The sequence below is a fragment of the Bacillus sp. FSL M8-0063 genome (assembly GCF_038005545.1).
GTDB classification, from domain to species: domain Bacteria; phylum Bacillota; class Bacilli; order Bacillales; family Bacillaceae_G; genus Bacillus_A; species Bacillus_A wiedmannii.
Genome location: NZ_JBBOTJ010000001.1, coordinates 824,635 through 881,813 on the forward strand (window position 1 = coordinate 824,635; position 57,179 = coordinate 881,813).

Genomic DNA, 57,179 nt, shown 5'->3' on the forward strand with positions numbered 1-57,179 from the left:
TGGATACGTCCATTTGAATGAATATGTTTTATAAATACGTTCTTTCTTATCGACAGGTTCCTCTACTTCTTCAATTAAAGACTCAATTTTTTTGTTCGTACCAAATACTCTTTGGAAGGCGTAAATTGTTACGTTAAAAAATCCATTTTGAAATATGAATAAAAAACCGCCTATAAGAATAAAAAATAGTGCGACATAAAACGATATATTGACAAAATTCAACAAAAATTGCGATGAAACGAGGAATGCGCCAATACTAGAAGCAATTATCGCTATGAAAATTAGTATACAAGTATGAAAAAAAACTTTATTCAAAATGTTCCCCTCCGTCAAAATATTACTAGAATTATTATACTATAAAAGCTATAATATGTACTAGAATTAATTTTTTGAAAATTATACGCAATTAAAGGTCTGATTTCAAGATGATGGTAGCAATGTTAACGTATCCCTTTACAAAAAAATAAAAAAATAAACATTTTATTAAAAATTTTAACAAAAAAACAAAAAACTATATTCACAATTGTTATATTATATGTATAATGAAAATTGTAGAAACTTGGAGATTATTCTTTCAATTCTACATTTTTACAAGTGAGGGTACAGGAAGTGCAATTAGGGGAGGCAACACAACATGAAGAAAAAGATACCGTTATTACTTGCATCGACGTTGACTGTCAGTATGTTAGGAGCTTGTAGTTACCAAAAAGAGGATAATAAAGCAGGCGCAAAAGAAAAATCCTCAAACAAGCAAGTTTTAAATCTAACCGAGACAGCTGAAATCCCAACTATGGATACGACGTTATCAACAGATGCAACATCTTCTAACATCATGAATAATACAATGGAAGGATTATATCGTCTGGGTAAAGACGATAAGCTTGTTCCAGGTGTCGCTAAATCTTATGAGAAATCAGAGGATGGCAAAAAGTATGTATTTAAGTTACGTGAAGATGCGAAATGGTCTAATGGTGAACCTGTAACAGCAAAAGACTTCGTTTATTCTTGGCGAAGAGCTGTAGATTCAAACACGGGTGCCAAGTTTGCTTACATACTATTTGATGTTAAAAATGCGGAGAAAGTTAACAAAAAAGAATTACCAGTTGAAGAACTTGGTGTAAAGGCAATTGATGATCATACACTTGAAGTGGAATTAGATAACCCTGTTCCTTATTTTGTAAGTTTAACAGTCTATCCAACATTGTATCCTTTGAATGAGAAGTTTGTAACAGAACAAGGAGCAAAATTTGGATTAGAATCCAATACGACACTTTATAATGGTCCATTCGTATTAAATGAATGGAAGCATGAACAAAGTTTCCAACTTAAGAAAAATCCAACGTATTGGGAAAATAAAGAAGTAAAACTTGAGGAAATAAACTTCAATATTGTTAAGGATCGTTCAACTGCTATAAATTTATATGAAACGAAAGCGATTGATCGTGTCGTGTTAACATCAGAGTTTGTAGATAAATACAAATCAGATGCTGACTTTAAAACGATTAAGAGACCATCTACACAATTTATTCGCTTAAATGAAAAGAATAAATTTTTAGCAAATAAAAATATCCGAAAAGCAATTGCAATGTCCTTTGAACGTGAAAATATCGGAAAAGTGATCTTAAACGATGGTTCAGAGGGGATATATGGTTTTGTTCCGAAAGGCTTAGCAAAAGGTCCGAATGGAAAAGACTTCCGTGAAGAGAACGGAAAGCTTATAAAAGAGGATACTAAAGAAGCTCAAAAATACTGGGAAACTGGTAAAAAAGAACTTGGTGTAGACAAAGTAGAGTTAGAGCTATTAAACTTTGATACTGATGATGCTAAAAAAATTGGAGAGTATTTAAAAGGCCAATTTGAAAAGAACTTACCAGGTTTAACAGTTTCAACAAAAATGCAGCCATTTGCACAAAAATTAAAACTTGAAGCAAGTGGAGATTACGCAATGTCATACGCGGGATGGAGTCCAGATTATATGGATCCAATGTCATTCCTTGAAATGTATACGACAGGTAATGCGCAAAACAAAGTAAATTACGCAAATGTAGCGTATGATGATTTAATTAAAAAAGCGAAAACAGAAGTTGATGTACAAGTTCGCTGGGATGCATTATTACAAGCAGAAAAACAACTGCTTGAAGATGCAGCGATTGCTCCAGTATATCAACCAGGAAAAGCTTATTTACAACGTGGCTCAATTACTGGCCTATTAGAACATAAATATGGCGGAGAATTTAGCTATAAGTGGGTTGAACTCAAAAACTAAAAATGGTTTCCATCATGAATAAGGGTATATGCCTATGATGGGCATATGCTCTTATTTTAAAAAAATAAAAGTAAGAATATTTTAAACTATCTTATTGCTTTTGAGAAAAACGGGGAGGTGCTTGACTATGGGACGTTATGTATTAAAACGTTTCGTGTACATGGCTTTGACATTATTTTTAATTACTACACTGACTTTCTTTTTGATGAAATTACTTCCGGGTTCTCCGCTTAAAAACCAGGAGAAACTATCACCGGCACAAAAAGAAATCATTCTTGAAAAATATGGTTTAAATGATCCAGTACCAGTTCAATATGCACGTTACTTAGGTAACTTAGCAAAAGGTGATTTAGGGGTATCATTCCAATATGATAACCGTCCAGTAACAGATATGATTGTGGATCGTATTGGACCATCAGCGCAACTTGGTTTACAAGCGATTATATTAGGAACATTTATCGGTTTAATTTTAGGAATCATTGCGGCACTTCGTAACAACACGTGGGTCGATTATGGGGCGACAATTATTTCCGTACTCGGGATGTCGGTACCATCGTTCGTATTTGCTGCATTACTACAATATTTCGTAGGGGTAAAACTCGGATGGTTCCCAGTAGCATTCTGGAAAGGACCAGAGTTTACAGTAATGCCTACAATCGCTTTATCGATGGCAGTTATCGCAACAATCGCACGTTTTGCTCGTGCAGAGTTAATTGAAGTTATGCAAGCTGACTACATTTTAACAGCGAAAGCGAAAGGGATTAGCCAAGGCGTTATCATTATTAAACACGCGCTTCGTAACGCATTAATTCCAGTTGTAACAATTCTAGGACCAATGGTTGCAGGATTAATTACAGGGACATTAGTTATTGAGCAAATATATGCTGTACCAGGACTGGGGGAACAGTTCGTTAAATCTATTACAGTGAATGACTATACAGTTATTATGGGAACTACAATTTTCTATAGTGCGATTTTCATCTTAGTTATTTTCATTGTTGATATTTTATACGGAATTATTGATCCTCGTATTCGTTTAGCGGGAGGGAAAAAATGATGAAAGATGTACAAAAATTATCTCCAGATTTATTTCAACAAGCCAATCAAAATAATGTTGATAATGAAGTCATTGCCCGTCCAAGCTTAACGTTTTGGCAAGATGTAAGAAGACGTTTGTTCCAACATAAAGGGGCAATGTTCGGTTTCATTTTATTAGCGTTTATTATATTACTAGCAGTTTTAGGACCGATGGTAAGTAAGCATTCTTATAAAGAACAAGACTTAGGTCGTGCGAAATTACCACCGAAAATTCCTGTTATTGAAAATGTTCATTGGCTACCATTTGACGGTACAGATCAATATGGTGTTGACCAATATGAAAAACGTGACATTAAAGAGTATTTCTGGTTTGGTACAGATGATCTTGGACGTGATTTATGGACAAGAACATGGGAAGGTACACGCGTATCGTTATATATCGCTCTTTTAGCAGCGGCGATTGACTTAGTAATTGGGGTTGCTTATGGAGGTATTTCAGCGTTCTATGGCGGTAGAGTAGATAATATTATGCAACGTATTATGGAGATTATTAACGGTATTCCATACTTAATCATCGTTATTTTAATGGTAATCATTATGGGATCTGGTATATGGTCAATTACACTAGCAATGGCGATTACAGGTTGGATAGGGATGTCGCGTATCGTTCGTGGACAAATCCTGAAATTAAAAAATCAAGAATATGTATTAGCATCTCGTACATTAGGTGCAACAAACACACAATTAATTGTAAAACACTTAATCCCGAACGTAATGGGACCAATTATCGTAATGACAATGTTTACAATTCCAACAGCAGTGTTTGGTGAGGCGTTCTTAAGCTTCATCGGTTTAGGTATTCAGCCACCATTCGCATCACTTGGTTCTCTTGTAAACGATGGCTATAAATCAATTCAAACGTATCCACATATGATGTTCATCCCAGCGGTTGTCATCAGTATGTTAATCTTAGCATTCAACTTAATGGCAGACGGATTACGCGACGCGTTAGATCCAAAAATGCGTAAGTAAAAGAGGGGAGAAGTAAAAATGAAAACATTGCTAGAGGTAAAAGATTTGCAAGTCTCCTTTGATACACATGCAGGTGAAGTACAAGCTGTACGCGGTGTTACTTTTGATTTGAAAAAAGGAGAAACATTAGCGATTGTAGGAGAATCTGGTTCTGGTAAATCAGTTACTTCTAAAGCGTTAATGGGATTAATTCCGAATCCTCCAGGACGTATTAAAAACGGTGAAATCGTATTTGAAGGTCGTGACTTAACGAAATTAACAGAAAAAGAAATGCAACAAGTGCGCGGGAAAGATATCGCGATGATTTTCCAAGATCCAATGACATCATTAAACCCAACGATGACAATTGGAAATCAAATTATGGAAGGCCTTATTAAACACCAAGGGATGAGTAAAGCAGATGCACGTAAAGTTGCGTTAGAATTAATCGACCTTGTAGGTATTCCAAATCCAGAAGCGCGCTTAAAACAATATCCTCACCAATTCTCAGGTGGTATGAGACAGCGTGTAGTTATTGCGATGGCGTTAGCTTGTAACCCAAAATTATTAATTGCCGATGAGCCGACAACAGCGCTAGACGTTACAATTCAGGCGCAAATTTTAGAGCTTATGAAAGACATTCAGCAAAAAACAGAAGCGGCAATCATTTTCATTACGCATGACTTAGGTGTAGTGGCAAACGTTGCGGACCGCGTAGCAGTTATGTACGCTGGTAAAGTTGTTGAAATTGGAACGGTTGATGAAATTTTCTACAATCCAAAACATCCGTACACTTGGGGCTTAATCGCATCTATGCCAAGTTTAGATGGTTCAGAAGAAGAGTTATATGCAATCCCTGGAACGCCTCCAGATTTATTAAAGCCGCCAAAGGGAGATGCTTTTGCACCACGTAACCCACAGGCACTGAAAATTGATTTTGAAATGGACCCACCTTTATTTAAAGTAAGTGATACACACTATGCGGCAACTTGGTTACTTCACGAGCAAGCTCCAGAAGTAAGACCGCCGGCAGTTGTTGAAAAACGCATTCTTCAAATGAAAGCAGGTGAACAACATGACTAAACAACGTGAGAAATTAATTGAAGTAAAAAATGTAAAGCAGCACTTCGACGTGAGTGGTGGTGTTGTCAAAGCGGTTAATGATATTTCATTTGATATTTATCGCGGAGAAACATTTGGTCTTGTAGGAGAATCAGGTTGTGGTAAATCAACAACTGGAAGAACGATTATTCGTTTATATGATGCAACTGCTGGTGAAGTGTTGTTCGATGGTGAAAATGTACATGGTAAAAAATCTCGCGCAGAGCTGAAGAAGTTCAACCGTAAAATGCAAATGATTTTCCAAGATCCATATGCATCATTAAACCCTCGTATGACAGTAGGGGATATTATTGCAGAAGGTATTGATATTCACGGACTAGCAAAAGGCAAAAAAGAGCGTATGGACCGTGTTCATGAATTATTAAACACAGTTGGTTTAAATAAAGAGCACGCAAACCGTTTCCCGCATGAATTCTCAGGTGGACAACGTCAACGTATCGGTATTGCTCGTGCACTTGCTGTAGAACCTGAATTTATCATTGCCGATGAGCCAATCTCAGCACTTGACGTATCAATCCAGGCGCAAGTTGTAAACTTACTGAAAAAGTTACAAAAGGAAAAAGGTTTAACATACTTATTCATTGCCCATGATTTATCAATGGTAAAATACATTAGTGATCGCATCGGCGTAATGTACCGTGGTCAAATCGTTGAGCTAACAACAAGTGAAGAGTTATATGCGAATCCAATTCATCCATATACGAAATCACTATTATCAGCAATTCCGCTTCCAGATCCAGATTATGAGCGCAATCGTAAACGTATCGTATACGATCCATCACAACATGATTATGGTAGTGAAGCACCAACAATGCGTGAAATTCGCCCAGGACATTTCGTATTATGTTCTGAAGCAGAGTATAAGAAATATAAAGAGATTTATCAATAATAAAAAAGCCAATCTTCCGTTACGGAAGATTGGCTTTTTTTCTACTATATAATAGATTTGTCAACATTTCTTGGTAAGTCGATATATTTAAAGAATCGCAGATATAAGTTTCCTTTACCAATGAATACACCTTAATTAAAGGAGTATTACTGTGCCTGAACAGAAACACTCTCCTCTTGTTCTGCAGGTTTAACGAGTGCATAACGTTCCCACGCTCTACTTTTCCAGCGGAAGAACATAATGATGGCACGTGTCCATTCATCGATAGCAATCGCTAGCCAAATACCAACGAGCCCCATATCTAAATGGAAGGCGAAAAAGTAACCGAGTGGCAAACTCATTAATACCATAGAGAATGCACCGATTAAAACAGGGTACTTTGCATCACCAGCTGCACGAAGTGAATTGATGATGACAATGTTCATTGTACGCCCTGTTTCTAGTAGGACACTTAGTAAAAGAACTGACGCACCTAATGTAATAATGTGCGGATTATCTGTAAATAGCCCCATTAATTGTGTGCGGAATGTAATAACGAGAGCGACCATACATAAAGTGACGCCAATAGCCCATTTCACACTTTTCCATACGCGTTCATACGCTTCATCTTTTTCGCCACCGCCAACGAGGCGTCCGATAATAATGGCTGTTCCCATACCGATCGCAATAGCAAATAAATAAGTGAACATAGAAATGTTCGTAGCGTATTGTCTAGCCGCTAATGATTCCGTTCCTAAGTATGTTGCATAGTATAAGAAGACAATTTGGCAAGCTTGATACATAACCTGCTCAAATGCAGATGGAATCCCGATCTTTAAAATTTTCCCGATGTATTCTTTAGATAAGGTGAAGTAATATTGTAATTTCACACGGTATTCCATAACGCGGTATAGTAACCAGAAGAAAACGATAAGTGCGATTAATCTGCTGACAGCAGAAGAAATGGCAGCCCCTTGTACACCGAGCTCTGGGAAACCAAATTTCCCAAAAATGAGTACGTAGTTTCCAGCGATATGAATAATATTCATTCCAAGTGAAATAAACATCGCTTGCTTTGTGAAGCCATGTACGCGGATAATTGCGGCTAATGAATTAATAATAGCTTGAAGGAAAATAGCGCCTCCGACGATGGATAAATAGCCTTGCGCATACATGAGTACATCGCCTTGTAAGTTCATTGCCATCATCATATGTTTTGAAAATAATAGAAAACCAGCGCTTATAATGAGTCCGACCACTAAATTTAATGTGACGGCTAAAGCTGATATTTTTGATGCTTCCATAAAACGTTTGGAACCGAGGTATTGAGATACGACGATAGCTGCGCCGTTCCCGATGACTTCAAGTACCAAAATAGCGATATGGAGGTATTGATTCGCTGCACCAACCCCGGATACAGCATCGTCTGATAATGCACTTAACATGAAAGTATCAGCGATCCCCATTAACATAAATAGAAAAACTTCTAGAAAAATAGGCCATGTTAATAAGAATAAACTTAATTTCTCTGTCGGCCCGTTTTTTGCTTGAATTGCTGTCATGTCCCGTCCCCTCTTTACCGATATCTATTTTTAGCAAAGTGTATCGTAACATACTTTCTTATCCTTTGCACTCATTTTAACCTACATATCTTTAATATGAAGGTAGCGCTATTTTATGATAAAAAGAGGGGGATAATTTAAAGTATTATAAGATATAAATTATATTTTTCTCTGATAATTTAGAAAAATATAAAAATAGTTATTTTTAACACTTAAGTAAGGAAAAACGGCAATATGAAACGTTTACAAAGGTTTATTTTTTAACAGAAAATTTTAATGAAATAGAAATATAAATATACAAAAAATATATTTGTGTGTATAATATGAATTATTAGAACATATATATATTTCTTTTTGTTTGAAAATGAAAGGGCTAACATTTTTTGTGGAGGGTGGAAGTATGAAAAAAAAGATGCCAGTTTTTGTAGTATCAACAGTAGCGATGAGCATGATGTTAGGGGCATGTAGCTACCAAAAAGATGAGCCGCAAGCGAACGCAAAAGGGGATAGCGGGAAAAGCGGTGCAAAGCAAGTTATTAACTTAATTGAAACACAAGAAATTCCAACGATGGATCCAGCGTTATCAGCTGATGCAGTTTCTTCAAGAGTAATGACTAATACGATGGAAGGCTTATACAGTTTAGGAAAAGATGATAAGCTAGTTCCTGGTGTAGCGAAGGAATTCCAAAAGTCAGAAGACGGTAAAAAATATACATTTAAATTACGTGAAGACGCAAAATGGTCAAATGGTGAACCTGTGACGGCGAAGGATTTCGTATACGCATGGCAAAGAGCGATTAACCCAGATACAGCTGCGAAATCAGCGTACATTATGTATGATATAAAAAATGCAGAGAAAATTAATAAAAAAGAGATGAGTCCAGATCAATTAGGCGTAAAAGCGATTGATGATCATACATTAGAAGTGGAATTAGACAATTCAATTCCATACCTTGTAGATTTAATGGTATATCCAATCTTCTATCCTGTGAATGAAAAGTTTGTGAAAGAGCAAGGTACGAAGTTTGGTTTGGAAGCGAATACAACACTTTATAACGGGCCATTTACATTAAGTGATTGGCAACATGAACGTAGCTTTAAAATGACAAAGAGCGCGTCATATTGGGACAATAAAGAAGTGAAGATTGAGGAAGTAAACTTTAATATTGTAAAAGATACGTCTACGCCAATTAATTTATATGAAACAAACGCAGTCGATCGAGCGACGTTATTAGCAGAGTTCATCGATAAATATAAAGGAAAACCAGATTTCCAAACAGTAGAAGATACATCTGTATTCTTCCTTCGTTTAAATCAAAAAGACCCAGCTTTAGCAAATAAAAATATTCGTAAAGCAATTTCACTTGCTTTTGAACGTAAGCCGTTCGTTGATACATTATTAAATAACGGTTCTAAGCCAGCAACAGGATTAATTCCTGATAACTTCATTAAAGGGCCAGATAAGAAAGACTTCCGTGCTGTAAATGGAGATATTGTAAAACCAAACGTGAAAGAAGCGAAGAAATATTGGGAAGCTGGTAAAAAAGAGCTTGGTAAAAATGAAATCGAATTAGAGTTATTAAATGAAGATGTTGAATTATCGAAGAAAACAGGTGAATATTTAAAAGGTGAATTAGAAAAGAATTTACCAGGTTTAACAGTGAAAATTAAACAACAACCATTTGCGCAAAAACTAAAACTAGAAGATGCGGGCGATTATGTGATGTCATTCTCTGGATGGAGTGCAGACTTCCCAGATCCAGTTACATACCTTGATATGTTCGTAACGGACGGATCACAAAATAAAATGAAATACTCTAATCCGAAATATGATGAAATTATCATGAAAGCCAAGAAAGATGGAAGTGATGTAAATGCTCGTTGGAAAAACTTACTGGAAGCAGAGAAAATGTTACTTGATGATGCTGCGATTGTTCCAGTATATCAACGTGGTAGAGCATACTTACAAAGAGAATCAATTAAAAATATGTACAACCATAAATATGGCGGCGATTTAAGCTTTAAATGGGCGTCAGTAGAGAAATAAGAAAAAAGCAGGTGATTACCTGCTTTTTTTAATACGTACGTTTCTTATAAATACCTTTCCCGCCAACTTGGTTCCAGCCGGATTGTACATCCAAACTTTTATTAACAAACTTCATCTTTTCTTTTCCGCCAAAGAGTTTTTCACCAATGCTATTTGTAATGACACCAATCAATGCTGTGATTCCGATGATGAGGGCAGCAACAGTGACAAAATCAATAAAAAAAGCAATCATTTGAAAATTCCCCCTTTGCCTGTCTGTCTGTATGTTTATTGTATGAGATAAAAGATAAAAAAGAAAGAAATGTCAGAAAAATAATTGATTTATTTTAGAAATCGTATAGACATGGATGAGGATGTTTGTTAAAATAAGAACAAGTGTTCCTTTTGATTCTCACTTGTATAGTCTTACATTTCTTAATTGATTTATCAAGAAAAGGTAAGAAAACGTTCTCTTTTTCATAGAGAAGATTATGGGGAAATAACTGTATATCACATGAAAAATCTATGACAAGCCAGTATTAAGATGGTTGAAGGTTATTGTTCAAGTACAGCTGAAGTTAGTGTAATTATGTTACATAGCAGTGGAATACACGGATGAGTTTTCTCAATTAGAAGGAAATTTACTGTATATTTCTTGCAAAATCTATTGTATAATGATTATAGAAGTTACTTATTAAAAGTAATTGTTGTTTGCTAAAAGTTGTTGCTTACATGAAATGCGATTTTTTGCACTTTGTTATAAGACAAGGTATCGTAAAAAATTGCTGAATTTAGAAATTTAAACTGTAATTAGTACAGAATTTGTACTCTTTAAGGAGAGTGAGCTTTGTATGGTAACATTATATAGTTCTCCAAGCTGTACGTCTTGTAGAAAGGCGAAATTATGGCTAGAGGAAAATCATATTCCTTATACAGAACGTAATATTTTCTCAGATCCATTAACGATTGAGGAAATTAAAGAGATTTTACGTATGACAGAAAGCGGAACGGATGAGATTATTTCTACTCGTTCAAAAGTTTTCCAAGAATTAAATGTAAATTTAGAGTCTTTACCACTTCAAGATTTATATAAGATGATTCGTGACTATCCAGGGATTTTACGTCGTCCAATTATGATTGACGAGAAACGCCTTCAAGTAGGTTACAATGAAGACGAAATTCGCCGTTTCTTACCACGTACAGTAAGAACGTTCCAATTACGTGAAGCACAGCGTCTTGTAAATTAATTATAATAATATGAAAACCTTCTACCTATTATATAGTAGAAGGTTTTTTTTAATGTTTCACGTTTCGTAATCGAACTTGTTGCACGATAATACCGATGCATAGAACAGTGAAAATGAATAAGAAAGGCATGCTTGTGGTGAAATTTGGATTATTATGAAAGAACGTTGCAAGCCTGTCTTCATGTGTAACCATTTTTCCTGCTGTATAGGCGAGAATCGCTGCTCCGCAATAAATGAGGAATGGAAAGCGTTCCATAAGTATTAAAATAAGTTTGCTACCCCAAATAATAATCGGGATAGAAATGAGTAAGCCGATTATTACGAGTAAAAATCTTCCGTGAGCTGCACCTGCAATGGCAATAACGTTGTCAAACCCCATAACGAGATCCGCGAATACAATTGTACGCACAGCTTGAAATAAAGTTGTTTTCCCCTGAATAGCAGAAAGATCGTTGCTATTATCAGTTAGTAAATTCACTGCAATTAATGTAAGTAAAACGCCCCCGATAAGTTGTAGAAATGGAATGTCGAGTAAATAGACAGCTAGTATAGTAAGGATAATTCTTAGTACGATTGCTAAAAGAGTACCAATCAAAATGGCTTTATTTCGTTTCGATTCAGGTAAATTTCGGCTAGCTAGTGCGATGACGATTGCGTTGTCACCACCTAATACAACATCGATACCGACAATCATTAGTACAGATGTTAAAAACTCTAAGTCCATTCGTCTGCCTCCATTTATGAAGTTTTAATAAGCGAACTGTATGTATGTGGTGAAGAGAGACTAAATAATCTTCTCTAATAAAAGTTTCACTTTATTACAGTGTACGGGGGAGGGTGGAAATGTATGTCCAAATTTTTCATAAGTGAGAAATCGCTATAATGATATATTTGTGTAGGTGGTCGAATGAAGATAGGCATATAACTATTTTTGTAAAATAAATCGATTTTATTTCCATTCTGGAGAATCTTATCATAAAATGAGAGTACAAGAATCTATTGATTTGTCATATGAGTGGGGAATCCCTTCATAACAATTCTAAGCAGGAAGGGAGAGTTGTATTTTGGATATTGAAAGAATTAATGACCATACGATGAAATTTTTTATTACGTACATTGATATAGAGGATAGAGGGTTTAATCGTGAAGAAATTTGGTATGACCGCGAACGAAGTGAAGAGCTCTTTTGGGAGATGATGGACGAAGCTCGTGATCATGATGATTTCTTTATTGATGGACCGTTATGGATTCAAGTGCAAGCAGTCGATAAAGGGATTGAAGTACTTGTAACGAAAGCAGAGCTTTCAAAGGATGGACAAAAGCTAGAACTACCAATAGGTGTAGATAAAATTATAGACATTCCTCTAGATGAAGGCATTGAATCATTATTCCAGCAAGAATTAGTGGAAGAGGTAGAAGAACAAGCAGGAACAAACTTTAACGAAGATGGTACGTTTGGCTTTTTAATTAAGTTTAATGATTTTGAAGATGTCATTTCATTAAGCCACCGTCTTATCTTTGAAGATATAAAAGATGAGCTGTATTCATTTGAGAACCGCTATTATGTATATGTGGAATTCGATGAAGTGCTACATGATGAAGAAGAAATTGATCGTATTTTAAGTATTGTTTTAGAATACGGAGAAGAATCAACTTTAACAATTCATCGTGTAAGTGAGTATGGGAAACAAATTGTGAAAGAGCGTGCGCTTGAAACAATTCGCAATAATTTTCCTGCTAAAACGTAGGCCGATTTCTGTAGTATGAAATCGGCTTTTTATATGAAGAATAGGAAAGCTTTCTTAGTAAGGAGGTAAGAGATGAAAAATACATTAAAGTTGATTTTCTTTGTTCTACTATTGTTCGCATTATTTGTTTCGTTACGTATGTTTATTGATGTAGCATTTTATTCGGATGTAATTGGGATAAAAGATGTTTCGATTTTAGGTATTATTAGTATTTTATTTACGGTGTCTGCATTTTTAATTGGCTGCGTTATTTTCTTAGAGAACCGTCATCCGTCTAAAACACTTACATGGCTCATTGTGTTAGGTATTTTTCCGGTATTTGGATTCTTCGCTTATTTATTATTTGGACAGAACTTTCGGAGGAAGAGAATGTTCCAAAAGAAGGCGTTGCTCGATGAACAAGCATTTTTACAATATAAGGGGCATGAAGATTACGAAGAACGGATTTTGCGCAATCATAAGCATCAAGAGCTGTTATTTCGTTTAGCGGACCGCTTAGGCGCTTTAAATATTTCATTTCAAACTGAAACGAGAACATTAACAAATGGAGATGAAACGTTTCAGGCCATTTTAGATGGATTAAAACGAGCGAAACACCACATTCATATGGAATATTACATTGTGCGTGATGATAAGCTTGGAACAGAAATTAAAGATATTTTAATACAGAAATCAAAAGAAGGTGTTGTCGTTCGTTTTTTATATGATGCGGTTGGAAGTTTTAGATTATCGAATTCATATATTGAAGAATTGAATGATGCAGGAGTAGAAATGATTCCGTTTTTCCCTGTGCGCTTTCCGATTTTAAACGATAAGATTAATTATCGAAACCACCGGAAAATCGTTATTATTGATGGAAACGAAGGGTTTGTCGGTGGATTAAATATTGGTGATGAATATTTAGGAAAGGATAAATATTTCGGTTTTTGGCGAGACACGCATTTATATTTGCGTGGTGAAGCTGTTCAAAGCTTGCAACTTATTTTCCTTCAAGATTGGTTTTATATGACTGGTGAGGCTGTGCTGGCCCCTGAATATTTACAAGCGAAAGCAGTTGAGGGTGATCATTGGGGAGGCGTACAGCTCGTTGCAGGTGGACCAGATAATAAATGGGAAACAATTAAACATTTATACTTTGCCATGATTGCTTCTGCGCGGAAATCCATTTGGATTGCGACGCCGTATTTCATTCCGGATGATGATATTTTATCCGCATTAAAGGTAGCGGCACTTGCTGGTATTGATGTCCGTTTGTTAATGCCAAGTAAGCCTGATAAGCGCACCGTCTTTTACGCATCGAGATCGTACTTCCCAGAGCTTTTAGATGCAGGGGTAAAGATATATGAATACGAAAAAGGTTTTCTCCATAGTAAAGTTGTCATTGTGGATTCTGATTTAGCTTCAATTGGGACTGCTAATATGGATATGAGAAGTTTTCATTTGAACTTTGAAGTAAATGCCTTTTTATATGATACAGACAGCATTCGAAAACTTGTTCAAGATTATAAAGAGGATATAGAAGAATCAAGTGAAATTCATGTCGATCGTTTTCATAAAAGGCGTCTTCATAGACGAATTGTTGAATCGACGTATCGATTATTATCACCTTTATTATAAAAAGAGATGTCCGAAATTGGGACATCTCTTTTTTAAAAGGAATTTGTAATAAATTGTAGAATATAAGGAGCTGAAAGGGTGTGATTCCGATGTTTATCGCCAAAAGAGAAAACGGAGAAAAAATTCATCTACTCTATCATCATGATGAAGAGCTTTTACATCGTATGCGTAAAATGGAAAGTTTCTTTTGCATAGCTTGCGGGAAGGAAGTGCAAATGAAATTAGGGAAACAAAAAAGTTGGCATTTTGCTCATAAGAAAATGGACGCGTGTCTTGCCTTTTATGCAGCAGAATCTATGTATCATATGCACGGTAAAGAATTGTTATATAGGTGGTTCAAACGTCAAAACTTTCCTGTGTATATAGAGCACTATCTTCCGGAAATTCAGCAACGACCAGATATTTTCATAGAGAGAGCAGGGAGAACAATTGCGATTGAATATCAATGCGCTAATCTCTCTATAGAGCAGCTGTACAAACGAACCTATTCGTATTGGCGAGCTGGTATACAGGTCATTTGGATCATTGGTGGAAATCAATTGAAAAGGCAATCAGCATATTGGATGAAATTCTCCTCACTTATGGCTTTCTCCTTACAATCTTATCCTCAGCCATTTCTTATTTTCTTCTGTTCGAAACAAAAATTATTTATGAAATGCGCGTTTCTCACTTCATTTTCTACAAGCGTCTCTTTCTCACATATTATCTACTTACCAACTGAAACGACTACTTTTGAAATGCTCTTTTCTCCCGTCTCTTTCCGAAAAAAAACATTAGGTGAGGAATGGAAAAAGCGAAAGAGCTATTTTCGGCAAAATGCGCTGCCGATTTGGAATTACAATCATAAGTCACTATTACGCCTCTTATATCAATGTAAATGTACCCCAGCAAATTTTCCTTCTGAAATCGGTGTGCCACTCCCGTCCTCATTTGCTTTTCAAACAAATCCATTTATATGGCAAGCTTTTCTATATATAAAGTGTATAGGTGAGCTTGCGGTAGGGGATTGTATTTCCCTTCAATATGTATGTAGTTATGTGAAAACGTATGTGAAAAGGCGCATGCTCCCGTACTTTTCACGGCATATATGGAAAGTAGCAGTTGCTGAATATATGACATTTTTATGTTATACAGGTGTATTGCAGAAAGTAGGGACTTATAAGTACCGGAAAAAAAGAGAGGTAGTTATGTTAAAAACAGAGGAGGAAGTTATGAAATATGATGAAATTTGCTTAGCGTATGCCTTATCTTTATTTGAGGCAAAGTACAACATGAGAGAAGGAAAAGGGGATATAATAAAGACTGATCGTGAAGGAATTACATAAGAAAAAATCGAATTGTATGTAAGTAGAGATATTTAAAGGAGGGCTTAAAGGATGTCTGAACAAAACACAGTAAAAACATTACCAGATCGCAAAGAAATTGAAGAATCAAGTACGTGGCGATTAGAAGATATTTTCCAAACAGATGCAGAATGGGAAAAAGAATTCCAAGCTATTAAAGAGCTATTACCGAAGTTAACTGAATTTAAAGGGAAACTTGGTGACTCTGCGAACAATTTACTTGAAGCATTGCAATATGAAGACGAAATTTCAATGCGATTAGGTAAGCTATATACATATGCACATATGCGTTACGATCAAGATACAACAAACTCTGTGTATCAAGCGTTAAATGACCGCGCAACAAATTTATATTCACAAGTATCTAGTAGCACAGCATATATTGTGCCTGAAATTTTATCGATTTCAGAAGATACACTGCAAACATTCTTGACAGAAAATAGAGACTTAAGTGTATATGAACATGCATTAGAAGAAATTACGCGTCAACGCCCGCACGTATTATCTGAAGCGGAAGAGGCTCTATTAGCAGAAGCATCTGAAGTAATGAGTGCGTCAAGTAATACATTTGGTATGTTGAATAATGCGGATTTGAAATTCCCATCTATTAAAGGTGAGGATGGAGAAGAAGTGGAAATTACACATGGTCGTTACATTCAGTTTTTAGAAAGTGATGATCGTCGTGTGCGCGAAGATGCATTCAAAGCTGTATATGAAACGTACGGAAAATATAAGAATACATTTGCAAGTACGTTAAGCGGAGCTGTGAAACGTAATAATTTCAATGCGCGTGTTCGTAAATACGATTCTGCACGTCAAGCGGCATTAAGTAATAATAATATTCCTGAAGCGGTATATGATCAACTTGTTGAATCTGTACATGATAATTTACACTTGCTACATCGTTACATTGATATTCGTAAGCGTGCACTAGGACTTGATGAGCTTCATATGTATGATTTATATACACCACTTGTACCAGAAGTGAAAATGAACGTGAAGTATGAAGAAGCACAAGACATGTTATTAAAGTCTTTAAATGTACTTGGTGATGAGTATGTTGACATTTTAAAAGAAGCATATGAAAATCGCTGGGTAGATGTGTATGAGAATAAAGGAAAGCGAAGCGGAGCATATTCATCTGGTGCATATGGAACAAATCCGTATATTTTAATGAACTGGCATGATAATGTAAATAATTTATATACACTTGCTCATGAGTTCGGTCATTCCGTGCATAGTTACTATACAAGAAAGACGCAGCCGCACGTATACGGTGATTATTCAATCTTCGTTGCGGAAGTAGCATCAACTTGTAATGAAGCACTTCTAAACGATTATTTATTAAAAACGACAGAAGATAAGAAAGAGCGTCTATACTTATTAAATCATTATTTAGAAGGATTCCGTGGTACTGTATTCCGTCAAACGATGTTCGCAGAGTTTGAGCATATTATTCATAAGAAAGTACAAGAAGGACATGCGGTTACGCCAGACATGTTAACGGAGATCTACTATGATTTAAATAAGAAATATTTCGGTGATGCTTTAGTAATCGATGAAGAAATTGGTTTAGAGTGGTCTCGTATTCCGCACTTCTACTACAACTATTACGTATACCAATACGCAACAGGATTTAGTGCAGCAACGGCTTTATCTAAACAAATTTTAGAAGAGGGGCAACCAGCAGTAGAACGTTACATTAATGAGTTCTTAAAAGCAGGAAGCTCAGATTATCCAATTGAAGTGCTGAAAAAAGCTGGAGTAGATATGGCATCTCCAGAACCGGTAAAAGAAGCGCTACAAGTATTTGAAGAGAAATTAAATGAATTAGAAGCATTATTATTTGAAGAGAAGTAATTGTAAAGACGAGGAATTTCCCTCGTCTTTTTTGTTTTAAATATTTTTGTCGATATTTGTCGAAAGAATAAGGTGAATTTCTTTCTTTTTTCTAAATTAGAAGGCAGTTTTACAGGTGATTTTTGTAGTTAAAACCCTTTAAATCGTTTTTTATGGTTGAAATAAGAGAGAGCGATGACAATGACTCCAAATAAAAGAGGGAAGGCAATAATTTTAGGAAAAGCTTGTAGTAGAGAGAGGATGTACAAGAAAAAAGAAACGATGACAGCTAGTAAGATAAGTAAAATATATGTTTTTTTCATACAGAACACCTCCAAAATAGCTTTTTTATAGCTTATTCAGAAATGAAAACGTTTAGAATGTGACAAAAGTGTGAAATTCGACAAAAGGGGTTGTCATCTGACGTCGAATCTTGTAATATAATAAGCGTGAACGAATTCACATACAAACATATACCCCTTTGTTTGAACGTGAAAATTTCTCCCATCCCCTTTAATATTTTTATAAGCCGTAAAGAAGAAGACCTGGTGTTTTACACCAGGTCTTCTTCTTTTGCTATCCATTTCCAATAACGCTCACATTTTACGTCAATCATTTGTACTTTTCGTTTCAGTTGTAATTTTTTCAGTTCACGCTCGATTTCTTGCTGCGAGCAGTCATATATAAATGCTACTTCTTTTGAAGATATAAATTGCGTTGCTTCTAGTAACACTTCTAAAGGTGGTAATGGTTCTGGCTCGATTTCACATTTTACAAGTTCTTTCAATAATTGTACGTATACGTCGTAGGAATATGTTCCAGCGATTTTAATACCTTCTTCATCTGAATTTGCATGAAAGAATACGAGAGAAGGTATTTCTGTAATATGCATCTCATTTGTAAATTTCAAGTCACATTGGAAAGCTTTTTTTGCGCTAGCGGAATGTAGGTCTTTTTTAAATTCTTCTACATCAATATCGCTATCTCTTGCACAGGCAAGTAATAATTCGCAGTCAGGGTTTGATACATTTTCAAGGAAAATGTATTCTTGGAGTTTTCGTAAAAACTTCGAACCTGCTTTTCGGCCCTGTAACTCCGCTGCCTTAATTGCCATCGAAACTAAATATGGTGTTGACGATGCTTCTTGCATATGTACCTTTCCATCACATGAAAAACCTTGTAAACTTGTTGTCTTTTCCCACACAAATCGAATATTAGCAGGTTTATTCCATTTGTGTGAGGAAGCGTTCGTTCCGTCCACTTTTCCTGTTACGATATGACGAATAGAGAAGTATTTCCCGTATTCAAGCCATAGTTTAATAATAAAGGGCTCAATTTCCCAGCAATCTTTACAAAGTGGATCAATAAATAAATATGCTTCTACAGACTTATGCTCACATGCGGAAGGAGATGGCATATTTATATGCTTTGCTTCCTGCTTATCCATTACACTTCACCTGTTTCGTTTGGAGTATTAACCATATGCTGAGCGGTTAACGCTAAACGTTCAAAAACGAACTCTCTTATATGACCGTGCACTCCTGTGTCATCCATTGCTTGCTCCATACATGATAGCCAAGCCTCTGCTCGTTTTGGAGTAATCTCAAACGGAAGATGGCGTGCTCTTAACATAGGATGACCATGTTCTTCAGTGTACAAATTAGGACCACCTAAATATTGCGTTAAAAATTGTTTCTGCTTCCTAGCGGTTTCTGTTAAATCATCCGGGAAGATGGGAGATAGGTCAGGGTGTTTACTGACATAGGAATAAAACGTGTCTACTAATATTGCAATGCATTGTTCACCGCCAATTGCTTCAAATGGTGTCATCGGTTGCTTGCTCATCCTTTATAAACTCCTTTTTCCATGAAATGTATATCTATTGTAGCAATGGAATGTTCTAGAGGGCAAATAAACAGCCTTCATAACGTTCTTTGCTTATTTTTCAAATGTAAAAGAATCTTTTCCTTTTAAAAAGTGAGATATATCCACTAGTAGAACGTATTCACTAGTGGAATTTTCACTTTAGCGTGCTTTGTTTTGTTTGGCAAGGAAAAAGCGTTTTACTTTATTATTTGTATGACGGATTGGTATGTCGTGCTGTTTTAATAAATGAATAAATGCAGCTTTTCCTGTTTCTTCATCTTGCACTTCAAATTCAATTTCATAATCATCGTGATTGTAATAGAAACTATGATCAAAGACAAGCGTTCCGCCTTCAAATAGTGTTTCGGCTCTTTCAGTTGTTAAACTACCCATATAAGTTAAAGTGGAAACAGGAATTTGTAATTTGTGTAGTTGATCCATTACAGTCCCTGGAATGATTACGTTTGTTTCCATCATCATTCTTGCTTCGTCTTCTGTTACGACTTGATGCGTTTCTAACAAGCCGACTTCTGCAGGTTGTTTCAATGTTAATGTATAAATTTCGCCTTTATGACGAATACGAAGTGCAGAGCCAGCTTCTTTTAATGAGAAGCCTGGTGTTTCAAAGTAATGATTCACCTGTTTCGTAAATACTTCAATAGAGAATGATTTACATAATGTATCGAATTCTTCTTCTGTCACAATATTTTTAAATTCAATTTCAATTTCTTGTGTCATTGTATGCGCGCTCCTTTTAAAAAATAATTCTTTACACATTATCGCTTTTTCATAAATTTGGTTCAATGTTTTATTTGTTTGCGTCCATGTTATGATACAATAATACTGTTAAGTAAGACAGGAAGTTGAGATGGAGGAGTTAGAGCATGCAAAATAAAATTCAAGTTAAGAGCGTAGAAAAGAGAGAGAATGCGCTTATTTTTTGTGCGGAAAATAATGAAATAGAGGTAAAGGAGTTAAGTGCGCGTAATCACGTACTTGTCGACTCAGACAATTTATCATTTTTATATATTTTAGAAAACGAATCATCTTTCATTTATGTAAGTATTCCGCACACATGCTGGGAAGCAATGCATGAAGCGATGAATAACGATATAGTAATGTTCGTTCGTGTGAATGACGTTGAAATGGAATTAGAAAATTTAAAAGAAGAAGTAGAATATTTAGTTGAAAATATTGAAGGTAATGCAAATTACGGAGAAGAACTAGTAACTGCTGTAGAAAAAGTATTTCTATAAGCAAATGGATTGATTTTGGTGGTGGTTGAAATGAAGCGAAATTGGGAAGAATTTTTAGCACCTTACCATCAAGCGGTGGCAGAGCTGAAAGTGAAACTAAAAGGAATGCGTACTCAATTTGCAATGTTAACAGAGCATTCTCCAATTGAGTTTGTAACAGGAAGGGTAAAGTCGGTTGCTAGTATTATTGATAAAGCGGAGAAAAGAAATGTACCGCTGAATCGGCTCAGAGAAGATATGCAAGACATCGCGGGCCTTCGAATGATGTGTCAATTTGTTGATGAGATTAAGCCTGTTGTAGAATATCTTCGAAAACGAAATGACTTTGAAATCGTGGAAGAACGTGATTATGTCACGCAAAAGAAAGATAGCGGCTATCGCTCTTATCACGTTGTCATTAGTTACCCCGTTCAAACGATTCAGGGAGAAAAAAAAGTATTGGTAGAAATCCAAATACGCACGTTAGCAATGAATTTTTGGGCAACAATTGAGCATTCTTTAAATTATAAATATAGTGGACGTTTTCCTGAAGATATTAAAATACGCTTGCAACGCGCAGCGGAAGCGGCGTTTTTATTAGATGAAGAAATGTCTTCTATTCGTCTTGAGATTCAAGAAGCGCAGAAAGCTTTTTCAAGAAAACAAGAAACGAAGGATTCCGAATCATAAACTAAAGGGTGTTGGGCGATGAAATTTACAATTATGTCAAAGGGAGATCAATCATCAGATACACTGGCAAGCACGATGAAAGAATACTTGCTAGATTTTGGATTTATAATGGATGAAAAGGAACCCGATATTGTAATTTCTGTTGGGGGAGATGGAACGCTTTTATACGCGTTTCATCGTTATTATAATCGATTGGATGAAACAGCATTTGTTGGTGTACATACAGGGCATTTAGGTTTCTATGCAGATTGGTTACCGACAGAAGTAGAGAAATTAGTAATTGCAATTGCTAAAACACCATTCCAAGTGGTGGAATATCCGCTTTTAGAAGTGATTATTCGCTATGTGAATGGGAGTAAAGAATCACAGTATTTGGCGATGAATGAAGCAACTGTAAAAAGTGCAGAAGGTACATTAGTAACAGAAGTAGAAATACGCGGAGAGTACTTTGAAACGTTCCGCGGAGATGGTCTTTGTATTTCTACTCCTTCGGGAAGTACTGCGTATAATAAGGCGCTTGGCGGAGCGATTATTCACCCTTCTATTGAAGCGATTCAAATTGCAGAAATGGCATCTATTAATAACCGTGTGTTTCGTACTGTAGGCTCGCCACTCGTATTGCCGAAGCATCATACATGTGTGTTGAAGCCGGCTGCAGGAATGAACTTACAAATTACGGTGGACCATTTAACGATGGTTCATCAAGATGTGAAATCAATCCAGTATCGCGTTGCAAACGAGAAAGTACGATTTGTTCGTTTCCGTCCATTCCCGTTCTGGAAACGAGTTCGTGACTCGTTTGTTGCAGATAAATAGAAAGGGTTTATATATTTGAACAGATTTACATTGAAATGGGATATAGAATCGGCTGAAGAGGGAACTTTAGTTAGAGAATTTTTAAAAACAAAAGGGATTTCTAAAGCCGCCTTAACGGATATAAAATTTCGCGGCGGAGCTATTGAAGTAAATAATCAACATGCGAGTGTTCGTCATCAGTTGCAAGCTGGTGAAGAATTACGTGTCTTTTTTCCAGTGGAAGAAAGAAGTGAAGGGATGATTAAAGAAGATATCCTTTTAAGTATTGTATATGAAGATGATGCGGTTCTTGTCATAAACAAAGAGGCGAACATGTCAACGATTCCGTCTAGAGAACATCCGGCAGGGAGTGTTGCGAATGCGCTCTTATCTTATTATGATAAGCAGCATCTTGCAAGTACGGTGCACATCGTAACAAGATTAGATCGTGATACTTCAGGGCTTATGCTTATTGCAAAAAATCGTTTCGTGCATCATCTTTTATCGAAACAGCATCAACAAAAAGCTGTGAAAAGAACATATGAAGCAATTGTTCACGGTGAGATGATAGAACGAGAAGGAACGATTGATGCACCGATTGGACGAAAATCGGATAGCATTATTGAGCGAACCGTTTGTGAAAATGGGCAAAGAGCAGTTACTCATTTTAGAATGATGGATAGCGCCAATCATAAGACACATGTATCACTTGAGCTTGAGACCGGAAGAACGCATCAAATTCGTGTACATATGGCTCATATAGGCCACCCGTTACTTGGTGATGATTTATATGGAGGACGAAGAGATGTGATAAAACGTCAAGCACTTCATAGTACATCTTTGACGTTTTATCATCCTATTTTAGAGAAGGAAATGTCTTTCACTACAACGATTCCAAGCGATATGGAAGAGGTATTAAGGCATACTTAAAAAGGGAACAAAATTCTTATGTAACGAAGAATTTTGTTCCCTTTTTTCTTAGCGGAATAATATTAAAATTTGATTTTCACCCGTGCGCTTTATAACGAAAAAGCCACTTTCGGATTTTGTAGCAATGCCATCGTTATTTGGACGACAATATCCATGCGTTTCGCAAGTGCCGTCATCGCGTACTAACATTTGTCCAATTAATCCGACAGGAAGCCACTCGGTACGATCTTTTCTTGCTATATATTTGCAAGTTGGATCCCATTCTGTATTTAAAAGAGGTTGTATGTCTTGCGATTCCGTACGTACATATTGGCGTTTTCCAAAGTTATCTGTTTTATAGCGTTTTTGCCAACTTAAAGCACCGCTATTTCCTATAAGGGCAGGGGTTGCACTAGATATTCCTAAAATGAATGAATCATTTGAAGTAGCGATCCGAATTTTTTCTTCGCTACTAAATGTAACGAAATAACCTACATCAATAAAATGATTGTCTGCTGTTTCAAACATTTGTGCAAAATCAGTTCCACTTGCATTGTAAGAAGCGCCATCAATATACATTTCCCCATTATGAGCAAGCCACTTTGCACCGATATTATGATCGGTTTCATTTGTGCCGTTTGCAATAAACCAAGAATAAGATTCTTCTGCTATGCCGAAGCGCCCCATAATATGGCTACCCGCAAAATGAGCTGTTGATGTATGATTACCTTCCGCATGAGAAGAGAATCCGTTAGCGATAGTCGCGGTTCCTTCTGCATGTGCTGCTTCGCCTAAAGCGATTGTATGTTTACCTTCTGCATGAGAATAAGAGCCACCTGCTGTCGTTTCACTTCCTTCACTATGGGAACTATGTCCAGTTGCTTTCGTTTTTGATCCTTCCGCATGAGAGAAAGAAGCTTTTGCGTGTGTAAGAAGCCCTTCTGAATGTGAAGCTGTACCCTCTGCATTAGAGTGAAGCCCCTCTGCATGTGCATACCGTCCGCCTTTTTTTACTTTTGTATTTTCAGGTGTAGGAGTTTGAATTATGATCGTTTTTTCTGTTTGTATATCATTGGATGGTGCTAATGCTTCTCTCATTTTTTTCACTTGATTTATAATAGCAGCTGGAATTTCTGATTCTGCTTTTTTATTAATTGCTACAGGGATGTCTTCTTCTGTATTTTTCTCTGTTTGCTCAGAAGGCACAATCTGTTCAGGGTGAGTAGAGAGAGGTTTATTTTTTTGCTGCATCTTTGTTTTTCTATTATCGATTATGCGGCTCATTACAGCATTTTCTAAAGAGACATATTTTGGTTTAGCTTTGTTTTTGGGGGAAGCCCCTTGTCCGTCCGGTTCTTCTAAAGCTGCAGCTCGAATGCTGCACCAGTTGTTAATTCCGTACATGGGTAGATAAAAAGGCGGGCATTTTCTTTTTTGTTTAGAAGATTTTTTCTTCATTCTGTCACCTCCTGCGACAGTATATGCCGTGTAATTAAAAAAAGATGCACTTTATTGCATCTTTTTTTAATTACTTTACCTAGTTTTTATAGGAGAACAGCCTAAATGATACGGTAATCCTCGTAATTTGTGAATGGTATCTGAAATAAGGATAGTCATGAAATTGGGCGAAATTTTTCAGGGACAAAAGACAGGGAGGAAGGGACGGACACGGTTTCCATCTCAGGGTAACGTAGTCCGGTTAGTTTGCCACCAAATACAGCGCCAGTGTCAATATTGACTGTATGATTTACGAAGCGAGGTTCTTTAACGGGTGTATGTCCATATACAATCCAAGCTTTTCCTTTATATTCTTTTGCCCAGTCGCGACGGACAGGAGAGCCGTCAGCATGTTTTTCTCCTGTAATATCGCCATATAATACAAAGGTTTGTACTTTTTTATCTTGTCTTCCTATGTAATCTTGCCGAATTCCAGCGTGACATACAATTAACCTTTTCTCATCGAGTACGTGATATAAAGGGGATTGCTCATAAAGTGTGATGAATTTTTCTTTTATAATGTTTTGTTTATGAGAAGGCAGTGCTTCATATTCGGCAACAGTTGTTTCGAGTCCATGAGCGATTGTCACATTACGCCCAAGGAAAAAACGGTATAGTTTATTACAGTGATTTCCCGGAGCGTAATAAGCTATTTTTTTATTTATGACAAGTTCCCATACAATTTCAATCATACGTAATGAATGAGGGCCGCGATCTGTAATATCACCAACAAATGCAAGCTTACGTTGGTCAGGGTGAAACGGCAGGTCACTATTCCAGTTGTATCCGAGTTTCGTCGTTAAATCTTGAAACTCTTGAAAGCATCCATGAATATCCCCTATAATGTCAAATTTCATATTTAAACCTCCACCATATTTTTCATTAGTATATCTAAAAAAGGATAGAGATAAAAATATACTGTTTTTGTACGTCATTTAAACATAAAGATTTTCGTTCTTGAGCGAACGTTTAAAACGAATCCAAGCGCTATCATGTATGTGAGTAAGGAACTTCCTCCGTAGCTCATAAGGGGCAATGTGATTCCTGTAATAGGTAGTAATCCGATGGTCATCCCGATATTTTGAAATACTTGAAAAGTAAACATTCCGATTGTACCAGCACAGATGTAACTACCGAAAGGGTCATTACTTTCTAAAGCTATATGAATCATGCGGAAAATAAGTAAGAAAAAAAGTGAAATAATGACACTTGCGCCTAAAAATCCGAATTGCTCAGCGACATTGGTGAAAATAAAATCTGTATGTGGTTCTGGAAAGTATACTTGTCCATTTTCCCAACCTTTTCCTTGCATTTCCCCTGATCCAGTAGCTAAGAAAGCTTGTCTTAATTGATAGCCTTGTGCATCATATTTGTATGGCGCTAACCAGCCGTAGAAGCGATTTAGTTGATATTCTTGTAAAATGTGTGCTTTAAAGAATTTTGTATGAGTAAAAAAAATATACGTTAATGTAACGCCAGCAGCAAAGATACCGGAAACTAATCCGAAAATAAACCGCCAACGTATACCAGAAACTAGTATCATTGCTGCGAGCATAGCTGAAATTACCATTGTGTTTCCTAAATCAGGTTCCTTTGCAATAAGTAGTAGGGGTGGCAAACTCGTTGCACATATTTTTCCGAGTAATAAAAAATCGCCGTGTATTGTCCGGAAAAAATATTTCTCATTGTGATTTGCTATAATTCGTCCAGTGACGATAATTAAAAACAATTTCATAATTTCAGACGGCTGGAAATTTCCGAGGCCGGGAAGCCTGTACCAAGCGGTAGCACCTTTTATTGTAACAGCACCTGGTACTTGAAGTTCTAGTCCAATAAGTAGTACCAATGCAAAGCTATATAAATACCAAGCAATTTTTTGATAACGATCGAAATCAATAATCATAATCATACCAATGGCTATAAATCCAATGAAGTACCATTGGATTTGCTTTAATACAAAATTTACGCTTTGCAAAAATGGTGGTAAAGAGGCTTGTGCACTTGCAATTGCAAAGCAACTAACAGTCCCAATGGCAAATAAGATGAATAGTAATACGTAGTCTATTTGATATTGAGAATTTGGATCTTTCAATGTATGTATTCCTTTCTATTGCCTAGTAAGTATATGGATCATTTCATGATAAAAATAATATACAAGCAGACTATGCATACATTTATTCCACTATTTGTGGGAAGTCATACATCACGAGGAAGGAATAGCTCCTCCCTTGTGATGGACTATATTGCACGGAGCTCTTTTGTAATGATATTTAAACAATAAGAAAGTCGTGCATGTGTATTTTTATCTGGAATGAGGTTTGGAAATAGATCGTAAAATTTGGTCGCATTTTTATACCATCCGTAAGCTCTTATCAAACCTTTTTTATAATACTTGGCGTCTTGTAAGAAACCATACTTTTTCGAGGTTAAAACGAGCTGAGAAAAATCTTCACAGCCCTCAAGGAATTTGTGACGTACTTGCTGTCCAGTATGGAGACGGAATGAACTTAAGGGCTCAGTTATATACATTGCATCACCTTTTGAAAGTAAACTTATCCAAGAGGCCATATCAACACTACAACCATATTTTCTGCCATTTAAAGTGCCGAAAGGTTCCGTTAATAGGCTTTTTCTAAAGAGTACGATTGTAGGCTCACCGATAATATTTTGTCCTGCCATAAGCATACGGTTTCCAAAATCTTTCCCATTTAGTAGAGTATCTTCCTCATATAATTTTTTCATGGAGGGATGTTGTTCAATTATATCTCCATTATCATCAATCCAAGTGCGATAGGATGTGATAAGTGCGAGATTTTTATTGAGGTCTTGTTGGAAATAAAACATCATTTTTTCGATTTTATTATTATAAAATGTATCATCGTCCATTAAGAAATTTATGTACTCTCCATTTGACTGTTCTAAGAGCATAAGGGCGTTATGAAATTGTCCTAGAGTAGAGGCATTTCGAATGTATGTTATATGTTTATGCTTATGTAAATAATGTCTGTATATTAATTTTTCTGTTTCATTATTTGTACTATCGTCCCCTACAATAATTTCAATATTTGAATACGTTTGTGCTAATGCACTTTCTAAAGCAATTTTAAAATAATGTGGTCGATTATAGGTGGGAATAAGGATGGAAACGAGAGGCGGATTTTTTATATTATTCATATACAACTACCTTTCAGAAGTTTTTTGTGTAAGAATAATATCTTGATAACTTGTGTGTTCAGTTCTGCTACACCATGAACCATAATGAGGGGGGGACTGTATTTCTAGCCCATATTTATTTAATAGGGTACGAATATCTTCCTCAGGATAGGCAACTGCGAAATTAGGGATATCTTTATTTAGAACATAACAATTGTCAATTTGATGATAAAAACCTAACGTACTTAGTCCTGCATTTAAATAATAGGATGATTCAGGGTTAATTAAAAAGAAAGTAATAAAACATCTCCCATCTTTTTTCAGAACTCGTGCGATCTCGCATACGTAATGTTCTAATTCTTTCGGAAGGAGATGGGTAAATACAGACGTTAAAAAAATAAAATCGAATGATTCATCTTCATATGGAAACTTGTATTGGGAAGCATCTTCTTTTCCATCGGGATTGTAGAATTGATTATATATATCGACATGTTCAAAATGGAAATTGTTACGGCGTGTAGAAATGTTATTTTTGCACCATGTAATTCCCGCATTGAATAAGTCAAATCCATAATAAGTACCTTCATCGCTTAAATAGTTCATTAATGGAACCGCCATTCGGCCAATGCCGCAGCCTACATCTAACACTGTTTCATTTGATTTTAAATTGCCAATTTCAATAAAATACTGCATAAACTCTTTTCCAACTTCTTCAAAATTACCACCTACATATTGAACGAGTTCTGGTGGTGGAATTAATGTGATTTTTTTCTCGTTTTCGTTCATACATTCACTCCGTCCTTGTAGTAAAGTAGGGGATTTCTATTGTATATATAAGTTAATCATTTATAGTGAGGGGAACTTTACACAATTAGTTTTTATAAATAAGTAGTGTAATAGGACCCCTCAAAAAATAAAGTTATATTCTATTCTTTTCGCCAATAAATACCGAAATCATCAATTTTAGTAATAGGAGCTTGTAAGTTTCTTTCCTTTCTGAAATCAATTACAGCCTCTGCACATGTTACCAATCCGTAATCATCAATAATAATATAGCCACCTGTTGAAACTTTATCGTATAAGTTTACAAGACTATCCATCGTTGATTCGTACATATCACCATCAAGGCGAGCAATTGCAATTTTTTCTACCGGTGCTGAAGGCAATGTATCTTTAAACCAACCCTTTAAAAATTTCACCTGATCATTTAATAAATCGTATTTTCTAAAGTTTTCTTGTACTGTTTCTAAAGAAACCCGTAAGTAATCGAATGTGTGTAAATAATCACCGTAATCTTTCGGATATTGTTCTAAGTTAGGTGCTGGCAGACCTTCAAACGAATCGGCAACCCACACAGTACGATCCGTAATGTTGTTTGCTTGTAAAAAACCATTCATAAAAATGCATGATCCTCCGCGCCATACACCAGTTTCAATAAAATCACCTTCTATATTTTCCCTTACAACAGTTTCCATAGCCTCATGTAATTGATTCATACGTTTTCGACCAACCATACTGTGTGCTGCTCTTGGCCAATCCTTTCCACCTTGACGCTCACTTTTTGAAACGTTAGGATCAACGATTTTCAAATTGTGATTTTCTACGTATTGCTTGAGAAATAAAGGAAGCGGAACTGTAACTGGTTCATAGGATAGCTCTTTAGATATATGTAACGAAGCAGGTAAGTATGGTTCGTATTCTAACCATATTTCAAATAAAATTGTTTTCTTTAATAGCTCAAGATAAAGCTGAACAGCTGATTTATTTTCCATATAAGTGCCTCCCGCGGAATGTCATACAACATTATGACTATGTAGAAAAGAAAGATTTAATGATTGAATTTAATAATGAAAAAGCAGTAAAACTGATATCAGTTTTACTGCTAAGTACAAAATTAAGCGATTTTTTCAATAATAATTGATGCACTTGTACCAAGAGCTAGTGATAATCCAATTCCTGTAACAATTGCTTCAACGAGTGATGGTGTTGTAGTAATTTGTGTAATGGCTTGGATAACGATAGGAGCTCCAAGTGAAATTAAGCTTGTGCCCGCACCTGGTACATTAACTCCATTAACTTGAATTCCAAGACTTCCTAATAAACTTACTGCCGCTGTATAAGCAATAACAGTAATTTTATAGAAACCAGTTTCACTAATTACGAAAGTATCGGCATCCATTTGAGAAATTGCTGTACCAAACTGAGATCCAACGGTATTAAATGGTACTGGATCATTAATTCCAAGAGCTAAAGAAACTGTAGCTGAGTTAAAGGCATACAATCCTGCTGGAAGTCCTAAGCCAGAAGGCCCAGTCGGCCCAGTTGGCCCAGTTGGCCCAGTTGGTCCAGTCGGTCCGGTAGCGCCAGTCGGTCCAGTAGCACCAGTTGGCCCAGTTGGCCCAGTTGGCCCAGTTGGCCCAGTTGGCCCAGTCGGCCCAGTCGGTCCAGTCGGTCCAGTCGGCCCAGTAGCACCAGTTAGCCCAGTCGGTCCAGTCGGTCCAGTCGGTCCAGTCGGTCCAGTTAGCCCAGTCGGTCCAGTTAGCCCAGTCGGTCCAGTCGGTCCAGTCGGTCCAGTCGGCCCAGTCGGCCCAGTCGGTCCAGTCGGCCCAGTTGGTCCAGTCGGTCCAGAAGGTCCAGTTGGTACAGTTGGCCCAGTCGGCCCAGTTGGTCCAGTCGGTCCAGTCGGCCCGGTAGGAAGGGTAAACGGTGGTATTGGTGGTAATGTTGGTCCTACAAGATTAGGGTCAAATGCACTAGCTGATAAAGATTCATCGGGATTTAATCCATCTGAATAATTATTATTTGACATAAATTCACCTCCATAAAGCGTTCATTATATAGTAGATGCAAAACCGGAAGAAAATGACACGGACATTTGAATTATTGAAAAGAAATCTTAAACTGCTTGTGCAAGTTAAAAAAGTGGAAAGTTTATTGTATGTATAACATATGATTGATTTGGAAGAGGGTGATTATGTTGAACAAGCAAGGAATTACAATTAGTCTATGTATGATTGTTCGAGATGAGGAAGATACAATCGGTCGATGTTTAGATGCAGTAGAAAAAATCGTTGATGAAATTATTATAGTTGATACAGGTTCCATTGATCGAACGAAAGAAATTGTAGCTCAATATACCTCTAACATATATGACTTTCCATGGATTAATGATTTTGCGGCAGCTAGAAATTTTTCTTTTTCAAAAGCAACGCAAGAATATATATTATGGCTAGATGCTGATGATGTGTTATTAGAAGATGCTCAAGAGGCATTGAAGCTATTAAAAAAAGAATTAGATTCTAATGTGGATGCTGTTTCGATGCCTTATCATCTTGTAATGGATTCTAATGGGAAACCTTTATATTGTACAAAAAGATATCGGCTTGTAAAGCGTGAAAAAGAATTTCAATGGTTTGGAAAGGTGCATGAGTATTTAGCTATTTTTGGTGAGATTTTTAATAGTAATGTTGCGGTTACGCATAAAAAAGAAAAGAAAGTAACGAACCGCAATTTGAAAATTTTTCAGGATGCTGTAGCAGCTGGAGAAGAATTGAGTCCGAGAGATTTGTTTTATTACGCGAATGAATCTATGGATAATCAAAAATATGATGATGCAGTTTTACTTTATAAAACATTTCTTAATCAAGATGAAGGTTGGTATGAAGAGAAAATTTATGCATGTGGTAAATTAGGAGATTGCTATGCAAAGCTTGGAATGTGGGAGAAGGCAGTTGAATCTTGTGTAAAGTCATTTCGGTATGATGTCCCTAGAGGAGAGAATTGTACAAGAATAGGATATATATATATGGATCAACAAAAATACAATGAAGCAATTTTTTGGTTTAAACTTGCAACAGAAGTGACAATGGCAACAGAGAGTCCTTTTCACAGTCCAGCTAGCTACACATGGATTCCCTATTTACAAATGTGTATTTGTTATAGCAAGTTAGGCGAGCAAGATAAAGCTTATTATTACAATGAATTAGCAGCTTCTTATGTTCCAAATAATGCTGCAATTGAATATAACCGTAAATATTTTCGGAGTGTTTTTGATAAACAATATAAATCGTTATAGGTTGCGTTTTTCTAGAAATGATGTAGCACGATTCTAACTCTAATAGATTGGCTATATAGTAAAGTATCGGCAATGTAACCAGTACTGGTTACATCTATAGACTTTAGATGAGATTTATATTTCAAATTCAATTTGCATAAGGAGTGTGTAAAATGAATTCCCCAAAAAATTCTTTATACGAAGAAAAGTCCGGGCATTATTATAATGCAGTGAATCCGAATTTATTAAAGCATATAAAAAAGGAATGGAAAGAAGTTCTTGATATCGGTTGCTCGAGTGGTGCATTGGGAGCTGCCATAAAAGAAAATGGCACACGTGTATCAGGAATTGAGGCATTCCAAGAGGCGGCAGAACAAGCAAAAGAAAAACTAGATCATGTTGTTTTAGGTGATATAGAAACAATGGATATGCCGTATGAGGAGGAGCAATTTGATTGCGTTATATTTGGTGACGTACTAGAGCATTTATTTGATCCGTGGGCTGTAATAGAAAAAGTAAAACCATATATAAAGCAAAATGGTGTAATTTTGGCTAGTATCCCGAACGTTTCTCACATTTCAGTATTAGCGCCCCTACTCGCTGGAAATTGGACGTATACAGAATATGGTTTATTAGATAAAACACATATTCGTTTCTTTACATTTAATGAAATGCTACGAATGTTTTTAAAAGCAGGCTATTCAATTAGTAAAGTAGATCGTGTATATGTTGATCATAAAATGTATGAACCGCTTATTGAGGAATTATATGGAATTTGTAAAAAATATCGTCTTGGAAGTGGCTTCATGGCTGAGACGGTTGTATTTCAATATATTATTGAAGCAGAAAAATCACAATTATGAGTGCGGCAGATAAAACAATATTATTTGTTACGTGTATAAATGATCGGAAAATGTATGCACAATGTGCGCGACATATATTACAATTGCCAGTTCCTCCAGGATATACGATACAATTTATGCCGATTCGAAACGCAGAAAGTATGACGAGTGGATATAATAAAGCAATTTCGCATCCAGCAAAATATAAAGTGTATATACATCAAGATGTTTTCATTGTAAATGTAGGATTTTTATATGGATTACTTCAATTGTTTCAGGAACATGAACATCTTGGAATGATTGGTATGGTTGGAGCCCAATATGTTCCTCCAAATGGAATATGGAATGTAGGCAGAGGAGTTGTTGGAAAAGTCATTGGTTATATGAATGATTTATTTTATATGGCGAGTCAAGAAAAGCCGTATCATGACTCAAAAACATTTATGCCAGTTGAATGTATTGACGGATTATTAATGGCAACGCAATACGATATTCCGTGGCGGGAAGACTTGTTTGATGGATTTGACTATTATGATGTGTCTCAATCATTTGAATTTAGAAAAGCAGGCTATACAGTTGGGGTTCCTGTACAGCGTGATGCGTGGTGCATTCATTATCATATTGATGTGAATATGACAAACTATGAAAAGTATAGAAAAATATTTGTGGAGCACTATATGTCAGATGTAAATCAAGACGAATAGAGGGGCTACAAAATGAAAGATCATACAATATTAGTCGTTGTTTGTATAAATAATGAAGAGCTATTTGAACAATGTGAGAGACAAATAAGAAACCTTTTTGTTCCCCCTGGTTATGTCGTACAAATTTTTCCGATACGAGATGCGAAAAGTATGGCAAGTGCATATAACCGAGCACTTTCATATCCCGCGAAGTATAAGGTTTATATACATCAAGATACTTATCTTATTAATCGTGAGATGTTTTATACACTCATTTCACTTTTTAAAGATAACGAAAAACTTGGTTTAATTGGCGTAGCTGGTGCTCAGTTTTTACCGAGTAACGGGATATGGTGGGAAGGGAAAAATTTGGTCGGGAAAGTGATTGAGTACAGAAGACAGAATTATCAATTATTAAATTTAGATCAGCTGTTTTATGGGAATCAATCATTTATGTCAGTTCAAGCAATTGATGGATTATTAATGGCCACACAATATGATATTCCGTGGCGAGAAGACTTGTTTCAAGGATTCCACTTTTATGATGTGTCGCAGTCTTTAGAATTTCAAAAGGCGGGTTATTTAATTGGTATCCCTAATCAAGCAAATTTATGGTGTATTCACTACAACGGGGATGAGTTTGATGCGGATACATATGAGAAGGATCGGAAAGTGTTTGTAGAACATTACAAAGATATACTATCTCCATCATAAGGGAGAGATGCAGGATGAAAGGAATTATTTTAGCAGGTGGAACTGGATCGAGATTATATCCTATAACGAAAGTAACGAATAAACACTTGCTTCCTGTTGGACGTTATCCAATGATATATCATGCGGTATATAAGCTAAAACAATGCGAAATTACAGATATTATGATTATTACAGGTAAAGAACATATGGGAGATGTTGTTAGTTTTTTAGGGAGCGGTCAAGAGTTTGGTGTGTCTTTTACGTATCGTGTGCAAGATAAGGCTGGCGGAATTGCACAAGCATTAGGGCTCTGTGAGAGTTTCGTCGGGAACGATCGTATGGTAGTTATATTAGGCGATAATATCTTTTCTGATGATATTCGTCCGTATGTTGAAGAGTTTGCAAGTCAAAAAGAGGGTGCGAAAGTACTGCTACAATCTGTAGATGATCCGGAGAGATTTGGTGTAGCAAATATTCAAAACCGAAAAATAATTGAAATTGAAGAAAAACCGAAAGAGCCGAAAAGTTCCTATGCAGTTACAGGGATTTATTTGTATGATTCGAAAGTTTTTTCTTATATAAAAGAATTAAAACCTTCCGCAAGGGGAGAACTTGAAATTACAGATATTAATAATTGGTATTTAAAACGAGGGGTACTTACTTATAATGAAATGAGCGGTTGGTGGACAGATGCGGGAACTCATGTTTCTCTTCAAAAGGCGAATACGTTAGCGAGGGATATAAACTTTGGGAAACAGTTTAACGGAGAATAGGTGAGAATATGAAAGTTGTAGAAACAAACTTTACCGACGCAAAATTGTTAGAACCGAGGTTATTTGGAGATGAGCGTGGCTTTTTTACAGAAAGTTATAATAAGAAGGTGCTAGAAACATTAGGGATTACTTATTCATTTGTACAGGATAACGTATCTTATTCAGCTAGGTCGGGAACGATTCGGGGATTACACTTTCAAAAAAATCCGAAAGCACAAACGAAACTTATTCAAGTTATGCAAGGAGCAATCTATGACGTTATCGTCGATTTACGAAAAGATTCCCCAACGTTTCAACAGTGGAGAGGATATATTTTAAGTGCAGATAATTACCGGCAATTATTAGTGCCAAAAGGATTTGCACATGGTTTTTGTACACTTGTTCCGCATACGATTGTTATGTATAAAGTAGATGAATATTATAGCGCCGAGCATGACTCAGGGTTACTTTGGAGCGATAAAGAATTAGCAATTCCATGGCCGGTAACAAGTCCTATTTTGTCTGATAAAGATCGAATATTACCGTTACTTCAGGAATGTGAAGATAGCTTTTGAGTAGGAGAGTTGTTATATGAATATATTAGTAACAGGTGGGGCCGGATTTATTGGAAGTAATTTTGTTCATTACATGTTACAAAGATATGAAACATATAAAATTATTAATTTCGATGCATTAACATATAGCGGGAATTTAAATAACGTGAAGCCTCTTCAAGGGCATCCGAATTACTCTTTTGTAAAAGGGGAAATTCAAAATGGAGAGCTGCTAGAGCATGTCATAAAAGAGCGAGACGTCCATGTGATTGTAAATTTCGCAGCTGAATCACATGTGGACCGTAGTATTGAAAATCCGATCCCTTTTTATGATACAAATGTAATTGGGACAGTCACCTTATTAGAATTAGTAAAAAAATATCCACATATCAAACTCGTGCAAGTATCAACAGATGAGGTGTACGGCTCTTTAGGGAAAACAGGGCGATTTACCGAGGAAACCCCATTAGCTCCAAATAGTCCATACTCTTCAAGCAAGGCGAGCGCCGACATGATAGCTTTATCTTATTATAAAACATATCAATTACCAGTTATAGTAACGCGTTGCTCCAATAACTATGGGCCGTATCAATATCCTGAAAAATTAATTCCATTAATGGTTACGAATGCGCTGGAAGGAAAAAAACTACCGTTATATGGCGATGGATTAAATGTAAGAGATTGGTTACATGTAACGGATCATTGTAGTGCGATTGACGTTGTTCTGCATAAGGGACGTATAGGAGAAGTATATAATATAGGTGGAAATAATGAAAAAACGAATTTAGATGTTGTGGAACAAATTATCTCTCTCTTAGGAAAAACGAAAGAAGATATTGCGTATGTTACAGACCGTTTAGGGCATGATCGTCGTTATGCGATTGATGCACAAAAGATGAAGAATGAGCTTGGGTGGGAACCGCAGTATACGTTTGAACAGGGGCTAAAAGAAACTGTGGAATGGTATGAACATCATATAGAATGGTGGACACCACTAAAAGAAAAGTAAGGGGCATAGAAATGAAAGAACGGCTTATCATAACGGGAGCAAACGGTCAATTAGGAAAGCAACTACAAGAAGAGTTAAATCCTGAAGAATATGACATATATCCATTTGATAAAAAGTTACTAGATATAACAAATATATCCCAAATGCAGCAAGTGGTACAAGAAGTAAGGCCACACATAATTATTCATTGTGCAGCGTATACGAAGGTTGATCATGCTGAGAAAGAACAAGATCTTGCTTATGTAATAAATGCAATAGGAGCTCGAAATGTAGCGGTTGCTTCACAATTAGTAGGGGCAAAGTTAGTTTATATTAGTACCGATTATGTATTTCAGGGCGACAGACCGGAAGGGTATGATGAATTTCAGAATCCGTCGCCAATAAATATATACGGAGCTTCTAAGTATGCAGGAGAGCAGTTCGTCAAAGAGTTACATAATAAATATTTTATCGTTCGCACATCGTGGTTATATGGTAAGCATGGAAATAATTTTGTGAAAACGATGATGCGATTAGGGAAAGACAGGACAGAAGTGTCTGTTGTAGCGGATCAAATCGGCTCTCCTACTTATGTGGCGGATTTAAATGTGATGATTAATAAGCTCATTCATACTTCTTTATATGGTACGTATCATGTATCAAATAGAGGCTCATGTTCTTGGTTTGAATTTGCAAAAAAAATATTTGCGTATGCAAATATGAAAGTGAATGTATTACCAGTTTCAACTGAAGAATTTGGAGCAGCGGCAGCGAGACCAAAATATTCTGTTTTTCAACATAACATGCTACGATTAAATGGTTTTTCACAAATGCCTTCTTGGGAAGAAGGATTAGAGCGGTTTTTTATAGAAACAAAAAGTCATTAACAAAATTTAAGTTAATGACTTTTTTGTTTGCCTTTAAGAGGTTTTATGGTACTATAATTATAGTATCAGGTACTAATAACAAGTATAAGCAATTCTGGGAGGATATATCATGGAACTATTACAAGGGAAAACATTTGTTGTTATGGGCGTTGCGAACCAAAGAAGTATTGCGTGGGGAATTGCTCGCTCTTTGCATAATGCAGGTGCAAAATTAATATTCACATATGCAGGAGAACGTTTAGAAAGAAACGTTCGTGAATTAGCGGACACATTAGAAGGACAAGAATCACTTGTATTACCTTGTGATGTAACAAATGATGAAGAACTTACAGCTTGCTTTGAAACAATTAAGCAAGAGGTTGGTACAATTCACGGTGTTGCACACTGTATTGCTTTTGCAAATCGTGATGATTTAAAAGGTGAATTTGTAGATACTTCTCGCGATGGATTTTTACTTGCACAAAATATTAGTGCATTCTCTTTAACAGCTGTAGCAAGAGAAGCGAAGAAAGTAATGACAGAAGGCGGAAATATTTTAACGTTAACATACCTTGGCGGCGAGCGCGTTGTGAAAAATTATAACGTAATGGGTGTTGCGAAAGCTTCATTAGAAGCGAGCGTGAAATATTTAGCTAACGATTTAGGTCAACACGGCATTCGCGTTAACGCTATTTCTGCAGGACCAATTCGTACGTTGTCTGCAAAAGGTGTAGGCGACTTTAACTCAATCTTAAGAGAAATTGAGGAGCGCGCACCACTTCGTCGTACAACAACTCCAGAAGAAGTTGGCGATACAGCAGTATTCTTATTCAGTGATTTAGCACGCGGCGTAACAGGAGAAAACATTCACGTTGATTCAGGGTATCATATCCTAGGATAAATATAATTTTCATTTTTAAAGGACAATCTCTAAATGTTGAGATTGTCCTTTTTATTTGTTCTTAGAAAGAATGATTTTTAACGAAAGTTCTTACCACGTTATGAATATAACTATAATAGTACACGATTTATTCAGCTACGTATGGAAGTGGGAGGGACGAGTGTGAAGAATAAAAATAAAAGTTCAACAGTTGGAAAACCGTTGTTATATATTGCGCAAGTAAATTTGGAACTTGCTGCACCGAAAATAAAAAGGATTATCTTAACAAACTTTGAAAATGAGGATCGAAAAGAGCGCAGTAATAGAAACGAAAATGCTGTAAGTAGTGCTGTGGAAGAAGTAATAGAACAACAACAAGAAGAGCAACAAGAAGAACAAGTAGAAGAAAAAATAGAAGAAGAGGAACAAGTACAAGAACAGCAAGAGCCAGTGAGAACTGTTCCGTATAATAAATCATTTAAGGATATGAATAATGATGAGAAAATTCATTTCTTATTAAACCGTCCTCATTACATTCCGAAAGTAAGGTGCAGAATAAAAACGGCTACAGTTTCTTATATTGGATCAATCATATCGTATCGTAATGGCATTGTATCCATTATGCCGCAAAATAGTATGAGAGATATTAAGTTGTCTATAGATGATATCCAATCGATTAGTATGGCCGGCTTTTAAATATGTAAAGGTGGTAGAAATCTTCTACCACCCCAATAGTTTTTTAGTTTACTTCACTTATTAGATAGAAACGTCGCGTAAGCACTGAATCGCACAGAAGCAGCTTAAATCAACAGTAAGACAAGTGTTAGTCGATACTAATCTTGCATTTGGTACAGCTAAAAACGTACAAATTGGATCATTATCAGGTGGTACAGGAGAAGTATCACCTAATACTACAGTTAATACACGTAATACAGCACAGCTATCATCATCTACACTTTCCACACGGAAAATTGGAGATCGGCAGCTTGAAAGGCTTGCAGTTGGTGCAAATGCTTCAAAAGGTTCTCCAGTTTTTGTGTATAAAATAAAAGGGCGTGTATTTGCTACTGAAGCACTATTGTGTGCTCCTAAAAATGGGATTTCACAACCAGATCCACACGTTGTTGTAGAACAATCTTGTAATTCATTGATGAATTTTACAACGTCAACTACACAATGAGAAGAGCCATGGTGTTTATTTTCGTTACAACTCATTAATGTCACTCCTTATCTTCTTGTTTGTATTTACATTAATAAGATATTGGAGTCGAGGAGATTTGGTCACAATCTCAAGAGCTTTTTTTTTAAATAGGCGAAAGAAGATAAGGGAAGGTGGAATCATGCTGTTTACAAGTTGGCTTTTATTTTTCATTTTCGCGTTAGCTGCTTTTAGGCTCACCCGTTTAATTGTTTATGATAAAATTACAGCTTTTTTGCGAAGACCGTTTATTGATGAATTAGAGATTACAGAGCCGGATGGAAGTGTATCAACTTTTACAAAAGTAAAAGGTGAAGGATTAAGAAAGTGGATTGGAGAATTATTAAGCTGTTATTGGTGTACAGGTGTATGGGTTAGTGCTTTTTTATTAGTTTTATATAATTGGATTCCTATCGTTGCAGAGCCGTTACTTGCATTATTAGCTATTGCAGGAGCAGCAGCAATCATTGAAACGATTACAGGATACTTTATAGGAGAATAATATATTTTCATAATACGAGAAAAAGCGGAGTTTAAAAGAATGAGGGAACGGAAATAAAGAGTTGTTCATATAGTAAATAGACAGAATTGACAGTAGAGGAGATGTTTGCTGTGAGTAATAGTCCAAGGCAAAATTCATATGACCTGCAGCAATGGTATCATATACAGCAACAACACCAAGCACAACAACAGGCATACCAAGAACAATTACAACAACAAGGATTTGTGAAGAAAAAGGGATGTAATTGCGGGAAAAAGAAGAACACAATAAAACATTATGAAGAATGAAACACTCATATTACTGTGAGTGTTTTTTATTATAAATATAAAAAGCGGTATTTCTAAGGAAGAAATACCGCTTTTTACTAGCTAATTTGTGCAACTGTTAATGCTGCCGCACGGATGTCTACGGTTCCAATTAACTCAACTGGTACAATTTGAATTAAATCGCCAGGGTTTAAGTTAATCAGAATAACACCACTGGATACGTCTACTTCACCAGTACCAATAACGTTAGAACGAACTGCTGTACCTGATCCAGGAATAATGTTAGCTGGCGTACCTAATGATAAGAAGAAACGACCAGCTTCTGGTGCAACAGGTGCGTTATCAAGACTAATTGTTAATGTATAACTGATTTGATAAATACCAGCTCGTAGAATTCGAATGCCATCTCCGACACTTACTGTATCATTTATTACAGGAACAGTAATATTTGGGTTTGGACTTACGCTAGGTAATAGTAATGGTGTGAATAATGAAGCGAACTGAGGGGCAGAAGCGTTGAAAGCAAAACCGAAGGCAGGTAGTGTACTAGCTGGTTTCGCCTCACAATCGATTTTAGTAAATTCGCAATCAGAAGAGAACATGTTTTTCACTCCTTTATCTGTTTCTACTTTCAGTTAATGAAAAGGACAGGTTCTATGTTCTAGACAAGTTCCCAATTTTATAAAAAATACATAATAATACCTTTTAAGCATGGATTGGGTGGCAGAAAATTCTGCCACCCAATCCATGCTTAACTCATTATTTAGTTTTAAATCGTAACATCACGTAAGCATTGAATAGCGCAGAAGCAACTTAAATCAACAGTAAGACAAGTGTTGGTCGATATTAATCTTGCATTTGGTACAGCTAAAAACGTACAAATTGGATCATTATCAGGTGGTACAGGAGAAGTATCACCTAATACTACAGTTAATACACGCAATACAGCGCAATCATCATCGTCTATACTCTCGACACGGAAAATTGGAGATCGGCAGCTAGAAAGGCTTGCAGTTGGTGCAAATGCTTCAAAAGGTGCTCCAGCTTTAGTGTATAAAATAAAAGGACGTGTATTCGCTACTGATGCACTATTATGTGCTCCTAAAAATGGAACTTCGCAACCAGATCCACAGGTTGTGGTTGCACATTCTTGTAATTCATGTATAAAACGAACGACATTTGATACACAGTTGAAATCACAATCGTGATGATGATGGTCTTCGTTACAATTGCAGCTCATTATGTTCACTCCTTATCGTGAGTTCTGACATACACTATTACAATATGAATGGGATATGGTTGATATTACGTTAATTCTTATGATAAGAACATGGAATTTATATAGGAGGGATGTACATAATGCAATATGAAAAAAAGACATCCTTATTTAGTGGATGTCTTTTCAGGTAAATCTTTTCGCGTAGTATATAAAAAACGAGAGATATCTAATTTTTTCCCTCTAAAAAATTGAGGAGAGGAAATGTAAAGTTCTTCTTTCGCACGTGTAATTGCGACATAAAGTAGTCGGCGTTCTTCCTCTAAAGCTTCAGAAGTCTCTGTAACACGATCATTCGCATCTTTTAAAGAAGAAGTATGGGGGAGAATACCATCGCTCGCTCCAAGTAAAAAAACGCATGGAAATTCAAGGCCTTTTGCGTTATGAATAGACATAAGCGAGACAGCATTTTTTTCCGGCATTGTTTTTAATGCTTCCATTTCTTTTTGACCTTGAATTGCTTCATCAATAAATTGTAAGTATGCTGGAATATCGGTGAAACGAGTTGCTGACTCCATTAATTCTTCTAACATTTCTTCTTGTATATCTTTATGCATCGTGAAGGAAGAACGATCGTTACTTTTTAAGTACTCTAAATACTTTCCTTTACCATGAATAATTTCTTTTAATGCCTTTTTCGGTTCTAATTCTTTTATAAATTTAATAAAATCGATACGCTCATTTACCTTTTTCACTTGAAAAGGTTTTAAGCTCGGATTTAATAATAAGAAATGAAGAAGAGAAGGGAACCGCCCCTCACCATATTTCCATTGTTCACGTTCAATAAATGAAATACAATCATCACGCCCGATATACATCGTTGGCAATATATTTGAAAGTGATTCTAGTCGAAACGGTTCAATCACCAGTCTTAAATGATCTAATACAGGCTTAATTAAAGAATGTTCATAAAATGATTGACTCGCCCCGTGCTTAATAAACGGGATTTTGTGAATTGTAAGCTGATCGAGTAACGAACGGCTTACAGAATGTGTGCGATACAGTAAACAAAAATCTTTATAGTTGCGTTCGCCGCTATCTACTTTTTCTTGAATGAGCTGCAAAATTTGATTTGCTTCATCAAGAGTCGTAGCAGGTCTTGCGTAAAAAGGTTGTACACCTTCTTCGCGCACAGAATATAGCTCTTTATCAAAACGCTCCTGATTTAGTTTGATAACTTCATTTCCAAGTCCGACGATAAAAGGATTGGATCGATAATTCGTATTAAGTGCGATAATCGTAGTGTTATCAAATTCTTTTGGAAAAGATAAAATAATTTGGTGACTTGCTCCTCGCCAGCCATATATCGCCTGATCGTCATCACCTGCGATAAATAAATTATTTCTTGGCGTGGCTAACAATTTTACAATTTCATATTGTGCATACGATGTATCTTGGAACTCATCTACTTCAATATAGTGGAAACGTTGTTGTAATTGGGTAAGCAAAGGAGTGTTATTTTCTAACATATAATATGTTTCTAATAAGATGTCATCGAAATCAATATAATTATATCGTTGTTTCACTTCTTCAAAACGTTCGTATACTTCTTTAAATTCTTGTTCAACGGGTGTTTTTGCTTTTACATCTTTCGGACGATTCAATTTGTTTTTCTCAAGTGAAATCATAGCGAGCATCGTTTCAGCATCATAATCGTCTTTTAAGCGTAACTCTTTTAAGATTTTCTTTATCATAATTTGTTTATGTTTTTCGTTTGCTAAAATTTGCTGATTATATCCTTGACTACGAAGCAATTTTAAAAAGACGGAGTGGAACGTACCAGCAACAACGTAGCTACTTGCAGCACGATTCATACCAGGTAAATTTGCTACACGGTTTCGGATTTCTTCAGCTGCTTTTTGTGTAAATGTAAGCAGTAAAATATTGCGTGGATGAACTTGTTTTACATTTACTAAATAACCTACGCGGGTTGTTAAAACAGAGGTTTTCCCGCTTCCGGCACCAGCTAATGTAAGGACAGGACCTTCTGTCGTTCGCACGGCCTCTAATTGTTTCTCATTTAAAAATACATTTTGTTGCTCGAGAGCGCGGAAATACGCTGCATCAGCATCTTCTTCCATAATTAAATGGGTAGATGTTTTTGGAATATGGTATGTTGCACGCGGAATATCAGCGTGCGTTAATGATTTTTGTGAAAATTTTTCTTGTGTCATATATTCACCTTCAAAACTATAGCATCAACATTTAACTTTAGCGGAAGAAAAAGAAAATAGCAATGTAAAAAACAGGAGGGGATACCTCCTGTTTTCAAATTACAATTCTTTTATCATAACGATGTGAGGAATATTTGCTTCCATGAATACATCAGAATGCGTTACATATCCAAGTTTCTTATAGAAATCTTCAGCATGTGTTTGGGCATGCAGCTTTAATTTTGATAGCGAGTTTTCATTCGCATATGCTTCAAGTGCATCCATAACAATTTTTCCAATGCCTTTTTTACGATGGGAAGCTAGTACGCAAATACGTTCCATTTTTCCTATTCCATCCAGTATGCGAAAACGACCAGCACCAACTGGAACATCATTATCATATATAACAACGTGTGTTGAAGTTTCTTCAAACTCATCATACTCTTCGTCAGCAGAAACTTGTTGCTCATTCACAAATACTTGCTTACGTACAGAGAATGCATCTCTTAGTTGTTCGTCCGTTTGTACGATCTGTGCGTGCAAATTAGTTGTTCCCCTTTCCAAGGTGGAATGTTTCGTATACAGTCCACGTTCCGTTTTCTAATTGATATAGAAGATGGAAGCGATCAATTGGTTGTTCATAATAGAAATCTTTCATACGTAATCGACCTAATACATCAGCATGCTCTGCATCTGATAAGCCTTGTCCGATTGTTAAATGAGGTACGAAAGCGTACTCGCGTTCTTGTATAAAGAATTCGCTATGCATTTCCTCATTTAAGAAAGTAAGTTCAGGTGTTTTTTCTACTTTAAAATAAAGAACATTATTAACAGGTGCGAATGAACCAACTTTTCCGACATGAAGGGTGAAAGGGTTCGTTTTACTTGCGATTGTATGTAACTCTTTTACAATCGATTCTAATTGTTCATCTTGCGTCTCAAAGGGTGTTTTCAATGTAATATGTGGCGGAACTAATGCGTAGTGCGGATCATAACGTTTACGCAATCCGTTCGCTTTATCTTGAATCATTTTAGATGGAAAAATTACAATGCCTAATTTCATGTTCCAATTCCTCCCTTTGTAAGTCTAGTTAGATTTTGAGAAAATAAATCTCTTAATCTATTATATCAAATTATTCTGAATACTGCTCTCTATTATTTCATTGATAGAATATGAGAGAAAGCTTTCGGTAAATCAGTTTGCCAATATTTCCACGTGTGGTTACCTTCAAACTCCTCGTAATGCGTGATGAAATTTCTATCTGTCAGAAGCGTATTGAGCTCACGGTTCGGTTGTACGAAATCAGAAACTTGTCCATCAGTGCGTTTTACGGCTGTTTCTTCTGTCCCAATGACGTGATAAAGGTCTAGCGCCTCCGGATTTTTGAAGTCTTTTGCTAAGCTCATCACTGTTTCATCCACAAATGGTGATTGCATAATGACTTTACCGAATGTATGCGGATACATAAGTGCAGTCATGAAGGAAACTGTCCCGCCAAGAGAATCACCAATTAACACACGACCTTTTCCCATTTGGTAAGTTGGATAATTTTCATCGATATATGGTGCAAGTTCATGAGCAAGGAAACGAATATACGCAGCGTTTTTCACTTCGTTTGGAAAATATTTTTCTTTACGATCGTGTACATTTTTATATGGAATACCGACAATAATTGTACGGTCAATTTCTTCAGTTTCACGAAGGCGCTCAATTACACGGTGCGCTTTACCAAGCTGAAAATAATCTCTACCATCTTGTGCAATTACAACTGTATGTTTGTGCAGTGGTGTGTAATTTACCGGTAAGTAAACAAGAAGTGTAACATCTTCTTGAAGTGATGCGCTATAAAATGAAATTTCTTCAATTCTCCCTATTGTTTGATTCATGTAGATCCCCCTAAATAAAAATTTACTGTAATGATTGTAAGAGCGACGCTTGTAGTGAAAAAGAAAGAAATATTCACTAATAGGTGCTTTCGTTTCTATTTTACCATAATGGTACGAAGAATCTAAAAAATTAGTATTTAAGTTGTGAAAGAAAACGGATATAATGAAGTGGGATTTTTGACAGGTGAGAGGGGAGACGGAATTTGAAACAAGAAAGATCAATCGCAATACCATTAGCAATTTCCATTATAGCCATTTCATTCGCAGCAGTTTTTGTAAAGATGTCCTCAGCACCATCTTCCATATTAAGTATGTATCGATTATGGATTATCGTACTTATTATGCTGCCTATCGTTTGGAAAAAACGGGAAGAGTTTAGTAAGATTCAAATAAAAGATTGGGGATTTTTAATTGGATCTGGTTTCTTTTTAGCGCTGCATTTTCTTTTATGGTTTGAATCTTTAAAGCATACGACAGTTGCTAGTTCGACGATTATTTTAGCGCTTCAACCAATTGTATCTTTAGTTGGAGGTTTTTTCTTATTTAAAGAAAGAACAACATACTCAGCCATTGCAACAATGGGAATTGCAATACTAGGCGTCATGTGTATTGGGTGGGGAGATTTAGGGCTAAGTGAACAAGCAATTTATGGAGATATATTATCCTTTTTAAGTGTCATAGCGGTTGTCGGTTATTTATTTATCGGGCAAACAACAGTAAAGAAAGTATCACACTGGATTTATAGCTTTACAGTTTTTGCATTCGCAGGTATTTTTATGGGGATTTATAATATAGTATTGCAAGTGCCTTTTACAGGTTATACGAAGTGGGACTGGACCGTTTTTCTTTTACTTGCAGTTGTGCCGACAGTGTCACATGTCATTAATAATTGGTTATTAAACTACGTAAATGCAACAACAATTTCAATGAGTATTTTAGGAGAACCCGTTGGAGCATCTATACTAGCGTTCTTCTTACTCGGTGAAAGACTAAATGTAATGCAAATTATCGGTAGCATGCTCGTATTGTTTGGTGTATCTGTTTTCTTACTACAGCAACAAAAACGAACAGCAAAAAATGTAGTAAACGAGCCGGCGTATACACAGGAAATATAATGTTAGAGAAGAAAAGAGAAGTTGTGATACTTCTCTTTTTGTTTTACAGAAATATAGGGGAGGAAGGGAATGGAAGAAATATTAAAGAAGTATATGCAAAACCTTACAACACTAAGTGAAGAAGAGCAACACATGATTCTCAGTGAATTAAAAATTGGAGAATATAAAAAAGGAACAGTGCTCCTAAGGCAAGGAGATGTCCCTTCGAAATGTTATTTTGTATTAAAGGGATGCATTAGGCAACATCGTATAGATGAAACAGGGAAAGAGGTTACATCAAATTTTTATACAGAAGAACAAGCAATCACAAATTTTAATCATCATAAACAAGATAAATCATCCCCGCATACGTTAACGTGCCTAGAAGACTGTCTAGTTGTAATTGGCGACCTGCATAGTGAAAAGGACGTGTATAAGAAATATTCACAATTAGAAAAAATGACACGCCAAATGATTGAATACAATTTCGGTGAGATACAAGAAGAACTTTCATTATTTATTGCATCGACACCAGAAGAGCGCTACAAATCATTATTACAAAAACGACCTCATTTAATCAATCGTGTTCCTCAATATCAATTGGCAAGTTATCTAGGTATTACGCCAGAATCATTAAGTAGAATTAAGAAAAGACTCAAACAGTAGCGTTTTTTCCACCTCTAATCAATAGCCATATACTAAATCCGAGTTCACCTGCAATCATTGGCAGTTGGAACAGTGTTTGTATGATTGAAATCATCGTATCGTATTGTGAAAACATCGTATTCATGACGTGAATTACGATATAACCGATAGACGCGAAGAATAGTAGTATACTAATACATTTCGGTATATGTTTAGCTAGAAAAGCTACATAACCTAAAAAGAAAAGATGTAAGCCGAAAATGATTAATCCTACAGACCAAATGTATTCGAATACACTGAGAGACAACATCACATATGTTTCTGGATTCGCAATCGTACTTTTTGAAAGTAGCAATGCCAATATTAGATTGAATATGGCGATTCCAAGTATCGCTGTATACATAAGACGAAGCAAGGCAGCTAGTAATGAGAGGCTAGTATGAATTGGTTTTAGAAAGAAATAAAGAGCCCACGCGGCGACAATATCAGTAATGAAAATGATAATCCAACCGAAGATTTCCGCTTTGAAAAGTGAATTTGAAGTTTGGATATTATGGAATGTCGCGCTCGCATCTTCTTGTACAACGAGATTTCCATGAACAAAACCGTAAGAAAAAAATGCAATGAATGCCATAACAAGAAGAGAAAAGCCAGCAAATAAAGCATACTTTCGTTCAGTCATAATACGTCCTCCTATTCTAATGTTGTTTTCATTGTAATAGGGAAGAGGAGGAGATTCATTGACTTAAATCAAGAGAGGGGAAGTTTAATGGAATTTCCATCAAAAAAAGATATATGGTTATATCCGATTTTTTTCGTTGTCATTGGAGCGTGTTTTGCTCCTCTATTTGCAGGAAAAGAGTATTTTCTTTTATTTTTTACAATTCCGTTAGCAATATTATTTATGTGGAGTTGGTTTTCGACAAAATACATCGTCGGAGAAGAAACAATTACAATTAGATCAGGTCTCGTTAAAAAACGCATATTTATACGAGATATAAAACAAATTTCAAATACGAAAAATCCAATAGCTGCTCATGCATTGTCATTGGATCGACTTGAAATTGTTTACGGTGCACATAAAACAGAAGTTATTTCTCCTAAAGATAAAGACCAATTCATCAATCTTGTTACAAGTAAAAATTCAAACATTGAAATGAAGTAAAAGAGTGGCTAGGAAGCCACTCTTTTACTTTGGATTTGTCATATAAGGTTGTACATGAATCATACATAGGTCACGGAACTTTCCTTCAGTAGTTGTGACAATTACGACTGCTCTTCCTGCACTTTTTCCAGTAATCGTTACCGTATCACCTTTTGGATACATTGTGATAACATCAGCATTCATATTTGTCCAAATAAGTTCTTTATTCGTCGCTTGCATTGGTAAAATGGAAGCTGATAGCTCAGTGCTTTGTCCAGTTCTTACCTTTAACTTATTTTTTTCCATATGAACACCGATGACTGAAATAACAGAAGGAGCAATTGAAATTTTAGGTGGATTAGGTTGTATGTTCAAACAAGAGGTAGAAGTATTTGTGATAGGTGAAAATTTTCGTGTGTGTTGTCGCTGAAAAGCTGCTAACATGTTGAAGTCCCCTTTCTGTATAAGTGCTGATATTCATACTATAAAGGAGTAGTGTTATGTTAAATTTAACGAAACATAAAGAATTTGTTAAATTTGAGAAGAAGATTGTCGAACTGTAAAAAAGCTCTGCTGTTATCATAACAGCAGAGCTTTCTTTTTATAGATTATGACTATGTTGTTTTTCGAAATCCTCAAATTGCTCTTCAACTTCTTTTGAAGGTTGTGTTAGTAAACTAACAATTACGATTACTAGTAAACTAATAGTGAAACCAGGAATCATTTCATATAAGAATTCTTTTAAGAATTTGAATTGAGTCCAAATAATTACTGTAGCGGCACCAGAAATCATACCAGCAAGTGCGCCCCACTTCGTCATACGTTTCCAATATAAGCTTAATAAAATAGCAGGTCCGAATGAAGAACCAAATCCAGCCCAAGCGTATCCAACAAGAGCTAAAATCGTATCATCTTGTTTAAGTGCTAATGCACATCCAATTAAAGCGATAACAAGAACAGCCATACGACCGACAAATACAAGTTCTTTATCAGAAGCAGAACGTTTAAAGAATGTACGATATAAATCTTCTGTTATAGCACTCGAAGTAACGAGTAACTGAGATGAAATTGTACTCATAACCGCTGCTAAAATAGCTGCTAATAAAAATCCAGTAATAAGTGGATGGAATAAAATAGTGCCAAGTTCAACGAAAATCGTTTCTGGATCAGAAAGTTTTAAACCTGCTTTTGAATAGTATGCAATACCGATAAGGCCAGTAAACATAGCTCCGACAACAGAAAAAATCATCCAGCTCATACCAATACGTCGTGCGCTTTTAATTTCTTTTACAGAAGAAATTGCCATAAAGCGTACGATAATATGTGGTTGTCCAACATAACCAAGGCCCCATGCGAATAATGAAATAATTCCTAATACAGAAGTACCTTTAAAAATATCTAATAATGCCGGATCGATAGATTTAATTGTTTCAAATGCTGGACCAAGTCCATTTACGTGCATAATTGTTACGACTGGAACAAGAATAAGAGCGACTACCATAATGATTCCTTGCACGAAGTCTGTCCAACTTACAGCTAAAAAACCACCAAATAATGTGTAAGCTACGACAACTCCACCAACGATAAGAAGACCAACATGGTAATTGAGTCCAAATGAATTTTCAAATAATACAGCGCCAGAGACAAATCCTGAAGCTACATAAAACGTGAAAAATATCATAATAACAAGTCCAGATACTAGGCGTAGCATATGGGATTTGTCGTGGAAACGGTGTTCCAAAAATTCTGGGATAGTAATAGAGTTGTTTGCAATTTCAGAGTAGGTACGTAAGCGAGGAGCGACATAGATCCAGTTTGCGTATGCGCCTAATGTTAGGCCGATCGCAATCCAACTACTACTTAATCCAACGCTAAACATTGCACCGGGTAATCCCATTAAAAGCCAACCACTCATATCAGCTGCTCCAGCACTTAATGCTGTTACTGCGGGGCCTAGTGTACGCCCGCCAAGCATATAATCTGTTAAGTTGGATGTTCGTTTGTAGGCGAAATAGCCAATTACTAACATCCCGAGCATGTAAATAGAGATAGAAGTTAAAGTTAACATCTGCGTACTCATGTAGTTCCCCTTCCTTTTGTCATGTCTTTTGATGCGTTATGCATATTTATAATCTATCATGATTATTCTGAAAAATCCATACAGAAATATGAATTTTCAGAAATGTAAGCGTTTTTTGACATCATTTTACTTTTTTAATATATAATATTCATGCAAAAAACCTTATTTTTAATAGAGTATTTATTATATTTACATAAAAAGAGGTTGTTTTGTCAATATAATATTGAAAGGAGAGAAAAATAAAATTCTTTTAAAAGTATTGACTTATGAAAAAAGTTAGGTCTATAATGAGTGCAACTTAAAAAAATGCAAGCGTTGATGAAGAAGAGTACACATGATGAACATGTCAGAGAGCTGATGGTTGGTGCGAATCAGTATGGGATTGATGTGGAATGGGCTTCGGAGCTTCCAAACCGAAACGAAAGAAGTAGGCTTTGGCGACATGATCTCATCGATACAAGAGACACGTATTGTTTTTGATACGGTAAAGTGCGTTACATTTGTAACGAATTAAGGTGGCACCACGGGAGTACCCGTCCTTTCTATAGGATGAGTACTCCCTTTTTGTGTACAAAAAATTAAATAAATGAAATCGTTGAAGTAAGAAGAGTACGTATATTGGAGACGTTACAGAGAGCCGGGGATAGGTGGGAGCCCGGTGCGGTGCCATATACGGAATGGGCTTACGAGAGGTATGCTGAACAATTATTTTCAGTAGGCAACCCGGGTTCCGCCGTTACAAGGATAAGGTATATATTTTGTACCTGAATAAAGCGGGATGCTTTTGCGTCCAACATGAGGTGGTACCACGGTAAATTTATCGTCCTCTACATATTTTCGATATGTAGAGGACTTTTTTATTTTTCAGATTGAGGTGAAAGGCATGATGACAAAAGAGGAATTTATGAAGCAAAAAGAAAAGGGAAGAACATTTGTAGTAATCGCTGAAGAAGAAGGAGATAGCATTACGCCAATTTCTTTATATAGACGTATGAAGGGAAAGAAAAAGTTTTTATTAGAAAGCTCCCAGCTTCATCAAGATAAAGGACGCTATTCATATTTAGGATGTAACCCGTATGGTGAAGTGAAAAGCGTTGGTACGGAAGTGGAACGAACGATTTATGGCCAAACAGAAAAGCTGCAAGGTAACGTAATACAAGTGTTAGAAGAAGTAATCAAGTCAGCGCAAGTAGACAGTCCATTCCCATTTTGCGGAGGAGCAGTTGGTTATATTGGCTATGACGTCATTCGGCAGTATGAAAATATAGGCGTGGATTTACACGATCCATTGAATATTCCAGAAGTACACCTTTTACTGTACCGTGAGTTTATCGTGTATGACCACTTACGCCAAAAAATATCATTTGTATATGTATGCAGGGAAGACGATTCAGCTTCTTATGAAGAAGTATATGAAAGGTTGCAAGTATACAAAGAGGAAGTGTTACAGGGAGAAGCAGTGGAAGTAATTCAAATAAGGTCAACATTATCATTCACTTCTTCTATAACGGAAAAAGAGTTTTGTGAGATGGTAGAAACGGCGAAAGAACATATAAGAGCCGGGGACATATTCCAAGTCGTACTGTCACAGCGTTTGCAAAGTGAATGTATTGGTGATCCTTTCGCGCTATACCGAAAACTTCGCATTGCAAACCCGTCACCGTATATGTTTTATATCGATTTTCAAGATTATATTGTACTCGGTTCTTCGCCGGAAAGCTTGTTATCAGTTAGAGAAGATAAGGTGATGACGAATCCAATTGCGGGTACGAGGCCGAGAGGGAAAACAAAGCAGGAAGATGCGGAAATCGAAAAAGAACTGTTAGAAGATGAGAAAGAACGAGCGGAGCACATGATGCTTGTAGATCTTGGGCGAAATGATATTGGCAGAGTGAGCGAAATTGGATCCGTGACGATAGATAAATATATGAAAGTAGAAAAATACTCTCACGTTATGCACATTGTATCTGAAGTTTACGGAATATTGCGAAAACAAATGAGTGGATTTGATGCATTAGCGTATTGCCTACCAGCAGGAACAGTGTCAGGTGCTCCGAAAATTAGAGCGATGGAAATTATAAATGAGCTAGAGAATGAAAAAAGAAATGTATACGCCGGTGCAGTTGGGTATGTTAGTTTTTCTGGAAATCTTGATATGGCACTTGCCATTCGAACGATGGTCGTAAAGGATGAAAAAGCATACGTTCAGGCAGGAGCGGGAATTGTTTATGATTCAGACCCAGTAGCTGAATATGAAGAAACGTTAAATAAGGCGAGAGCGCTATTGGAGGTAATGAAATGATTGTACTAATTGATAATTATGATTCATTCACATATAACTTGTATCAGCTGTTAGGTGAATACGAAGAAGATATTGTAGTCGTAAGAAATAATCAAATAACGATAGAACAGCTAGAAGGGATGAATCCAACAGGAATTGTGCTTTCACCAGGACCAGGAAAACCAGAGGATGCTGGCATTTGTATCGAAGTGATTCGTCATTTTTATAAGAACGTTCCCATACTAGGTATTTGCCTCGGACATCAGGCGATTATATCAGCATTTGGAGGAGAAATTGTTAGAGCGGAGCGCATTAAACATGGAAAAACATCTCGTGTGAAACATAATGGAACGTCAATCTTTTCATACGTGACCCAGCCGCTAACAGCGATGCGCTACCATTCCCTTGTTGCAGCACAAACGAGTTTGCCAGAGTGTTTTGACATACTAGCGACAGCGATGGACGACGGAGAAATTATGGCAGTTCGTCACAATTATTATCCGCTATTCGGATTACAGTTTCATCCAGAATCAATCGCGACAGAAGAAGGCGGAAAGTTAATACGTGCCTTTTTAACAGAAGTGAAGGAGGAGGAAAGAGTATGAATAACTATCTTCGTAAATTAGTGGAGGGACAACATTTAACAGAAGAGGAAATGTATAGAGCAGGGCTTCTTTTATTAAATGAAAACATATTGGAAAGTGAAATTGCAGCCTTCTTAGTATTACTGAAAGCGAAAGGTGAAACAGCAGAAGAAATATACGGCCTTGTTCGAGCTCTTCGCGAAAAGGCATTACCGTTTTCGAACCATATACAAGGAGCAATGGACAATTGCGGAACGGGTGGTGACGGTGCACAAACGTTTAATATTAGTACAACATCGGCATTTGTACTGGCAGGAGCTGGCGTAAAGGTTGCAAAACATGGTAACCGTGCTGTATCTAGTAAAACAGGAAGTGCCGATTTATTAGAAGAACTCGGTGTAAATATTAGCAGTACGCCAAACGAAATTGATTATTTATTAGAGCATGTCGGCATTGCATTTTTATTCGCACCAGCTATGCATCCAGCATTAAGGCGCATTATGAAAATAAGAAAAGAATTAAATGTACCGACGATCTTTAATTTAATTGGCCCTTTAACAAATCCGGTGAATTTAGAAACACAATTTGTCGGCATTTATAAACGAGATATGTTACTACCAGTTGCGCAAGTATTACAGAAACTAGGAAGGAAGCAGGCGCTTGTTGTAAACGGAAGTGGATTTTTAGATGAAGCATCATTGCAAGGAGAAAATCATGTTGTCATTTTAAAAGATAATGAAATAGTAGAAACGAGTATTGAACCCGAGAAATACGGTTTCTCAATAGTGAACAATGAAGAGATTAGAGGCGGGAATTCGAAAGAAAATGCAAAGATTACGCTCGGCGTATTAAGAGGAGAAAAGAGTGTTTACCGCGATACAGTTTTATTCAATGCAGGTCTAGCCCTTTTCGCAAATGGAAAAGCAGAAACGATCGAAGAAGGAATTACACTAGCGGCACATAGCATTGACTCTGGAAAAGCATTAGCCAAACTAAACTTATTAATTGCAGCAAGCAATGAAAAATTAGAAAGGGTGAATTAAAGTGGGGACGATTTTAGACAAAATTGTAGACCAAAAGAAAAAGGAAGTTGCGGCATTATATGAAACGTATACACCATTAAAAGAAATTAGAAAGACACATTCACTTGTAGAAGCGTTACAGCAGTTTACTGTCATTGCAGAAGTAAAGCGAGCATCACCATCAAAAGGAGATATTAATTTACACGTTGATGTACGAAAACAAGTGAAAACATATGAAGAATGCGGCGCAGGAGCAGTTTCTGTTTTAACAGACGGTCAATTTTTTAAAGGATCGTTTCATGATTTACAAACGGCAAGAAGAGAAAGTAACATTCCGCTTTTATGTAAAGATTTCATAATCGATAAGATTCAAATTGATAGAGCGTATGAAGCTGGTGCAGATATTATTTTACTAATCGTAGCGGCGTTAACGAAAGAAAAATTAAAAGAGCTGTACAGCTACGTACTAGAAAAAGGATTAGAAGCGATTGTTGAAGTTCATGATGAACAGGAATTAGAAATTGCAATCCAATTAAATCCGCACGTTATCGGTATTAACAACCGTAATTTAAAAACATTCGAAGTTGATTTAAGCCAAACAGAAAAGCTTGGAAAACGATTAAACGAGGAGAAATTACTTTGGATTAGTGAAAGCGGGATCCATTCAAAGGAAGATATTATCCGTGTTAAAAAAGCGGGAGCAAAAGGTGTATTAGTTGGAGAAGCAATTATGACATCATCTTCTATAAGTACCTTTTTCGAAGACTGTAAGGTGAACATATGAAAGTGAAAATTTGCGGCATCACTGATGTTGAAACAGCAAAGCGTGCTTGTGAATACGGAGCAGATGCACTCGGATTTGTTTTTGCAGAAAGTAAGCGGAAAATCACTCCAGGGCTAGCGAAAGAAATCATTGAGGAGATTCCAGCAAACGTGTTAAAGGTCGGTGTTTTCGTAAATGAATCAGTAGAAGAAATACAGAAAATTGCAGATGAATGCGGGTTAACGCATGTGCAACTACATGGGGATGAAGATAATCACCAAATCAGAAGATTGAATATTCCGTCTATAAAAGCTCTCGGAGTGACTTCGGAGGACGATATGAAAGATGCTCAAACATATGAAACGGATTATATATTGTTTGATAGCCCGAAAGAAAAGTTTCACGGAGGAAATGGAAAGGAATTTTCATGGGAACTACTTGTGCATATGCCAAAAGAGTTGCGAGAGAAAACGATATTAGCTGGTGGATTAAATGCACTTAATATAGAAGAAGCGATTCGAACTATTCAGCCATACATGGTCGATGTAAGTAGCGGAGTAGAGACAGAAGGAAAGAAAGATCTAAAGAAAATAAAACAATTTATTATAAAAGCGAAGGAGTGTTCCAAATGAACTACGCATATCCAGATGAAAAAGGTCACTACGGTATATATGGAGGACGATACGTTCCAGAAACGTTAATGCAATCTGTATTAGAACTAGAAGAAGCGTATAAAGAAGCGATGCAAGATGAAGCGTTTCAAAAGGAATTAAATCATTATTTAAAAACGTACGTTGGAAGAGAAACACCGCTTTATTTCGCTGAAAATATGACGAAGTATTGCGGCGGTGCAAAGATTTATTTAAAACGTGAAGATTTGAACCATACAGGAGCTCATAAAATTAACAATACAATCGGTCAGGCACTACTTGCAGTACGAATGGGCAAGAAAAAAGTTGTCGCTGAAACAGGAGCAGGACAACACGGAGTTGCAACAGCTACTGTATGTGCCCTACTCGGATTAGAATGCGTCATCTTTATGGGAGAAGAAGATGTGAGACGTCAAAAATTAAATGTGTTCCGAATGGAATTACTCGGAGCGAAAGTAGAAAGCGTAGCGGCAGGTAGCGGTACATTAAAAGATGCGGTAAACGAGGCGCTTCGCTACTGGGTTTCACATGTACACGATACACACTACATTATGGGATCCGTTCTTGGACCACATCCATTCCCGCAAATTGTTCGTGATTTCCAAAGTGTAATTGGGAAAGAAACGAAAAAACAATATGAAGCGTTAGAAGGGAAATTACCAGAGGCAGTCGTTGCATGTATTGGTGGTGGTAGTAATGCGATGGGCATGTTTTATCCGTTCTTACACGATGAAGAAGTCGCTCTTTACGGCGTAGAAGCAGCTGGGAAAGGTGTTCATACAGAAAAGCACGCAGCTACTTTAACGAAAGGAAGCGTTGGTGTTTTACACGGATCAATGATGTACCTTCTGCAAAATGAAGAAGGACAAATTCAAGAAGCGCATTCTATTTCAGCGGGACTCGATTATCCAGGTGTTGGGCCAGAACATAGCTTGCTAAAAGATATTGGACGCGTTTCGTATTATTCAATAACAGACGAAGAAGCGTTAGAAGCATTTCAATTATTAACGAAAAAAGAAGGGATTATTCCGGCGTTAGAAAGCTCACATGCTGTCGCATATGCATTAAAATTAGCGCCGCAAATGAAGAAAGACGAAGGACTTGTCATTTGTTTATCTGGTCGCGGGGATAAAGATGTAGAGAGTATAAAACGTTATATGGAAGAGGTGTAAAAAATGGGAGTAGAAAAAATTAAAGCAGCGTTTGAAAATGGTAAGAAAGCATTTATTCCGTACGTAATGGGCGGAGATGGTGGCCTTGAAAAATTAAAAGAAAGAATTTGTTTTCTAGATGAAGCAGGAGCGAGCATCGTTGAAATTGGCATCCCGTTTTCAGATCCAGTCGCAGACGGTCCAACGATTCAAAGAGCAGGGAAACGAGCACTAGATAGCGGTGTAACAGTAAAAGGTATTTTTCAAGCATTGATAGAGGTAAGGAAAGAAGTGCAAATTCCGTTTGTACTCATGACATATTTAAATCCAGTACTCGCA

At 36.4% G+C, this 57,179-nt stretch carries 62 protein-coding genes and 2 other annotated features (2 of these 64 only partly in view); of the genes, 37 read left to right on the plus strand and 25 right to left on the minus strand.

Annotated elements, in window-relative coordinates:
* Positions 1-315 carry the 5' portion of a DUF3899 domain-containing protein gene (locus MKX31_RS04175; protein WP_001044992.1) on the minus strand. It extends 66 nt beyond the left edge of the window, so 315 of the gene's 381 nt are visible here — the first part of the coding sequence; its start codon is at positions 313-315; its stop codon lies off the left edge, out of view.
* 319 nt (positions 316-634) lie between these two features.
* Here MKX31_RS04175 and MKX31_RS04180 point away from each other — a divergent pair, with 319 nt between their 5' ends.
* The 5 genes from MKX31_RS04180 to MKX31_RS04200 all read left to right on the plus strand — a co-directional run bounded on the left by MKX31_RS04180 (position 635) and on the right by MKX31_RS04200 (position 6,326).
* Positions 635-2,266 carry a peptide ABC transporter substrate-binding protein gene (locus tag MKX31_RS04180; RefSeq protein WP_258125615.1) on the plus strand — a complete coding sequence of 544 codons (1,632 nt, stop codon included), beginning with the start codon at positions 635-637 and terminating at the stop codon, positions 2,264-2,266.
* A 127-nt stretch (positions 2,267-2,393) separates the two neighbouring features.
* The gene (gene opp3b, locus MKX31_RS04185) at positions 2,394-3,323 is read left to right on the plus strand and encodes an oligopeptide ABC transporter permease (protein ID WP_063224613.1); all 930 of its coding nucleotides are present in this window, start codon (positions 2,394-2,396) and stop codon (positions 3,321-3,323) included.
* Positions 3,320-4,336 (plus strand): oligopeptide ABC transporter permease, encoded by a 1,017-nt coding sequence (gene opp3C / locus MKX31_RS04190; RefSeq protein ID WP_064476816.1) that lies wholly within the window; start codon positions 3,320-3,322, stop codon positions 4,334-4,336. The genes opp3b and opp3C overlap by 4 nt, the downstream gene beginning before the upstream one ends.
* Positions 4,337-4,354: 18 nt before the next feature.
* Positions 4,355-5,398: an ABC transporter ATP-binding protein gene (locus MKX31_RS04195; RefSeq protein WP_000854348.1), complete on the plus strand. Its 1,044-nt coding sequence runs from the start codon at positions 4,355-4,357 to the stop codon at positions 5,396-5,398.
* On the plus strand, positions 5,391-6,326 hold the full coding sequence (locus MKX31_RS04200) for an ABC transporter ATP-binding protein (protein ID WP_064476815.1): 936 nt from the start codon (positions 5,391-5,393) through the stop codon (positions 6,324-6,326). Before MKX31_RS04195 ends, MKX31_RS04200 begins: the two co-directional genes overlap by 8 nt.
* A 146-nt stretch (positions 6,327-6,472) precedes the next feature.
* On the opposite strand, the gene MKX31_RS04205 is transcribed toward MKX31_RS04200, so the two are convergent.
* Positions 6,473-7,867 carry an MATE family efflux transporter gene (locus tag MKX31_RS04205; protein WP_098103598.1) on the minus strand — a complete coding sequence of 465 codons (1,395 nt, stop codon included), beginning with the start codon at positions 7,865-7,867 and terminating at the stop codon, positions 6,473-6,475.
* A gap of 400 nt (positions 7,868-8,267) precedes the next feature.
* On the opposite strand from MKX31_RS04205, the gene MKX31_RS04210 reads away from it, so the two are divergent.
* Positions 8,268-9,914 carry a peptide ABC transporter substrate-binding protein gene (locus MKX31_RS04210; protein WP_088048326.1) on the plus strand — a complete coding sequence of 549 codons (1,647 nt, stop codon included), beginning with the start codon at positions 8,268-8,270 and terminating at the stop codon, positions 9,912-9,914.
* A 28-nt stretch (positions 9,915-9,942) separates the two neighbouring features.
* On the opposite strand, the gene MKX31_RS04215 is transcribed toward MKX31_RS04210, so the two are convergent.
* Positions 9,943-10,146: a hypothetical protein gene (locus MKX31_RS04215; RefSeq protein WP_000559978.1), complete on the minus strand. Its 204-nt coding sequence runs from the start codon at positions 10,144-10,146 to the stop codon at positions 9,943-9,945.
* A 598-nt stretch (positions 10,147-10,744) separates the two neighbouring features.
* Between MKX31_RS04215 and spx the strand changes: the two genes are divergently transcribed.
* On the plus strand, positions 10,745-11,140 hold the full coding sequence (gene spx / locus MKX31_RS04220; RefSeq protein WP_000258267.1) for a transcriptional regulator Spx: 396 nt from the start codon (positions 10,745-10,747) through the stop codon (positions 11,138-11,140).
* Between the two features lie 49 nt (positions 11,141-11,189).
* Here the strand turns inward: spx and MKX31_RS04225 are convergent, their stop codons facing one another.
* Positions 11,190-11,864 (minus strand): TerC family protein, encoded by a 675-nt coding sequence (locus MKX31_RS04225; RefSeq protein WP_000362605.1) that lies wholly within the window; start codon positions 11,862-11,864, stop codon positions 11,190-11,192.
* A 340-nt stretch (positions 11,865-12,204) separates the two neighbouring features.
* On the opposite strand from MKX31_RS04225, the gene mecA reads away from it, so the two are divergent.
* The 4 genes from mecA to pepF all read left to right on the plus strand — a co-directional run bounded on the left by mecA (position 12,205) and on the right by pepF (position 17,708).
* Positions 12,205-12,888: an adaptor protein MecA gene (mecA, locus tag MKX31_RS04230; protein ID WP_000350712.1), complete on the plus strand. Its 684-nt coding sequence runs from the start codon at positions 12,205-12,207 to the stop codon at positions 12,886-12,888.
* 72 nt (positions 12,889-12,960) lie between these two features.
* Positions 12,961-14,505, plus strand: coding sequence for a cardiolipin synthase (locus MKX31_RS04235; RefSeq protein ID WP_000799207.1), 1,545 nt, complete (start codon positions 12,961-12,963; stop codon positions 14,503-14,505).
* An 80-nt stretch (positions 14,506-14,585) separates the two neighbouring features.
* Entirely contained in the window at positions 14,586-15,830 is a 1,245-nt protein-coding gene (locus MKX31_RS04240) for a competence protein CoiA (protein ID WP_340980103.1), read from the plus strand.
* A 51-nt stretch (positions 15,831-15,881) separates the two neighbouring features.
* Positions 15,882-17,708 (plus strand): oligoendopeptidase F, encoded by a 1,827-nt coding sequence (gene pepF / locus MKX31_RS04245; RefSeq protein ID WP_258125616.1) that lies wholly within the window; start codon positions 15,882-15,884, stop codon positions 17,706-17,708.
* A 128-nt stretch (positions 17,709-17,836) separates the two neighbouring features.
* Here pepF and MKX31_RS04250 read toward each other — a convergent pair whose 3' ends face one another.
* From MKX31_RS04250 to MKX31_RS04265, 4 genes are all read right to left on the minus strand, one after another.
* Positions 17,837-18,010 (minus strand): hypothetical protein, encoded by a 174-nt coding sequence (locus MKX31_RS04250; protein ID WP_046957017.1) that lies wholly within the window; start codon positions 18,008-18,010, stop codon positions 17,837-17,839.
* 230 nt (positions 18,011-18,240) lie between these two features.
* Positions 18,241-19,134, minus strand: coding sequence for a ClpXP adapter SpxH family protein (locus MKX31_RS04255; protein ID WP_064476810.1), 894 nt, complete (start codon positions 19,132-19,134; stop codon positions 18,241-18,243).
* Positions 19,134-19,532 carry a globin domain-containing protein gene (locus MKX31_RS04260; protein ID WP_000043382.1) on the minus strand — a complete coding sequence of 133 codons (399 nt, stop codon included), beginning with the start codon at positions 19,530-19,532 and terminating at the stop codon, positions 19,134-19,136. The genes MKX31_RS04255 and MKX31_RS04260 overlap by 1 nt, the downstream gene beginning before the upstream one ends.
* 180 nt (positions 19,533-19,712) lie before the next feature.
* Entirely contained in the window at positions 19,713-20,291 is a 579-nt protein-coding gene (locus MKX31_RS04265; protein ID WP_064476809.1) for a CYTH domain-containing protein, read from the minus strand.
* A 146-nt stretch (positions 20,292-20,437) separates the two neighbouring features.
* Between MKX31_RS04265 and MKX31_RS04270 the strand changes: the two genes are divergently transcribed.
* Genes MKX31_RS04270 through MKX31_RS04285 form a run of 4 tightly spaced genes read left to right on the plus strand, consistent with a single transcriptional unit; the run spans position 20,438 to position 23,203 of the window.
* Positions 20,438-20,809 (plus strand): UPF0738 family protein, encoded by a 372-nt coding sequence (locus tag MKX31_RS04270; protein ID WP_001179996.1) that lies wholly within the window; start codon positions 20,438-20,440, stop codon positions 20,807-20,809.
* Positions 20,810-20,839: 30 nt separating this feature from the next.
* Positions 20,840-21,478 carry a GTP pyrophosphokinase gene (locus MKX31_RS04275; protein WP_262787153.1) on the plus strand — a complete coding sequence of 213 codons (639 nt, stop codon included), beginning with the start codon at positions 20,840-20,842 and terminating at the stop codon, positions 21,476-21,478.
* A gap of 18 nt (positions 21,479-21,496) precedes the next feature.
* A complete protein-coding gene (locus MKX31_RS04280) occupies positions 21,497-22,294 on the plus strand; it encodes an NAD kinase (RefSeq protein WP_000673190.1) in 798 nt (265 codons plus the stop codon).
* A 15-nt stretch (positions 22,295-22,309) separates the two neighbouring features.
* Entirely contained in the window at positions 22,310-23,203 is an 894-nt protein-coding gene (locus MKX31_RS04285; RefSeq protein WP_088048327.1) for an RluA family pseudouridine synthase, read from the plus strand.
* 48 nt (positions 23,204-23,251) lie between these two features.
* Here the strand turns inward: MKX31_RS04285 and MKX31_RS04290 are convergent, their stop codons facing one another.
* The 7 genes from MKX31_RS04290 to MKX31_RS04320 form a co-directional block, all read right to left on the minus strand.
* A complete protein-coding gene (locus MKX31_RS04290) occupies positions 23,252-24,640 on the minus strand; it encodes a peptidase G2 autoproteolytic cleavage domain-containing protein (RefSeq protein WP_064476806.1) in 1,389 nt (462 codons plus the stop codon).
* Positions 24,641-24,795: 155 nt separating this feature from the next.
* Positions 24,796-25,536: a bis(5'-nucleosyl)-tetraphosphatase PrpE gene (prpE, locus tag MKX31_RS04295; RefSeq protein WP_064476805.1), complete on the minus strand. Its 741-nt coding sequence runs from the start codon at positions 25,534-25,536 to the stop codon at positions 24,796-24,798.
* 74 nt (positions 25,537-25,610) lie between these two features.
* Positions 25,611-26,771 carry an FtsW/RodA/SpoVE family cell cycle protein gene (locus MKX31_RS04300; protein ID WP_064476804.1) on the minus strand — a complete coding sequence of 387 codons (1,161 nt, stop codon included), beginning with the start codon at positions 26,769-26,771 and terminating at the stop codon, positions 25,611-25,613.
* 146 nt (positions 26,772-26,917) lie between these two features.
* Entirely contained in the window at positions 26,918-27,853 is a 936-nt protein-coding gene (locus tag MKX31_RS04305; protein WP_088048328.1) for a glycosyltransferase family 2 protein, read from the minus strand.
* Positions 27,854-27,859: 6 nt separating this feature from the next.
* Positions 27,860-28,618 (minus strand): class I SAM-dependent methyltransferase, encoded by a 759-nt coding sequence (locus MKX31_RS04310; RefSeq protein ID WP_088057605.1) that lies wholly within the window; start codon positions 28,616-28,618, stop codon positions 27,860-27,862.
* 140 nt (positions 28,619-28,758) lie between these two features.
* A complete protein-coding gene (locus tag MKX31_RS04315; protein ID WP_064476801.1) occupies positions 28,759-29,604 on the minus strand; it encodes a TylF/MycF family methyltransferase in 846 nt (281 codons plus the stop codon).
* Positions 29,605-29,726: 122 nt separating this feature from the next.
* A complete protein-coding gene (locus MKX31_RS04320; protein ID WP_340980115.1) occupies positions 29,727-30,641 on the minus strand; it encodes a BclA C-terminal domain-containing protein in 915 nt (304 codons plus the stop codon).
* A gap of 165 nt (positions 30,642-30,806) precedes the next feature.
* Between MKX31_RS04320 and MKX31_RS04325 the strand changes: the two genes are divergently transcribed.
* The 10 genes from MKX31_RS04325 to MKX31_RS04370 all read left to right on the plus strand — a co-directional run bounded on the left by MKX31_RS04325 (position 30,807) and on the right by MKX31_RS04370 (position 38,840).
* Positions 30,807-31,907 carry a glycosyltransferase gene (locus MKX31_RS04325; RefSeq protein ID WP_000932898.1) on the plus strand — a complete coding sequence of 367 codons (1,101 nt, stop codon included), beginning with the start codon at positions 30,807-30,809 and terminating at the stop codon, positions 31,905-31,907.
* A gap of 152 nt (positions 31,908-32,059) precedes the next feature.
* Positions 32,060-32,749, plus strand: a complete 690-nt coding sequence (locus MKX31_RS04330; protein WP_001087871.1) for a class I SAM-dependent methyltransferase — start codon at positions 32,060-32,062, stop codon at positions 32,747-32,749.
* Entirely contained in the window at positions 32,746-33,432 is a 687-nt protein-coding gene (locus MKX31_RS04335; RefSeq protein WP_064476799.1) for a glycosyltransferase family protein, read from the plus strand. Before MKX31_RS04330 ends, MKX31_RS04335 begins: the two co-directional genes overlap by 4 nt.
* 12 nt (positions 33,433-33,444) lie before the next feature.
* Complete coding sequence (locus MKX31_RS04340) at positions 33,445-34,125, plus strand: glycosyltransferase family protein (protein WP_000651513.1); 681 nt, start codon at positions 33,445-33,447, stop codon at positions 34,123-34,125.
* A 14-nt stretch (positions 34,126-34,139) separates the two neighbouring features.
* Positions 34,140-34,877 carry a sugar phosphate nucleotidyltransferase gene (locus MKX31_RS04345; RefSeq protein WP_000676179.1) on the plus strand — a complete coding sequence of 246 codons (738 nt, stop codon included), beginning with the start codon at positions 34,140-34,142 and terminating at the stop codon, positions 34,875-34,877.
* Between the two features lie 8 nt (positions 34,878-34,885).
* Positions 34,886-35,431: a dTDP-4-dehydrorhamnose 3,5-epimerase gene (gene rfbC / locus MKX31_RS04350; protein ID WP_088048331.1), complete on the plus strand. Its 546-nt coding sequence runs from the start codon at positions 34,886-34,888 to the stop codon at positions 35,429-35,431.
* A gap of 16 nt (positions 35,432-35,447) precedes the next feature.
* Positions 35,448-36,419 (plus strand): dTDP-glucose 4,6-dehydratase, encoded by a 972-nt coding sequence (gene rfbB / locus MKX31_RS04355; RefSeq protein ID WP_064476797.1) that lies wholly within the window; start codon positions 35,448-35,450, stop codon positions 36,417-36,419.
* Positions 36,420-36,430: 11 nt separating this feature from the next.
* The gene (gene rfbD, locus MKX31_RS04360) at positions 36,431-37,285 is read left to right on the plus strand and encodes a dTDP-4-dehydrorhamnose reductase (protein ID WP_000664550.1); all 855 of its coding nucleotides are present in this window, start codon (positions 36,431-36,433) and stop codon (positions 37,283-37,285) included.
* Positions 37,286-37,394: 109 nt separating this feature from the next.
* Positions 37,395-38,165 carry an enoyl-ACP reductase FabI gene (gene fabI, locus MKX31_RS04365; RefSeq protein WP_000421885.1) on the plus strand — a complete coding sequence of 257 codons (771 nt, stop codon included), beginning with the start codon at positions 37,395-37,397 and terminating at the stop codon, positions 38,163-38,165.
* Positions 38,166-38,306: 141 nt separating this feature from the next.
* Positions 38,307-38,840, plus strand: coding sequence for a spore coat CotO family protein (locus MKX31_RS04370; RefSeq protein ID WP_064476796.1), 534 nt, complete (start codon positions 38,307-38,309; stop codon positions 38,838-38,840).
* Positions 38,841-38,900: 60 nt separating this feature from the next.
* Here MKX31_RS04370 and exsY read toward each other — a convergent pair whose 3' ends face one another.
* Entirely contained in the window at positions 38,901-39,359 is a 459-nt protein-coding gene (gene exsY / locus MKX31_RS04375) for an exosporium assembly protein ExsY (protein WP_001277728.1), read from the minus strand.
* Positions 39,360-39,484: 125 nt separating this feature from the next.
* On the opposite strand from exsY, the gene MKX31_RS04380 reads away from it, so the two are divergent.
* On the plus strand, positions 39,485-39,844 hold the full coding sequence (locus MKX31_RS04380) for a DUF1360 domain-containing protein (protein ID WP_340980124.1): 360 nt from the start codon (positions 39,485-39,487) through the stop codon (positions 39,842-39,844).
* A gap of 101 nt (positions 39,845-39,945) precedes the next feature.
* The gene (locus tag MKX31_RS04385; RefSeq protein WP_033657682.1) at positions 39,946-40,131 is read left to right on the plus strand and encodes a hypothetical protein; all 186 of its coding nucleotides are present in this window, start codon (positions 39,946-39,948) and stop codon (positions 40,129-40,131) included.
* Positions 40,132-40,208: 77 nt separating this feature from the next.
* Here the strand turns inward: MKX31_RS04385 and exsF are convergent, their stop codons facing one another.
* The 6 genes from exsF to MKX31_RS04415 form a co-directional block, all read right to left on the minus strand.
* Positions 40,209-40,712: an exosporium protein ExsF gene (exsF, locus tag MKX31_RS04390; RefSeq protein ID WP_000492933.1), complete on the minus strand. Its 504-nt coding sequence runs from the start codon at positions 40,710-40,712 to the stop codon at positions 40,209-40,211.
* Between the two features lie 167 nt (positions 40,713-40,879).
* Positions 40,880-41,350, minus strand: a complete 471-nt coding sequence (gene cotY / locus MKX31_RS04395; protein WP_064476795.1) for a spore coat protein CotY — start codon at positions 41,348-41,350, stop codon at positions 40,880-40,882.
* A 143-nt stretch (positions 41,351-41,493) separates the two neighbouring features.
* On the minus strand, positions 41,494-43,560 hold the full coding sequence (locus tag MKX31_RS04400; RefSeq protein ID WP_064476794.1) for an ATP-dependent helicase: 2,067 nt from the start codon (positions 43,558-43,560) through the stop codon (positions 41,494-41,496).
* Positions 43,561-43,659: 99 nt separating this feature from the next.
* The gene (locus MKX31_RS04405; protein ID WP_340980129.1) at positions 43,660-44,082 is read right to left on the minus strand and encodes a GNAT family N-acetyltransferase; all 423 of its coding nucleotides are present in this window, start codon (positions 44,080-44,082) and stop codon (positions 43,660-43,662) included.
* Position 44,083: 1 nt separating this feature from the next.
* The gene (locus tag MKX31_RS04410; protein ID WP_000765870.1) at positions 44,084-44,602 is read right to left on the minus strand and encodes a YjcG family protein; all 519 of its coding nucleotides are present in this window, start codon (positions 44,600-44,602) and stop codon (positions 44,084-44,086) included.
* Between the two features lie 92 nt (positions 44,603-44,694).
* Entirely contained in the window at positions 44,695-45,426 is a 732-nt protein-coding gene (locus MKX31_RS04415; RefSeq protein WP_064476793.1) for an alpha/beta hydrolase, read from the minus strand.
* Between the two features lie 203 nt (positions 45,427-45,629).
* Here MKX31_RS04415 and MKX31_RS04420 point away from each other — a divergent pair, with 203 nt between their 5' ends.
* Complete coding sequence (locus tag MKX31_RS04420) at positions 45,630-46,541, plus strand: DMT family transporter (protein WP_340980132.1); 912 nt, start codon at positions 45,630-45,632, stop codon at positions 46,539-46,541.
* A 69-nt stretch (positions 46,542-46,610) separates the two neighbouring features.
* On the plus strand, positions 46,611-47,186 hold the full coding sequence (locus tag MKX31_RS04425) for a Crp/Fnr family transcriptional regulator (protein WP_340980134.1): 576 nt from the start codon (positions 46,611-46,613) through the stop codon (positions 47,184-47,186).
* Here MKX31_RS04425 and MKX31_RS04430 read toward each other — a convergent pair.
* Complete coding sequence (locus tag MKX31_RS04430; RefSeq protein ID WP_064476790.1) at positions 47,176-47,847, minus strand: DUF4386 domain-containing protein; 672 nt, start codon at positions 47,845-47,847, stop codon at positions 47,176-47,178. The two genes, MKX31_RS04425 and MKX31_RS04430, sit on opposite strands and share 11 nt — an antisense overlap.
* An 87-nt stretch (positions 47,848-47,934) precedes the next feature.
* Between MKX31_RS04430 and MKX31_RS04435 the strand changes: the two genes are divergently transcribed.
* Positions 47,935-48,330 (plus strand): PH domain-containing protein, encoded by a 396-nt coding sequence (locus tag MKX31_RS04435; protein WP_064476789.1) that lies wholly within the window; start codon positions 47,935-47,937, stop codon positions 48,328-48,330.
* A gap of 24 nt (positions 48,331-48,354) precedes the next feature.
* Here the strand turns inward: MKX31_RS04435 and MKX31_RS04440 are convergent, their stop codons facing one another.
* Positions 48,355-48,753: an Ig-like domain-containing protein gene (locus MKX31_RS04440; protein WP_064476788.1), complete on the minus strand. Its 399-nt coding sequence runs from the start codon at positions 48,751-48,753 to the stop codon at positions 48,355-48,357.
* Between the two features lie 157 nt (positions 48,754-48,910).
* Positions 48,911-50,389, minus strand: a complete 1,479-nt coding sequence (gene putP / locus MKX31_RS04445) for a sodium/proline symporter PutP (RefSeq protein WP_048561494.1) — start codon at positions 50,387-50,389, stop codon at positions 48,911-48,913.
* A gap of 306 nt (positions 50,390-50,695) precedes the next feature.
* Positions 50,696-50,933, plus strand: a binding site (T-box leader).
* A gap of 42 nt (positions 50,934-50,975) precedes the next feature.
* Positions 50,976-51,220: a binding site (T-box leader), on the plus strand.
* A gap of 52 nt (positions 51,221-51,272) precedes the next feature.
* Between putP and trpE the strand changes: the two genes are divergently transcribed.
* The 7 genes in view from trpE to trpA are tightly spaced (at most 3 nt apart) and all read left to right on the plus strand, a layout consistent with a single transcriptional unit that may run on beyond the window.
* Positions 51,273-52,691 carry an anthranilate synthase component I gene (gene trpE / locus MKX31_RS04450; RefSeq protein ID WP_142387480.1) on the plus strand — a complete coding sequence of 473 codons (1,419 nt, stop codon included), beginning with the start codon at positions 51,273-51,275 and terminating at the stop codon, positions 52,689-52,691.
* Positions 52,688-53,275 (plus strand): aminodeoxychorismate/anthranilate synthase component II, encoded by a 588-nt coding sequence (locus MKX31_RS04455; protein WP_064476786.1) that lies wholly within the window; start codon positions 52,688-52,690, stop codon positions 53,273-53,275. Before trpE ends, MKX31_RS04455 begins: the two co-directional genes overlap by 4 nt.
* Positions 53,272-54,297: an anthranilate phosphoribosyltransferase gene (trpD, locus tag MKX31_RS04460; RefSeq protein ID WP_064476785.1), complete on the plus strand. Its 1,026-nt coding sequence runs from the start codon at positions 53,272-53,274 to the stop codon at positions 54,295-54,297. The genes MKX31_RS04455 and trpD overlap by 4 nt, the downstream gene beginning before the upstream one ends.
* Before the next feature lies 1 nt (position 54,298).
* Entirely contained in the window at positions 54,299-55,060 is a 762-nt protein-coding gene (gene trpC, locus MKX31_RS04465; RefSeq protein WP_064476784.1) for an indole-3-glycerol phosphate synthase TrpC, read from the plus strand.
* Entirely contained in the window at positions 55,057-55,671 is a 615-nt protein-coding gene (locus MKX31_RS04470) for a phosphoribosylanthranilate isomerase (RefSeq protein ID WP_340980143.1), read from the plus strand. The genes trpC and MKX31_RS04470 overlap by 4 nt, the downstream gene beginning before the upstream one ends.
* Positions 55,668-56,861 (plus strand): tryptophan synthase subunit beta, encoded by a 1,194-nt coding sequence (trpB, locus tag MKX31_RS04475; protein WP_340980145.1) that lies wholly within the window; start codon positions 55,668-55,670, stop codon positions 56,859-56,861. Before MKX31_RS04470 ends, trpB begins: the two co-directional genes overlap by 4 nt.
* 3 nt (positions 56,862-56,864) lie before the next feature.
* Positions 56,865-57,179 carry the beginning of a tryptophan synthase subunit alpha gene (gene trpA, locus MKX31_RS04480; protein WP_048561487.1) on the plus strand. Its footprint extends 462 nt past the window's final position, so only the first 315 of its 777 coding nucleotides appear in the window; it begins with the start codon at positions 56,865-56,867; its stop codon lies off the right edge, out of view.

What these genes read in the sequence shown, in the direction of transcription:
- MKX31_RS04330 (WP_001087871.1), top strand. Translation starts at nt 32,060, where the DNA reads ATGAATTCCCCAAAAAATTCTTTATACGAAGAAAAGTCCGGGCATTAT.
- prpE (WP_064476805.1), bottom strand. Translation starts at nt 25,536, where the DNA reads ATGAAATTTGACATTATAGGGGATATTCATGGATGCTTTCAAGAGTTT.
- pepF (WP_258125616.1), top strand. Translation starts at nt 15,882, where the DNA reads ATGTCTGAACAAAACACAGTAAAAACATTACCAGATCGCAAAGAAATT.
- MKX31_RS04320 (WP_340980115.1), bottom strand. Translation starts at nt 30,641, where the DNA reads ATGTCAAATAATAATTATTCAGATGGATTAAATCCCGATGAATCTTTA.
- opp3C (WP_064476816.1), top strand. Translation starts at nt 3,320, where the DNA reads ATGATGAAAGATGTACAAAAATTATCTCCAGATTTATTTCAACAAGCC.
- MKX31_RS04260 (WP_000043382.1), bottom strand. Translation starts at nt 19,532, where the DNA reads ATGAGCAAGCAACCGATGACACCATTTGAAGCAATTGGCGGTGAACAA.
- MKX31_RS04225 (WP_000362605.1), bottom strand. Translation starts at nt 11,864, where the DNA reads ATGGACTTAGAGTTTTTAACATCTGTACTAATGATTGTCGGTATCGAT.
- trpE (WP_142387480.1), top strand. Translation starts at nt 51,273, where the DNA reads ATGATGACAAAAGAGGAATTTATGAAGCAAAAAGAAAAGGGAAGAACA.
- MKX31_RS04440 (WP_064476788.1), bottom strand. Translation starts at nt 48,753, where the DNA reads ATGTTAGCAGCTTTTCAGCGACAACACACACGAAAATTTTCACCTATC.
- MKX31_RS04290 (WP_064476806.1), bottom strand. Translation starts at nt 24,640, where the DNA reads ATGAAGAAAAAATCTTCTAAACAAAAAAGAAAATGCCCGCCTTTTTAT.
- MKX31_RS04270 (WP_001179996.1), top strand. Translation starts at nt 20,438, where the DNA reads ATGCAAAATAAAATTCAAGTTAAGAGCGTAGAAAAGAGAGAGAATGCG.
- trpB (WP_340980145.1), top strand. Translation starts at nt 55,668, where the DNA reads ATGAACTACGCATATCCAGATGAAAAAGGTCACTACGGTATATATGGA.
- MKX31_RS04250 (WP_046957017.1), bottom strand. Translation starts at nt 18,010, where the DNA reads ATGAAAAAAACATATATTTTACTTATCTTACTAGCTGTCATCGTTTCT.
- MKX31_RS04255 (WP_064476810.1), bottom strand. Translation starts at nt 19,134, where the DNA reads ATGGATAAGCAGGAAGCAAAGCATATAAATATGCCATCTCCTTCCGCA.
- fabI (WP_000421885.1), top strand. Translation starts at nt 37,395, where the DNA reads ATGGAACTATTACAAGGGAAAACATTTGTTGTTATGGGCGTTGCGAAC.
- MKX31_RS04200 (WP_064476815.1), top strand. Translation starts at nt 5,391, where the DNA reads ATGACTAAACAACGTGAGAAATTAATTGAAGTAAAAAATGTAAAGCAG.
- exsY (WP_001277728.1), bottom strand. Translation starts at nt 39,359, where the DNA reads ATGAGTTGTAACGAAAATAAACACCATGGCTCTTCTCATTGTGTAGTT.
- MKX31_RS04370 (WP_064476796.1), top strand. Translation starts at nt 38,307, where the DNA reads ATGGAAGTGGGAGGGACGAGTGTGAAGAATAAAAATAAAAGTTCAACA.
- MKX31_RS04435 (WP_064476789.1), top strand. Translation starts at nt 47,935, where the DNA reads ATGGAATTTCCATCAAAAAAAGATATATGGTTATATCCGATTTTTTTC.
- MKX31_RS04280 (WP_000673190.1), top strand. Translation starts at nt 21,497, where the DNA reads ATGAAATTTACAATTATGTCAAAGGGAGATCAATCATCAGATACACTG.
- MKX31_RS04210 (WP_088048326.1), top strand. Translation starts at nt 8,268, where the DNA reads ATGAAAAAAAAGATGCCAGTTTTTGTAGTATCAACAGTAGCGATGAGC.
- rfbC (WP_088048331.1), top strand. Translation starts at nt 34,886, where the DNA reads ATGAAAGTTGTAGAAACAAACTTTACCGACGCAAAATTGTTAGAACCG.
- MKX31_RS04325 (WP_000932898.1), top strand. Translation starts at nt 30,807, where the DNA reads ATGTTGAACAAGCAAGGAATTACAATTAGTCTATGTATGATTGTTCGA.
- rfbB (WP_064476797.1), top strand. Translation starts at nt 35,448, where the DNA reads ATGAATATATTAGTAACAGGTGGGGCCGGATTTATTGGAAGTAATTTT.
- opp3b (WP_063224613.1), top strand. Translation starts at nt 2,394, where the DNA reads ATGGGACGTTATGTATTAAAACGTTTCGTGTACATGGCTTTGACATTA.
- MKX31_RS04215 (WP_000559978.1), bottom strand. Translation starts at nt 10,146, where the DNA reads ATGATTGCTTTTTTTATTGATTTTGTCACTGTTGCTGCCCTCATCATC.
- trpD (WP_064476785.1), top strand. Translation starts at nt 53,272, where the DNA reads ATGAATAACTATCTTCGTAAATTAGTGGAGGGACAACATTTAACAGAA.
- MKX31_RS04265 (WP_064476809.1), bottom strand. Translation starts at nt 20,291, where the DNA reads ATGACACAAGAAATTGAAATTGAATTTAAAAATATTGTGACAGAAGAA.
- MKX31_RS04275 (WP_262787153.1), top strand. Translation starts at nt 20,840, where the DNA reads ATGAAGCGAAATTGGGAAGAATTTTTAGCACCTTACCATCAAGCGGTG.
- putP (WP_048561494.1), bottom strand. Translation starts at nt 50,389, where the DNA reads ATGAGTACGCAGATGTTAACTTTAACTTCTATCTCTATTTACATGCTC.
- MKX31_RS04415 (WP_064476793.1), bottom strand. Translation starts at nt 45,426, where the DNA reads ATGAATCAAACAATAGGGAGAATTGAAGAAATTTCATTTTATAGCGCA.
- MKX31_RS04385 (WP_033657682.1), top strand. Translation starts at nt 39,946, where the DNA reads ATGTTTGCTGTGAGTAATAGTCCAAGGCAAAATTCATATGACCTGCAG.
- MKX31_RS04455 (WP_064476786.1), top strand. Translation starts at nt 52,688, where the DNA reads ATGATTGTACTAATTGATAATTATGATTCATTCACATATAACTTGTAT.
- rfbD (WP_000664550.1), top strand. Translation starts at nt 36,431, where the DNA reads ATGAAAGAACGGCTTATCATAACGGGAGCAAACGGTCAATTAGGAAAG.
- MKX31_RS04195 (WP_000854348.1), top strand. Translation starts at nt 4,355, where the DNA reads ATGAAAACATTGCTAGAGGTAAAAGATTTGCAAGTCTCCTTTGATACA.
- MKX31_RS04380 (WP_340980124.1), top strand. Translation starts at nt 39,485, where the DNA reads ATGCTGTTTACAAGTTGGCTTTTATTTTTCATTTTCGCGTTAGCTGCT.
- exsF (WP_000492933.1), bottom strand. Translation starts at nt 40,712, where the DNA reads ATGTTCTCTTCTGATTGCGAATTTACTAAAATCGATTGTGAGGCGAAA.
- MKX31_RS04310 (WP_088057605.1), bottom strand. Translation starts at nt 28,618, where the DNA reads ATGAACGAAAACGAGAAAAAAATCACATTAATTCCACCACCAGAACTC.
- spx (WP_000258267.1), top strand. Translation starts at nt 10,745, where the DNA reads ATGGTAACATTATATAGTTCTCCAAGCTGTACGTCTTGTAGAAAGGCG.
- MKX31_RS04315 (WP_064476801.1), bottom strand. Translation starts at nt 29,604, where the DNA reads ATGGAAAATAAATCAGCTGTTCAGCTTTATCTTGAGCTATTAAAGAAA.
- MKX31_RS04205 (WP_098103598.1), bottom strand. Translation starts at nt 7,867, where the DNA reads ATGACAGCAATTCAAGCAAAAAACGGGCCGACAGAGAAATTAAGTTTA.
- MKX31_RS04305 (WP_088048328.1), bottom strand. Translation starts at nt 27,853, where the DNA reads ATGAATAATATAAAAAATCCGCCTCTCGTTTCCATCCTTATTCCCACC.
- cotY (WP_064476795.1), bottom strand. Translation starts at nt 41,350, where the DNA reads ATGAGCTGCAATTGTAACGAAGACCATCATCATCACGATTGTGATTTC.
- MKX31_RS04235 (WP_000799207.1), top strand. Translation starts at nt 12,961, where the DNA reads ATGAAAAATACATTAAAGTTGATTTTCTTTGTTCTACTATTGTTCGCA.
- MKX31_RS04345 (WP_000676179.1), top strand. Translation starts at nt 34,140, where the DNA reads ATGAAAGGAATTATTTTAGCAGGTGGAACTGGATCGAGATTATATCCT.
- MKX31_RS04180 (WP_258125615.1), top strand. Translation starts at nt 635, where the DNA reads ATGAAGAAAAAGATACCGTTATTACTTGCATCGACGTTGACTGTCAGT.
- MKX31_RS04425 (WP_340980134.1), top strand. Translation starts at nt 46,611, where the DNA reads ATGGAAGAAATATTAAAGAAGTATATGCAAAACCTTACAACACTAAGT.
- MKX31_RS04400 (WP_064476794.1), bottom strand. Translation starts at nt 43,560, where the DNA reads ATGACACAAGAAAAATTTTCACAAAAATCATTAACGCACGCTGATATT.
- MKX31_RS04470 (WP_340980143.1), top strand. Translation starts at nt 55,057, where the DNA reads ATGAAAGTGAAAATTTGCGGCATCACTGATGTTGAAACAGCAAAGCGT.
- MKX31_RS04410 (WP_000765870.1), bottom strand. Translation starts at nt 44,602, where the DNA reads ATGAAATTAGGCATTGTAATTTTTCCATCTAAAATGATTCAAGATAAA.
- MKX31_RS04430 (WP_064476790.1), bottom strand. Translation starts at nt 47,847, where the DNA reads ATGACTGAACGAAAGTATGCTTTATTTGCTGGCTTTTCTCTTCTTGTT.
- MKX31_RS04340 (WP_000651513.1), top strand. Translation starts at nt 33,445, where the DNA reads ATGAAAGATCATACAATATTAGTCGTTGTTTGTATAAATAATGAAGAG.
- MKX31_RS04335 (WP_064476799.1), top strand. Translation starts at nt 32,746, where the DNA reads ATGAGTGCGGCAGATAAAACAATATTATTTGTTACGTGTATAAATGAT.